The organism is Halomarinibacterium sedimenti (genome assembly GCF_019312585.1).
Lineage (GTDB): Bacteria > Bacteroidota > Bacteroidia > Flavobacteriales > Flavobacteriaceae > Halomarinibacterium > Halomarinibacterium sedimenti.
In genome coordinates this window covers 1-57671 of the sequence record NZ_JAHWDP010000004.1, presented here as the reverse complement: position 1 = coordinate 57671, position 57671 = coordinate 1, and the positions used below count along the sequence as shown (strand labels likewise).

Sequence of the window (57671 nt, the reverse complement as noted above, 5' to 3'; positions counted from 1 at the left end):
CACCTTAATGAGCATACTGCAAAAGGATTTACCAATTACATTTTTTGCAGTAGCGAATCCCAAGCCAAACGATTTCACGACATTTTTGAAGATTCGCACCAGCACGTTGACCAGTTTGAAACTGTAGTGTTTCCACTCTATCAAGGGTTTCGGGATGAGGAACAAAAAATACTATGCTATACAGACCATCAATTATTTGAGCGCTATCATAAATTTCAGCTAAAGAACGTATACGCCAAAAAGCAGGCCATTACGTTAAAAGAACTCACTTCGCTAGAAATTGGTGATTATGTAACCCATATTGACCATGGAATTGGAAAATTTGCGGGACTTCAAAAAATTGATGTGGAAGGCAAAATGCAGGAAGCCATTAAATTAATTTATGGCGACAGGGATATTTTATACCTCAGTATTCATTCGTTGCATAAAATTTCAAAATTTAATGGAAAGGATGGCACCGTTCCTAAAATCTATAAACTGGGAAGTGCGGCTTGGAAAAACCTGAAGCAGAAAACCAAATCCCGCGTTAAGGAAATTGCCTTTAACCTTATTGAATTATACGCCAAACGCAGGCTCCAAAAAGGGTTTCAGTTTGCGCCCGATTCCTACTTACAACACGAATTAGAATCCTCCTTTATCTATGAAGATACGCCCGACCAAATCACCGCCACCGAAGACGTAAAACGGGACATGGAAAACGAACGTCCTATGGACCGCCTGGTGTGTGGTGACGTGGGATTTGGAAAAACCGAAGTCGCCATAAGAGCAGCATTTAAAGCCGTGGACAATGGAAAGCAAGTAGCGGTTTTAGTACCAACCACCATTTTGGCTTTTCAGCATTTTAAAACCTTTACTGAACGTTTGGCCGATATGCCCGTGAAAGTAGATTACCTCAACCGATTTAGAAGTGCCAAACAACGAAAAGAAGTGATTGACGGATTGCAAAACGGAACGCTCGACATCGTTATTGGCACGCACCAGTTAGTGAATAAATCGGTGCAATTTAAAGACCTCGGGTTACTCATTATTGATGAGGAACAAAAATTTGGAGTCGCGGTAAAAGACAAGCTAAAAACCATCAAAGAAAATGTCGATACCCTTACCTTAACGGCAACCCCCATTCCGCGAACGCTTCAGTTTAGTTTAATGGCAGCGCGGGATTTATCGGTGATAACTACCCCTCCACCTAATCGATATCCTGTGGAAACGCAAGTCATTCGTTTTTCGGAAGAAACCATTCGGGATGCAATTCGATATGAGATATCCCGTGGCGGACAAGTCTTTTTTGTGCACAATCGTATTGAAAATATCAAGGAAGTGGCGGGGATGATTCAGCGGCTAGTGCCCGATGCCAAAATAGGCATTGGTCACGGACAACTCGACGGAAAAAAGCTGGAAAGCTTGATGCTGGCTTTTATGAATAATGAATTTGATGTTTTGGTGTCCACCACCATTATTGAAAGTGGTTTGGATGTCTCCAACGCCAACACCATTTTTATTAATAACGCCAATAATTTTGGACTTAGTGACCTTCACCAAATGCGAGGTCGTGTTGGCCGAAGCAACAAAAAGGCCTTCTGTTACTTTATCACGCCGGAATACAGTGCGATGACCGATGATGCTCGAAAACGAATCACAGCTTTGGAGCAGTTTAGTGAATTGGGAAGCGGCTTTCAGATTGCAATGAAAGATTTGGAAATTCGTGGCGCAGGAGATTTATTAGGAGGTGAGCAAAGCGGGTTTATCAATGAGATTGGTTTTGAAACTTATCAAAAAATTCTGGCGGAAGCGATTGATGAACTGAAAGAAAAAGAGTTTAAAGACCTTTATTCGGGTACCGAACACGAGAAAAAAGAATTCATCAAAGAAACGGTGATTGATACCGATTTCACGTTACTGTTCCCAGATGATTATGTGAATAATATCACCGAACGATTGAATTTGTACACCCAACTCAACGACTTAAAAACGGAAGCCGAACTTCAAAAATTTGAAGCCCAATTGGTGGATCGATTTGGAGAATTGCCACAACCTGCTGTGGATTTATTGAATAGCGTCCGTATAAAATGGAAGGCCATACAAATGGGCTTAGAACGTGTGGTGATGAAGAAGAAAAGGCTGGTGGGGTATTTTATAAGCGACCAACAGAGCAACTTTTACCAAAGTCCTGCCTTTGGGAAAGTGTTAGAGTTTGTACAGCAAAATCCGCAACAGGTAAAAATGAAGGAAAAACAAACTCGAAACGGCTTGCGATTGTTGTTAACTATCGAAGGGATTACTTCAGTAAATAAAGCCTTACAGGCGTTGGAACGTTTTGAATAATGGGTTGATATGAATACGAATTGGAGTTACATTTTCATGATTATTGCTGCCATCATCACCATTGTGGGATTGGTTACAGGGAAATTCTTCTTTTTTCTTATTTGGTTGCCACTGGGGTTTTTGTTTAAGAAGAAGGAGAAGTAGATGCTGTGCTCACACTTCGACAGGCTCAGTGTAAACTCCTGAATGACAAATATTAAAAATGATAAAACGCATTCTCAAAATGCTCGATGCGTTCTTCCTTTTTGTTTTTAAGCACGGCAATAATATCGAACCGTACCTCGGCGTCGAGTTGGCGGTCGATGATATACTCGTTTGCAGCTTTGACCAATAATTTTATTTTACTTTTTGAAACAAACTCCTGTGGATTCCCAAACGCAGCACTATTACGGGTTTTAACCTCCACAATTACGATAACACCTTCCTCTTTTTGGGCAATGATGTCGATCTCAGCTTTGTCGTACACAAAATTACGCTCCAGGATATTGTACCCTTCCCTAAGCAGGTATTGTGTGGCGAGCTCCTCGCCTAATTTGCCGAGTTCGTTATGGTAGGCCATTGATTGAATTTAAACTCTACTGGATTTGGTATTATACTTTTTAAGTTAACGCCAGTACATTTTATTTTTAAGCATGAAATTATAAACTTCAAGAGATATTGTCCAGATTGAGTTCATAATTACACAACTAATAGTACCTTCTAAACAAGCCATTTCTCCTCCAAAGTTATGATCATTAATATTTAACTCTTTCTCTATTAAAATTTCTTTTGATTTTTTATTATAAAGTTGGTATTTAACTATCCCTTTGTTTACTCCATTCTCAAAATAAAACTCTGTTAAAGGAATATTTACAACCCAATTTGTATCATATTTCTCAGATATTATATTTAATTGTTCCAAACTTGAATCATTATTCTCTTTAGCTGGAAAAATCAATAGATTTTGATAGTATTCAAAAAACTTATAGCTTAAAATATAATAAACTCCGTATGGTATTTGCGTAGAAATATCAACCTCTTCTAAAAACAATATCTCTTTTTCTGATATTAATGGAAACTCGGCGTTCGACTCTCTTATTCTTTTTTTATGCTCTTCAGTCAGACCCTTCCTAACCATTAATTTTGCAATTGAATCATATTTCTTATCTACAATTGTTTTCTGTGAATTGAGTACTAATATTGTCGGGCTTCTTTCAATTTGTCCAATACCTGAGAAAAAAATTAGAAAAAAAATTATTATTATGTATACTTTCATATGTCAGCTAAAATACAAAATCCTATTTTCTAAATCCACAACACCACCCCTTTAGTCCAAAAACCTCAAAAGTTAGCTTTTTATTAACCTGTGTTAGCTTTTAACTAACTACGGTTAGCTTTTTGGTTACACTTGTTTGTTTTTAACTAACACAAGTTAGCTTTTCGGTAACAAAAGTATCTTTTTAGCTAACCACTGTTAGCTTTTTACTAACCCGAGTTAGCTTTTCGGTAACTACTGTTAGCTTTTAACTAACTGCAGTTAGTTTAAAACTAACTTTTAAGCTATTTTTAAAAAAATTGTACTGTGGTAGGCGTAATTTGCAATGTAGTTTTCTGCTCCATCACCAACGCCCTATTGTCTTTTATATGCCCTGCGGGAAAGTTAAAACAAATGGGGTAACTGTATTTTCTTACAGCATCGTAAATAATCTCCACGCCACGTTTATCAAGTTCATGGTTGTAGACCATAGTGGAATTATAATTCTATATAATCAATATGAATATCATCAATTCCTTCAATCATAACTTTACTTGGATAACCAAAAATATTATACTCGTATTGAATCTCTCTTATAATAGTCCCATTTTTCCTATATATTCTTGGATTGTTTGTATTGAAATGATTAAACATTTCTGGAATTTTATTTAGGTCATTTATTAAATTTTCATCATTATGTTGATAAAGCCCTGCAACTTTAGTAATAGCATGATCTGGCAGCCAACTAGAAGCAAAACTCATTGAAAATGTAATAAAACTTGGTGCATTATCATATTCAATATCCCAAAAATCCCCATTGGAATCTGAAATTCTAATGAGATTTCCATTTTCATACTCAAAATCATAAATTATTTCTCCCACTTCACCTAAATAAGAATAGGTAATATTCTTTCTATGCTGTATCAATTTATCATCTGGTCCATTTAAAATATAATTTTGGGTTGTTTCAAATAAATAATAGCTCGATAAACCATAATGATATCTTCTATATTCATATTCCGTAAAATTGGGGGTATAAGTAATTGTATCAACAACACTTCCATCCGCTCCCCAACCATAATAACTATCTATTTTTGAGACGTTAATTCCACTGTATGAATAATTCTCTATAGCAGTTCCCCACGTATTACTTGTTCCATGAACTTTAATGATTTTTCCGTCGTTATCATACGAAAATTTATATTTTATATTATCATAATAAGGAGGTGTACACAAACTAAAACGTTTAATACTATCTGTTTTTTTATTTGGAAGGTAATTTACTTCATCGTAAAAACATGGATTGTTAGGATTGTAAAACTTGAAAAAATATAATTCGGGTATTTCTAATGTTTCAAAAGTAGTGGTCTCATTTTTTGTCCCATAATCGTTAACTGCTTCAACTTTAACCGAATAATTGGTCACACTTTCAAGTTCAGTAATCAAAAATTCATTATCCGTAATTTCTTCCCCTAGTAATTCATCATTTAAATACACCTTGTATGTTAATGGTGAGTCGCTATTATTTTGTGATTCTGTCCAAGTTACACGTGCAGAGAAAGTAGCAATGTCTTCAACGCTCAATGTAAAATCTCCAGGAGGTAAATTGGTTTGTGTGGAAGTTTTATCATCATTACTACATGAAAAAAACGCAATGGTGATAATAATTACTACGATTGATTTTATTAGATTCATAACAAGTTTTAATTTAAAGATACCCTTTTTTCATCAATTTTTAAATTGCTCATTCGCCCCATCACCAGCGCCCTGTTATCTTTAATATGTCCCGCAGGAAAGTTAAAACAAACGGGGTAGCTATATTCTTTTACGGTATCGTAAATAATTTCCTCGGCGGTTTTGCCAAAGGGTCTATCGGTTGCAAATCCGTGTGCCTGTGTGTGGTCTTTCATATCGCTCATCCCTCCCACCATAAGTCCTGCTAACTCCTTTAGCATCCCGTTGCGTTTTAGGTTTTGCATCATTCTATCTACGTGGTACAAATGCTCGTCCAAGTCTTCTAAAAACAAAATCTTCCCTTGGGTATTTAATGCAGAAGGACTTCCGCAGAGGGAATACAACATCGAAAGGTTACCGCCAACAAGGGGTCCTTGAGCTTCGCCACTACGTTGTAAGGTGGCTGAGGTTCTCGAAGCCACCGGAAGGGCATATTCTATACTATAAGGTTCTCCAAAAAGGGCTTTGCGTAAGGTTTCGCGAGTGGCTTCCGTTTTATTTTCAATTTCCAAACACATTTGCGCGTGAAGTGTCACTACCCCTAAAGTATGTATATGGTTATGAAACACCGTAATATCGCTATAGCCAACAATCCACTTAGGATGTTTCAGAAAATTTGAAAAATCCAATGCATCAATCATTCGTACCGTTCCATACCCTCCTCGAGCACACCAAATGGCCTTTACTTCAGTATTATCTAACATTTCCTGAAAATCCTTGGCTCGCAAGGCATCATCCCCAGCAAATTGGTTGCTTTCAGCTCCAATGGTCTTACCTAAAATAGGGTTCAATCCCCAAGATTTTAACAATGCTAACGCCGGTTGCACCTCATCTTTTGTAATTTTTCGAGCGGTGGAAACAATGGCAACGCTATCGCCACGTTTTAGATAAGGGGGTATTTGCATCAATGGACTTCTGTTTTTATAAAATTAAACTATTTTGTTAAATCTGGGTCTTAATTATGTAGTTCCCACAGAATTATATACTTTAAAAGTCTCAAAATCTTGTACTTGCCTATGGAAACCTTGACTTCTGCTTCGTGTAATACCGCTACTTTAACGCCTTATATTCCCTCGGGTCCCAATCCGTGGACATTTTCAAAAGTACAACATGCCTATCGCAGAGTAGGCTTTGGTGCCTCTCCAAGTACCATCGATAACGGGCTTTCGCAAACACCCAATGACTTGATAGATACCCTAGTGGATGGTGCCGCTACCCTTCCTGCTACACCTGCTCCTTTTTGGGGCTATTATGCAGTGAGTGATTTCGGAAATTTTGAAACAGAAAATGAACAATACATCTTAGAGTGGCGTGTTTTAACGGGGAATAACTTTATAACACAGGAATTACGCGGACGTCTCACAGAGTTTTGGCTCAATCATTTTGTTACCGAGCTAGACACCTATTTTTATGCGCCTTATTTATTTCAATATTACAAGGTTTGCGAAACCCATGCCCTGGGCAATTTTAAAGATTTTGTTCGTGAAATTGGTATTACCCCAGCGATGTTGCTCTATTTAAATGGGTTTGAAAATACCAACGTAGAACCTAATGAAAATTATGCCCGCGAACTTTACGAACTCTTTACATTGGGAGAAGGAAATGGCTATACCGAAACAGACATTGTAGAAACTTCTAAAGCCCTCACCGGGTATAATCACACCACAGAACCTGGAGCGCCATTATATTTTGACCCAAGCACCTTTGTAGATGGAGATAAAACCATTTTTGGGCAAACAGGGAATTGGGGGTACGACGATGTTATCGATATTCTTTTTCAGGAAAGAGGCGCTTTAATTGCTCCTTTTATCTGCCGAAAATTATACCAATATTTTGTAAGTCCGGATGTGGATGCTACCATTGAAGCCAATATCATTCAGCCTTTGGCGCAAACTCTTATCAATAACAATTTTGAATTGGTTCCCGTTTTAAAGCAGCTTTTTAAAAGCGAACATTTTTTTGACGAACGAGCATTGGGCGTAGTGATAAAAAGTCCTTTCGATCTTATTTTCAATTTTGTAAATGAGAGTGAATTTCCATACAACGATGAGCTCATGGAGGCATTTTTGTACTTCGCAGGGACTCTAGGACAAGGCTTATATCAACCCCCCAATGTAGCGGGTTGGCAACGAGACGAAGATTGGATAAGCACTTCAACCCTAACCGGGCGATGGCAATTATTTGAAGCTTATTTAGGAACACTGTTTGGTAACGGCCAAGAAGAAACCTTTAGAGAATTTGCCCGAGACTTAAGTAATGACAGTATTGACCCAGAATTTATCACTCGAGTCATTGTCGATTACCTCAACGCAAAAGAACTTTTTACGGCTAGCGATTACGACATTGCAACCGATATTTTTAAATGGGAAGTCCCTCAAAATTATTACGATGAAGGACTTTGGAACCTCGATTGGGAGTCTGCTCCCTATCAAGTGTATCTGTTATTAGTGCATATTGCCACCATCCCCGAATTTCAACTAAAATAACCTGCTATGTGTAATCACGATCATCCTTTATTTCAGAAGAAAGAAAAAGAATCTAAAGACGAAAGAACCGTCCACGATCAAGAACATTTATTGTGGAACCGGCGTTCGTTTATACAAGCTTTAGGCCTCGTAGGTGGTGGAAGCATGATGCTGGGAAGCCATACGGTTTCGGCAACTAAACCCTCGCCCCTTTCGGTGGCACTTGCCCAAAGTGAAAATGATCATATTTTGGTGATTATTCGCTTAGAAGGTGGAAACGACGGATTGAATACCATTGTCCCGGTGTATGATTATGCCTCCTACGCCAATTTACGTCCAACGATACGCCATCAGCAAAGTGATTTACTCAATTTAAATGCTGATTTTGCCATCCCCAATTATATGAATGCCTTGGAATCCGTCTGGGGGGATGGAAATATGAAAGTGGTGCACGGGGTAGGCTATCCGCAACAAAATCTATCACATTTTCGCTCTACAGATATTTGGGCATCTACCGCAGACACCTATGAAGAACCTACAGGCTGGTGGGGGCGTTATTTTGAAGATTTGTACCCAGATTATTTAATCAACCCCCCCGAAATTCCACCTGCGGTACAAATAGGCAATGTAGGCAATCTTATTTTTGATGGAAATAACAATAACTACGCATTTACGGTAGCCAATCTGGAGCAGTTACAAAACGTTGCTGAAAATGGGACGCTTCACGATGTGGTAAATATTCCAGACTGTGTCTATGGAGATAAGCTCCTGTTTATGCGAGCAACAGCAAACACGACGTTTTTATATGCCGAAACTATCCACGATGCCTATACAGCGGCTTCAAATAATGCTGATTATGGTGAAGGCGATTTGGGGCAACAATTGTCAGCAGTGGCACGACTTATAAAAGGGGGATTAGGCACCAAAGTGTATATGGTTTCCTTAGGAAGTTTTGATACTCATGCCAATCAGCCAGAAAGACACCAGGAATTATTACAAGATTTATCAAATTCCATTAAAGCTTTTTATGAAGATTTAGCTGTTTCAGGAATGGATGACAAAGTTTTAGGGATGACCATTTCAGAATTTGGACGAAGACCTTACGAAAACGGATCGGACGGAACAGACCACGGCGCAGCTTCGCCTGTGATGCTTTTTGGTGCAGGCCTAAACGGAAGTGGTTTTGTAGGCGAACATCCCGACATTAACGAATGGGATGCTAACGATAATTTAATCCCAACAAACGACTTTAGAGATGTGTACAATTCGGTGTTAACCAACTGGTTTTGTTTAGATCCTTCGGTGATAAACACCATCCTTTTAAATCAATCCTACGAAATATTAGATTTAGGAATAGAATGTGAAACACTATCTACAAATGACTTCAGTAATGTAAATCGATTTTCACACGTTCCTGTCTATAAAAATAATACTGTGTATCTTGAATTGAATGTCCCGTCCGCAGGACGCGGCACCATTGTCTTGTATGATTTAGTGGGACGCGAAATTGGAACCATAGCCAACAAACTCTTTTTCGAAGGCAGGCATAGTATCGATATTAAAGAAGCCCTTGGCAAGCGATTAAGCTTTGGGCAATACATTTACCGAATAAGTATAGGTGGGCAACATTATAGTAAATCATTAATGATTAAATAAGTCTAAAGCACATAAATTTGAAAAGCATTCTCACATTAGGAATGCTTTTTTAGTTTTTAAAATGTGTATTTTTGCCACTTAATACAGACGATGAGCAATCCAAAAAGATATACCATTACTGCCGCCCTTCCGTACACCAATGGGCCGGTTCACATTGGACATTTAGCAGGAGTGTATGTGCCTGCCGATATTTATGCCCGTTACCAAAGACTTCAAAATAAAGATGTTTTATTTGTTTGCGGAAGCGATGAACATGGTGTCCCTATTACCATTAAAGCAAAAAAGGAAGGTATTACGCCGCAGCAGGTGGTGGATAAATACCATGCCATTATCAAAAAATCGTTTGAAGACTTCGGAATTTCATTCGATAACTATTCAAGAACTTCAGCGAAGATTCATCATGAAACGGCTTCCGAGTTTTTCAAAATACTGTACGACGACGGAAAATTTATTGAAGAAGTTACCCAGCAATTATACGATGAGGAGGCTCAGCAATTTTTAGCCGATCGTTTTGTCATTGGGACCTGCCCAAAATGTGGAAATGAAGAAAGCTATGGCGACCAATGTGAGCGTTGTGGTACTTCGCATAATGCTACCGATTTAATCAATCCGAAGAGTGCTATTTCCGGAAATAAACCTGTTTTAAAAGAAACCAAACACTGGTTTTTACCCTTAGACCAATATGAAAGTTGGTTACGAGAGTGGATAGTAAAAGGACATCAAAAAGACTGGAAAACCAATGTGTTAGGGCAATGCAAAAGTTGGATTGACGACGGATTGCGTCCTCGTGCCGTGACTCGCGACCTAGATTGGGGAATTCCTGTTCCTGTAAAAGGCGCCGAAGGAAAAGTATTGTATGTTTGGTTCGATGCGCCTATTGGGTATATTTCCTCTACCAAAGAATGGGCAAATAGCGTCGGAAAAGATTGGGAACCCTATTGGAAAGACAAGGATAGCAAATTGCTTCATTTTATTGGGAAAGACAATATTGTATTTCACTGTATTATTTTCCCAAGTATGTTGAAGGCCGAAGGCAGTTACATTCTACCGGATAATGTTCCTGCCAACGAGTTTTTAAACCTCGAAGGCAACAAAATTTCTACCAGTAAAAACTGGGCGGTGTGGTTGCACGAATATTTGGAGGAGTTTCCCAATCAGCAGGATGTGTTGCGCTATGTGTTAACTGCCAATGCTCCTGAAACCAAAGACAACGACTTTACTTGGTCCGATTTCCAAGCACGAAACAATAATGAATTGGTAGCGATCTTCGGAAATTTTATCAATCGTGTGACGGTTTTAACCCATAAATATTATAACGGGGTGGTTCCAGAACCAGCTTCGTTTAATGAAGTGGACGAACAAACCCTTGCGGCCTTAAAAACCTATCCTGAAGTCATTTCCAGCTCCATTGAAAAATACCGTTTCCGTGAAGCGCAAGCCGAATTGATGAATGTAGCACGATTGGGAAACAAATATTTGGCAGACGAAGAACCTTGGAAAACCATTAAAACAGACGAAGCCCGTACCCAAACCGTGATGTATATTGCCTTACAAATTGCTTCTGCCCTGGCAATATTGAGTGAACCCTTTTTGCCGTTTACTTCGAATAAATTGAAAGGCATGCTCAATGTCATTCCGAACGAAGGTGAGGAATCTCTTTCTTGGAATTCCGTTTCAGATAACACCGAATTACTTAAACCAGATCACACTATTGGGCAAAGTGAATTGCTTTTCAGTAAAATTGAAGATGAGCAAATTCAACAGCAATTAGCAAAATTAGAAGCCTCAAAAAAATTAAATGAAGCCATGAACAAGGAAGTTACGCCACAAAAAGACACGATTACCTTTGATGATTTTAGCAAACTGGATATGCGTGTGGGTACTATTATTGAGGCCGAAAAAATGCCGAAAGCCAATAAACTATTAGTGCTGAAAGTGGATACTGGCATAGATGTGCGTACTATTGTTTCGGGTATTGCCGAAAGTTTTTCGGCAGAAGAAGTCGTGGGTAAAAAAGTAACTGTGCTGGTCAACTTAGCACCTCGTGCCTTACGAGGTGTGGAAAGTCAAGGAATGATTTTAATGACCGAAAACACCGATGGGAAATTGGTATTTGTGAATCCTGATGATGCAGGGGTTGAAAATGGTGCGACGATAAACTAAAGCTTTTTCTAAACTATTTACAGCACTACTTTTTATACCTAAGTTTTTCACTTCGCCCTTTTTTAAATATTTTATTGCTGTTATGGAGCCCCGATCGTAATGCTTTTTGTTCTTCTAAAGGCAATTGGATGATTTCTTGACACTCAACCGAACAACATTCTTCCATTTGTGCTCTACAGTTATCGCATTGTATAAACAATAAATGACATGCTTCATTAGCACAGTTTACATGCGTGTCGCAGGCTTCACCGCACTGATGGCACTGCGATATAACGTGGTCGCTAATGCGTTCGCCTCGGCGATGATCAAAAACAAAATTTTTTCCTAAAAATTTATTTTCAAGCCCCAAGTTTTTCACTTGTCGTGCATATTCTATGATACCTCCTTCTAACTGAAATACATTTTTAAAACCTTTATGTTTGTAATAAGCACTGGCTTTTTCACAACGTATACCCCCTGTGCAATACATCACTAGCTTCTTATCTTCTTTGTGGTCTTTTAGGTCTTCTTCAATAATATCTAAAGAATCTCGAAAGGTGTCCACATCGGGTGTGATAGCATTTTTAAAATGTCCTATTTCACTTTCGTAGTGATTGCGCATATCGACTAAAACAGTGTCGGGATCTTCAATTATTTGATTAAACGATACTGCATCCAGATGGATACCTTTGTTAGTCACATCAAAAGTAGCATCGTTTAATCCGTCTGCTACGATTTTATCACGAACCTTAATTTTCAATTTTAAAAAAGATTTAAGATCCTGTTCAATAGCAATATTCAATCGTACATTTTCAAGAAAATAAATGCCGTCTAAAAAAGATTTAAAATCCTCAAAATTTTTGGCAGGTAACGAAAGTTGGGCGTTAATTCCCTCATTAGCTACATAAATACGTCCCAGGACGTCCATCGCATCCCAAGCGACAAATAAATGGTTTCTAAATAGTTCTGGATTGCCTATATAGGCATATTGATAAAAAGAAAGTGTCAAACGGTCTTCACCTGCTTGTTCTAACAATGCAGATCTCTCATTAGCACTTAAGGTATTGTACAGTTGCATGCTATACGTCTTTAAGAGTTAATTTTGGGCAAAGGTAAGCATCCTTTTAATATTTAAAAAAAATAACAAGAAGTAAGAATCTTAAGGGGTTCTGACATATATCATATAAAGAATCTTTTACAAATTAGACCTTTGCATTTTAAATAGAATACCATGAATAAAAATTTAAAGATTGTATCTGTTGAGGAAGCTGTTGGCATTGTAAAATCTGGAGATAGAGTATTTTTCCAAGGTGCAGCCATGACCCCAAATTACCTTATTGATCATTTATGCGAACGATACAACGAGCTAAAAGATGTTGAAATCGTTCAAATCCATACCGATGGGGATGCTCCGTATATAAGAGAGCCCTATAATAAGGCTTTTAAACTTTATAGTTTTTTTGTAGGCTCCAATGTAAGAAAAGGTGTAAACACTAATAACGGAGACTATATTCCTATTTTTTTAAGTGAAATTCATTGGCTATTTCGAAGAAATATTCTTCCATTAGATGTGGCATTTATTCAAGTTTCACCACCCGATAAACATGGCTATTGTTCCCTAGGAGTTTCGGTTGATATTACCCTTCCTGCGGTTCAGAAAGCAAAAAAAGTCGTGGCATTAGTAAATCCTAAAGTGCCCAGAACGCATGGGGATGGGATTATTCATGCGAGTCAGATAGATTTTGCTGTATCTATAGATCAACCTATTCATGAATCACATAGCCAAATACCTTCTGAAGTTGAAATAGCGATAGGAAAACATGTGGCTAATCTTATTGAAGACGGTGCCACGTTACAAATGGGAATTGGGAATATTCCGAATGCAGTTTTACATAACCTCGGAAATCACAAGCGTCTTGGGATACATACCGAAATGTTTTCGGATGGTGTGCTCCCATTAATTGAAAAAGGAATTATTACAGGGGAAGAAAAAGAGATTAAAACGGGTAAAATTGTGACCACTTTTGCGATAGGTTCCCCAAAACTATACGATTTTATTGATGACAATCCATTAGTTCATTTTAAAGAAGCTGGGTATACAAATGATAGCGCAATTATAAAAAGAAACCCAAAGGTTACAGCCATAAATAGTGCTATTGAAATTGATTTAACAGGTCAGGTTTGTGCCGATACGATTGGTCCCTATCAATATTCTGGTGTTGGTGGACAAATGGATTTTATTCGTGCTGCCTCTCTTTCTGAAGGAGGAAAACCCATTATAGCGATGCCGTCTACTACTAAAAATGGAATTTCAAAAATTGTTCCTCACCTAAAGTATGGTGCAGGGGTAACTACTACTAGAGCCCACGTGCATTATGTCGCTACTGAATTTGGAGTGGTAAATCTTTACGGTAAGAGTTTAAAACAAAGAGCAAAAGAACTTATCTCGATAGCACATCCCAATCATAGAGAACAATTGGAGAAAGATATTTTTGAGCGTTTTTATAGTCTTTAAAAAATTTGGGGCGGCCTACGGCCGCCCCAAATTCTATACAGTATTTACAAGAAATTACTTTCCTAACATTAGGAGTTCGTTACAAACTACCTCTGTAGTATAGCGCTTTTGGCCTTCTTTATCCTCCCAGGAACGGGTGGTCAATTTTCCTTCAATGGCAACTTCCTTTCCTTTGGTTACAAAACTTTCAATGATTTCGGCCGTTTTTCCCCAAGCCACTACATTGTGCCATTGGGTATCGGTTACGCGTTCACCTTTGTTGTTTTTGTAACTTTCATTAGTAGCAATAGAGAATTTTGCCAACTTTTTACCTGATTCTAGGGTAACAATTTCTGGGTCGTTCCCTAGGTTTCCAATCAACTGTACTTTGTTTCTTAGTGTGTTCATAATTTTAAATTTTAATTGTTAAACAGTTAATACTATCGACTCTTCGTTGAGTTCGACAGGACAAACATAGGGCAGGTTTTTTTTTTACCAAATTATTACGCATTTACTATCGGATATTGTCGTTTGTAAACGTTTAAAAGTGATTTTTTAATAGACAACTTTTTGTATTTCAATATTTTACGTTTTTATTTAATATTTGTTTATCTTCAATAAAAAAAGCCATTAATATGAAAAAACTCCTTTTTTTGAGATTTGCAATGGGGTCTCTTCTTCTATTAGGCTGTGGCTCTCAAAGCATTAATCAACAACAAGAATATAGATACGAAGCAGGAAATCCATACGGAACTGGAAAATGGTTTATGGGTAGAGAAATAGCCAACGTGATGGGTTTTGAAGGAATGGAATGGCTAGACCGGCCAGAACGTGCAAAAGAAGAAAACAGTTCTACGCTTATTAGAAATATGAACATTCAACCCGACGATGTCATCGCCGATATTGGAGCAGGCTCTGGTTATCATGTTTTTAAAATGGCTCCCATGATTAATAAAGGGCAAATCTATGCGGTCGATATTCAAGAGGAAATGCTAAATGAAATTCAAAAAAAAGCAAACAATAAAGGTGTCCAAAATGTAACTCTCATAAAAGGTGGGGAGAAAAGTGCCAACCTTCCTGAAAATTCAGTGGATAAAGTTTTAATGGTAGATGTGTATCACGAATTTAGTTTTCCGAAGGAAATGATGGCTTCTATTAAAAATGCACTTCGACCCAACGGAAAAATCTTTTTAGTCGAATACCGAGGTGAAGATCCTTTGATTCCTATTTTGAAAGTGCATAAAATGACCGAAAAACAAGCGATAAAGGAAATGAGAGCTGCTGGATTTCAATTAAAGGAAAACATCGAAAATCTGCCTTGGCAACATTGTATGGTTTTCGTAAAAAAAGAATCATAAAATTTTCACAACTGGGTTTCTATTAAAAAAAGTTTTATAGCTTTGTCCTATTCAAAATAAGAAATGAATTCAAATCAATTACATCATCATCATTTTCATACTGGCTTTCAGGCGAGGAGATAATGATATGCGTGTAATTCACAAATAAACTTAAACCCGTCTGAGCATTCAGACGGGTTTTTTTCTTTCCTTTCGGTATGCTCAGACAGTAATAAAAATAAAATGAGCATTTTAAAAATAGCTATTCAAAAAAGCGGAAGATTGCACGACCAGTCGCTTCAATTATTAAAAGATTGTGGAATTAATGTCGAAAACGGAAATGACCAACTTAAAGTCACGGCACAAAATTTTCCTCTTGAGATTTTATATTTACGCAATAGCGATATCCCACAATATTTGGAAGATGGCGTCGCAGATATTGCCATAGTAGGTGAAAATCTGTTATTAGAAAAACAAAAACAAATTGAGATTATAGAGAAACTTGGCTTTTCAAAATGTCGCGTTTCTATAGCAGTCCCAAAAGAGATTTCAGCATATACCCTACAGTTTTTAAATGGGAAAAAAATTGCTACTTCCTATCCCAATACGCTTCAAAACTATCTGGACAAAAAAGGGCTTTCAGCAGAAATTCATTTAATCTCAGGATCTGTTGAAATTGCTCCTAACATAGGATTGGCAGATGCCATTTGTGACATTGTGAGTTCGGGATCTACCCTCTTTAAAAATGGGTTGAGAGAAGTTGAAACCATTTTATTTTCTGAAGCCGTTTTGGCAAAATCACAAAAATTACCTTCGGCAAAAGAAGCTATACTTAATAAACTTGTTTTTCGAATTAAAGCAGTGCTCGAAGCGAAAAACAAAAAATACATTCTAATGAATGTCCCCAATAATAAAATTGAAGCCGTGAGCCAAATTCTTCCTGTTATGAAATCCCCAACCATTCTCCCCTTAGCCATAGAAGGTTGGAGCTCTCTACACTCAGTTATTGACGAAACTCAATTTTGGGAAGTCATTGACGAATTAAAAAATGCAGGTGCCGAAGGAATTCTCATCGCTCCTATAGAAAAAATCATTTTGTAATGGAAAAATATACCAATCCCCCAAAAAATACTTGGATTTCCCTTTGTGAACGACCCCAAGTGGAAACAGAAGAAATTGAAAGCAAAGTGGCTCAAATTCTCGAAAAGGTAAAAAAGGAAGGCGATAGTGCTTTACTTGAATTTGCTGAAAAATTTGAAGGATGTAAGCTCGATTCTTTAATTGTTACACCAGCTGAAATGCAAGAAGCGGCTATTAGTGTTCCAACTGTATTAAAAAAAGCTATAAAAAAGGCAAAAACCAATATTAAAAGATTTCACGAATCACAACTCATTAAAGAAGAAAAAGTGAAAACCCGTCAAGGAGTGACTTGCTGGCGAAAATCTGTAGCCATCGAAAAAGTTGGACTTTATATCCCTGGAGGAACCGCCCCTCTTTTTTCAACCATTTTAATGTTAGGTATTCCTGCAAAATTAGTTGGGTGTAAAGAAATTGTTTTGTGTACACCTCCCAGAAAAGACGGTACTATTGCTCCGGAAATTTTATTCACTGCCCAATTGGTGGGTATAAAAAAGATAGTAAAAGTGGGAGGTGCACAAGCCATCGCCGCTATGGCATTTGGCACCGAAAGCATTCCTAAGGCATATAAAATTTTTGGCCCCGGAAATCAGTATGTCACGAAAGCCAAACAACTTGTCCAGCAAACAGGAATTACCATCGATATGCCAGCGGGCCCCAGTGAGGTTTTAGTAATTGCAGACCGTTCTTGTGATCCTAGCTTTGTTGCTGCCGATTTACTTTCCCAAGCCGAACACGGTGAAGATAGTCAGGTGGTTTTGCTTAGCAATGATGAAGCCATTATTGAAAAAATAATAACCATGGTAGCCTTTCAACTCGAAAAATTTCCTCGAAAAGAAATAGCAAAAAAGGCATTAGAAAATAGTTTTTCGGTGGTTTTTAAAAAAATGGAAGAATGCTTTCAATTTAGTAATGAATATGCTCCAGAACATCTTATCGTGGCTTCAAAAAATGCCGAAAGATATTCCGATAGTATCATAAATGCAGGATCGGTTTTTCTAGGAAATTATAGCTGTGAAAGTGCCGGTGATTATGCCTCTGGAACCAACCATACATTACCCACTAATGGGTATGCAAAAAATTATAGTGGTGTTTCGGTGGATAGTTTTTGTAAAAAAATCACCTTTCAGAAAATCACCAAAAAAGGGATTCAAAAAATAGGCCCAGTTATAGAAATTATGGCTGCCGCCGAAGGATTAGATGCCCATAAAAATGCCGTAACAATACGTTTAAATGCCTTAAAATCGTAATAATATGAATCAATTAATAAGGAAAAACATACAAGCCCTTCAGCCCTATTCCAGTGCAAGAGATGAATTTTCTGGGGAAGAAGGAGTTTTCCTAGATGCCAACGAAAATCCTTTTGGAGCCTATAATCGGTATCCAGATCCGTATCAAAATCAATTAAAAGAAGAGGTTTCAAAAATTAAAAAAATACCTATAGAAAATATTTTTGTAGGAAATGGTAGTGATGAAGCGATAGATCTTTTATTTCGAATTTTTTGTAATCCAGGGAAAGACAAAGCGCTCACGTTTACACCAACCTATGGCATGTATAAAGTCTCGGCGGCAATAAATGACGTAGAATTATTAGAAATTCCTTTGAACCAATCCTTTGAAATAGATCAATTAGCCCTCAAGAATAGTTTAGTTGACCCGTTTTTAAAGCTTATTTTTATTTGCTCCCCAAACAATCCTACAGGCAATTCTATTCCTTTAAAAACTGTACAAATTATCCTAGAAAATTTCAACGGAATCGTGGTAGTGGATGAAGCTTATATTGACTTTACAAAAGAGAAATCTTCCCTAACTATTTTAGATAAATACGCAAATCTTGTGGTTTTACAAACCCTAAGTAAAGCTTGGGGGCAAGCAGGATTACGTATTGGCTTTGCCTTTGCAAATGATCAAATCATACACTATCTCAATAAGATAAAGCCTCCCTATAACATTAGTGAAGTAAATCAGCAATTAGCTGTCAAAGCCCTTAAAAACAAATCATTTTACGAAAACAACAAAGCAGAAATTCTTTCTGAAAAAGATAAAATTAAAGTGGCGCTTTCAAAAATTAAAGGCATTTTCCGCATCTTTCCTTCAGAAACCAATTTTTTATTGATTCAAATTGAAAATGCAGACGACGTTTATACAAAATTAAAATCTGAAAAAATTATTGTTCGCAATCGAAGTTCACAAATAAAAAATGCCTTAAGAATTACTATTGGAAGCCCTTCCGAAAACAAAAAATTAATCGAATCCCTCCAAAAAATTACGCAATGAAAAAAGTACTATTTATAGACCGAGACGGCACACTAATTATAGAACCCCCCATCACCGAGCAAATTGATAGTTTGGAGGTTTTAGAGTTTTACCCAGAGGTGTTTCAATGGTTATCCAGAATTGTAAAAGAATTGGATTATGAACTGGTGATGATTACCAATCAAGACGGTTTGGGAACAGCCTCTTTTCCTGAAGAAACCTTCTGGCCCGCACACAACAAAATGCTAGAAACATTTAAAAATGAAGGGATACTATTTAAAGAAATTTTAATAGATAAATCTTTCCCCGAGGATAACGCTCCTACCCGTAAACCTAAAACAGGGCTTTTGCAGAAGTATCTATTTGGAAATTACGATTTAAAGAATTCGTTTGCCATTGGCGATCGAGAAACCGATGTGGAATTGGCTGAAAATCTGGGAGCACAAGGCATATTTCTTGGAGAAAAGTGTGCAAGAGCTACAGCACTAGCAACAAAAAGTTGGGAAGAAATTTATCGGTTTTTGAAAGCGAAGCCCAGGACGGCATTCGTTAAAAGAAACACAAAAGAAACACAAATTGAAGTTGCATTGAATCTAGATGGAACAGGCAAGAATAGTATAAAAACTGGTTTAGGCTTTTTTGATCACATGTTGGAGCAAATCGCTAAGCATGGATCTATTGACCTACAAATAAAGGTGAATGGTGACCTTGAAATTGACGAACACCACACCATAGAAGACACTGCCTTAACACTTGGGGAGGCCTTCTTGGAAGCATTGGGTTCAAAAAAAGCCATAGAACGCTATGGATTTTTACTCCCTATGGATGATTGTTTGGCACAAATAGCTTTAGATTTTGGAGGAAGATCTTGGTTGGTTTGGGACGCAACATTTAAAAGAGAGAAAATTGGTGATGTACCTACCGAATTATTTTTCCACTTTTTCAAATCATTTACAGATACAGCCAAATGCAACCTCAACATTAAAGCCGAAGGTGATAATGAACATCACAAAATTGAATCCATTTTTAAAGCGTTTGCAAAAGCATTGAAAATGGCGGTTCAAAAAAATGAAAATTACAACATCCCAAGCACCAAAGGAATCCTATGATAGCCATTTTAGATTATAATGCTGGAAATATAAAATCGGTGCAAAATGCTTTAAATCGCTTGGGCTATGCTTCTATTATTACCCTCAATCGAGACGAGCTTTTAAAGGCAGAAAAAGTTATTATTCCTGGTGTTGGTGAAGCTCGTTCTGCAATGAAATTTTTAATAGAAAATGGGCTCGATTCTTTTATACCTACCTTGAAGCAACCCGTATTGGGTATTTGCCTTGGGCTTCAACTTTTGTGCAAGCGCAGTGAGGAGGGGAACACTCCTTGTCTGGGAATTTTTGAAAGTATCGTAAAATTATTTCCGCCTCAAGATATTATTCCGCATATGGGTTGGAACAATTTCTCCAAAGTACAGGGAACACTTATGCAGGGCATAAAACCGCTTCAGGATTTCTATTACGTTCATAGCTATTATGCAACCATTTCCAAAGACACAAAATCGGTATGTAATTATATCCTTCCATTTAGTGCCACCTTAGAAAAAGATAATTTTTTCGCGACACAATTTCACCCTGAAAAATCGGATTCAATAGGGGAAACTGTATTAAAAAACTTTTTAGAATTATGAGAATTATACCCGCAATAGATATTATTGAAGGAAAATGTGTTCGCCTTAGTAAAGGAGATTATACTACACAAAAAATATACAATGAAAACCCACTGGAGGTAGCCAAGCAATTTGAAAATGCTGGCATTCAATACTTACATTTAGTAGATCTTGAAGGGGCTAAATCAAAACAAATTGTAAATCATAAAATACTCGAAAAACTAGCTTCACAAACTCAATTAAAAATAGATTTTGGAGGGGGTCTTAAAAGCGATGCCGATGTTAAAATGGCCTTTGATTGTGGTGCATCCCAAATTACCGGAGGAAGTATTGCCGTCTCAAAACCAGACGTTTTTGAACAATGGATTAAAACCTTTGGGAGCGAAAAAATTATCCTTGGTGCCGATTGCAAAAATCGAAAAATAGCCACCTTCGGATGGCTTGAGAAATCGACTTGGGATGTTTTGGAGTTTATTCAAGAGTATGAAGAAAAGGGTGTTCAACAAGTGATTTGTACCGATATTGACAAAGATGGAATGCTTCGTGGACCTTCATTGAATTTGTATCGTGAGATTCTTCAAAAAACAAAAGTAAAACTTATTGCAAGTGGAGGTGTTTCCTCTATAGAAGATTTAGAAAAACTAATAGGTTTAGGATGCGATGGAGCCATTGTAGGGAAGGCCATTTATGAAGGAAAAATAACACTCAAACAATTGAAGGAATTATGCTAAAAAAAAGAATCATTCCTTGTTTGGATATTAAAAATGGTCGCACGGTTAAAGGAATTAATTTTGAAGGGTTAAGGGATGCAGGTGATCCAGCGGAACTTGCAAAACGATATCAAGAAGAAGGTGCCGATGAACTCGTTTTCCTGGATATTTCCGCTTCTGAAGAAAGACGTTCTACATTAGTCCCACTCGTGAAAGATTTGTCTTCCTTATTGAGTATTCCATTTACAGTTGGGGGTGGTATTAAATCGGTTGAAGATGTTTCGGTATTGTTACAAGCGGGAGCCGATAAAGTTTCTATTAATAGTGCCGCCGTAAAAAATCCAATCTTACTAAAAGAAATTTCGGAAACTTTTGGAAGTCAATGTGTTGTATTGGCAATAGACTCAAAAGAAATAGGAGCAAACGATCTCGTTTTTATACAAGGTGGAAAGGTAGAAACATCTCATAAAACTCTGGAATGGGTAAAAAAAGGGGTCGCGCTTGGGGCTGGTGAAATTCTTCTTACGTCCATGGGTTTTGACGGAACTAAAAAAGGGTTTGACACACGATTATTAAACATCATATCTGAAACGGTTAATGTCCCTGTCATCGCTTCGGGAGGAGCAGGGAGTATTGAAGATTTTTCAGAAGTTTTCAAAAAAACAAAAGTTACAGGGGCGCTTGCAGCAAGTATATTTCATTTTAAAGAAATTGAAATTTCCACTTTAAAAAATCAATTAAGAAAAGATAAAATTCCAGTACGATGAATATAAATTTTGAAAAAGGCAATGGATTAGTTCCAGTAATCATTCAGCAGGTAAATACGCTTCAAGTTTTGATGTTGGGTTATATGAATGAAGAAGCTTTTCAGCAAACAAGGAAAACAGGCTTGGTTACTTTTTTTAGCCGAAGCAAACAGCGGTTATGGACCAAAGGAGAAACTTCCAATAATAAGCTTATTGTAAAAAAAATACACGTTGATTGTGATAAAGACACCATTTTAATCAAGGTTCTGCCTACTGGCCCCACTTGTCACAAAGGCACAATGAGCTGTTTTGGAGAAGCAAGGTCAAAAGGTTTTATTTATGATTTAGAGGATACCATTACCGAAAGAATTAGTAATAAAAATGAAAATTCATACACCTATCAATTGGCAAAAAAAGGTATTAACAAAGTAGCTCAAAAAGTAGGTGAAGAAGCTGTAGAATTAATCATAGAATCGAAGGATTCTAATTCTGAACTTTTTAAAAATGAAGCTGCGGACTTGTTATACCATCTTTTGTTGTTATTGAAAGTAAAGGAAACTTCTTTTGAAGAAATTGAAAGTATTTTGAAATCGAGAAGTAAATAGACAGCTGTGTTCTGAGTGGCTGAAAATTTGTAACTTTTCGGTTTCAAATTTGCTTTCATGAGTCAGTATCACATTAAAAGTTTAGAGGAGTATTTTCAAGTATATCGAAAAAGTATTCGCGACCCAGAGACTTTTTGGGAAGAAATCGCCGAAGAAAATTTTATTTGGAGAAAACGTTGGAATAAAGTACTCGATTGGGATTTTAGTAAACCCAAAGTAACTTGGTTTCAAGGCGCCCAACTCAATATCACCGAAAATTGTATCGATAGGCACCTTCCCACTCGCGGTAACAAAACAGCTCTCATTTTTGAGCCCAACAATCCAGAAGAAAAAACACAACATATAACTTACAAACAGTTACACCAGAGGGTATGTCAGTTTGCCAACGTTTTAAAGGAAAAAGGAATAAAAAAAGGAGACCGCGTATGTATTTACTTACCCATGATTCCCGAATTGGCTATTTCGGTTCTAGCATGTGCTCGTATTGGGGCTATACATAGTGTTGTTTTTGCAGGTTTTTCAGCCACTGCATTGCGCACCAGAATTAACGATTGCGAATGTAATATGGTGATTACAAGTGATGGATCTTTCCGAGGAAATAAAACTATCGATTTAAAAGTAATTGTCGACGAAGCTTTAAAAGATGCGCCTTGTGTAGAAACAGTTTTAGTAGCACAACGAACACATTCTGAAATTGAGATGAAAGAAGGTCGCGATTTTTGGCTCGAACCATTAATTGAAGCTGCTTACAAAGACTGTGCTATTGAAGTGATGGATGCAGAAGATCCTTTATTCATTTTGTATACTTCGGGCTCCACAGGAATGCCTAAAGGAATGATGCATACCACAGCTGGATATATGGTTTACATTGCCTATACCTTTAAAAATGTTTTTCAATATCGTGAAGAAGATGTGTATTGGTGTACTGCAGATATTGGTTGGATTACGGGTCATAGTTATATTTTATATGGGCCATTAGCAAACGGTGCCACAACTGTTATGTTTGAAGGTGTTCCCAATTATCCCGATTGGGGGCGATTTTGGCAAATTGTGGAAAAACACAAAGTGAATCAGTTTTATACAGCCCCAACAGCGATTAGGGCATTGGCAAAAGAAAATTTGAGTTTTGTTGAAAAGTATGACCTTTCAAGCTTAAAGGTTCTGGGTACGGTGGGAGAACCTATAAATGAAGAAGCTTGGCATTGGTACGATGATATAATTGGAAAAGGAAACACTCCCATTGTTGATACTTGGTGGCAAACTGAAACTGGTGGTATTATGATTTCACCCATCCCTTTTGTTACACCAACTATTCCAACGTTTGCTACTTTACCATTTCCTGGAATTCAGCCTTGCCTAATGGATGAAACAGGAGAAGAAATAAAAGGAAATCCTGCTAATGGAAGACTTTGTGTTAAATTCCCCTGGCCTTCTATGGCTCGAACCATTTGGGGAAATCATCAACGGTATAAAGACACCTATTTTTCAACTTTTGAAAACAAGTACTTTACGGGTGATGGAGCCTTGCGAGACAATACTGGTTACTACAGAATTACCGGGAGAGTTGATGATGTCATTATAGTTTCGGGACACAATTTAGGGACCGCTCCCATTGAAGATGCTATCAATGAACACCCTGCGGTGGCCGAAAGTGCTATTGTTGGCTTCCCTCATGATGTAAAAGGAAATGCACTGTACGGCTATGTGATTTTAAAAGAAACAGGAGAAACACGAAATCATGGTAACCTTCGTAAAGAAATTAATCAACTCATAACCGAGAAAATTGGGCCAATTGCCAAACTGGATAAAATTCAGTTTACCTCTGGACTGCCCAAAACACGGAGCGGTAAAATTATGCGTAGAATCCTTCGGAAAATTGCACATAAAGAAACTTCAAATCTGGGAGATACCAGTACATTATTAAACCCCGAAGTGGTTCAAGAAATTATAGAAAATGCATTGTGATTTTTGGGAAATGAACATTAAAATTTAATTACATTTGCCAAAAACCAACCCAAATTTTGAAGAAATTCATTTCGCTATTTCTGCTATTTTCACTGTTACTTCCATCGGTTGGGACTTTTATTTGGTTTAAATTCCAGCAAAAAGAAATTCGAAAAGAAGTTAAAAAACAATTGATCGCTGGAGTAAATGAAAGTGAACTTACTTTATTAATTATTTCAAAAGAAGAAACACAAACGCTACTTACATGGAAACATGAAATGGAATTTTCCTTTGAAGGTATCATGTACGATATTGTAAAACAAAAGGTTGAAAACAACACGTATTATTTTTGGTGTTGGAAAGATCATAGAGAAACGTCTCTTTACAAAAAATTAGATAAATTAGTAGCTTCGGCCTTTGGGAATGATTCTACACAACAACAGAAACAAATTCAGATTAAATTATTTAATCAAACACTCATTTTTAAACCATCTGAAGCCTGGAAATCCGCTATTTTTGCTTTAACACCTAAGAGAAAAATATACTATTACAACCTTATTTACAACTCTTTATCACCAATTCCTCAAGTCCCTCCTCCTCTTTTTGTTTAATAAATACCTGCCTCTTTCATTTTGAGCATAATTTTTGTGCGATTTAAAAAATCGTACACAAATCTATTTGTTAAACGAAAAACCAAACAATGAAAAAACTATTCATTCTTGGGGGATTTCTATTAGTGTCACAAGCTATTTTCTCCCAAGTTATTACTATAACAGATGAAGATTCTGGACAACCACTAGATTTAGTCACTCTCATGAGTAATTCGCCTAAAGCCTTTGTAACCACAAATGCTGAAGGACAAGCAGACATTTCTAGTTTTGAAAGTTCAGAAAAAATAGAAATAAGAACTTTGGGGTATGAAACCCTATTTAAATCTTATACAGAATTAAAATCCAGTAATTTTAAAATACAATTATCCCTTTCAAACATAAGTATTGATCAGGTAGTTATTTCGGCTACTAGATGGAATCAATCTAGTTCTAAAATTCCATCGAAAGTGGTTTCTATTTCACCAAATACTATTGCCTTGCAAAACCCACAAACAGCTGCCGACTTATTAGGAGTTTCTGGGAAAGTGTTTATTCAAAAAAGTCAGCAAGGTGGAGGAAGCCCCATGATACGTGGATTTGCGACCAATCGATTACTTTATACAGTGGATGGTGTGAGAATGAACACAGCCATTTTTAGAAGTGGTAACCTCCAAAATGTAATATCACTGGATGCTTTTGCCATGGAACGTACAGAGGTGCTTTTTGGTCCCGACGCTGTTATTTACGGAAGTGATGCCATTGGAGGTGTGATGAGTTTTCAAACACTTGTGCCAGAATTTTCTGCCGATGAAAAAATCTATATTTCTGGAAAAGCAGTCACTCGATACGCATCTGCCAATAATGAAAAAACAGGTCATTTTGATGTTAATGTGGGTTGGAAAAAATGGGCGTTTATATCCAGTATCACTGCCACAGAATATGGAGATTTAAAACAAGGAAGTGTAGGTCCTGATGAGTTTTTACGACCTTTTTATGTACAGCGACAAGATAGTATGGATGTTGTTATTACCAATAAAGACCCTCGAGTGCAAACACCCTCTGGCTTTAGTCAAATAAATATGATGCAAAAATTGCGTTTTAAGCCAAATGATGCATGGGATTTCCAATATGGTTTTCATTATTCTGAAACCTCAGCTTACGGTAGGTATGATCGTCACCAACGTACTAGAAATGGCTTGCCCAGATACGGTGAGTGGGACTATGGCCCACAAATTTGGATGATGAATAATCTAAACATTATTCACAATGCCAACAACTCTTTGTTTGATGAAATGGCATTGCGATTGGCTATTCAAAATTTTGATGAGAGTAGAATTAGTAGAAATTTTAACGATAGTAACCGAGAAACCCAAACCGAAAAAGTATATGCATACTCTGGAAATTTGGATTTTACAAAATCTTTAGGTGAACGCAATCAATTGTTTTATGGATTGGAAATTGTACACAACGATGTTCGTTCCAATGGTTCTATAACCAATATCAATACTGGAGTCACAACATTGGGGCCATCACGCTATCCTTACGCTACTTGGGCGTCGTATGCTGCTTATCTTTCAAATCAATTTACAGTTAGTGAAAAATTTATGGTTCAAGGTGGTGTGCGTTACAACCATAATACCTTAGATGCAGAGTTTGACACCACCTTTTATCTCTTCCCTTTTGAAACGGCAAGTTTAGATAACGGCTCAATCACTGGAAATTTAGGAATGGTTTACAGACCTAGTAAAGACTGGGTAATTAGTGCGAATGCAGCAACGGCTTTTAGAGCCCCAAATGTGGATGATATGGGAAAGGTGTTTGATTCTGAACCTGGCTCTGTAGTAGTCCCTAATCCAGATTTAGAGGCAGAATATGCCTATAATGGAGATGTTGGAATTGCAAAGGTATTTGGCAAAAGTGTAAAAGTAGATGTGTCTGCATATTACACCCTTTTAAAAAACGCTTTGGTTCGTAGAGACTTTAAATTAAACGGACAAGACAGTATTGTATATAATGGCGAACTTAGCCAAGTACAAGCCATTCAAAATGCTGCCGAAGCAAAAGTCTATGGAATTCAGGCGGGTCTTGAAATAAAACTACCTAAAGGATTTGGGTTTTCTTCAGATTTTAACTTTCAAAAAGGAGAAGAAGAATTGGATGATGGCACCACAAGCCCTTCTCGTCACGCGGCTCCGTGGTTTGGAGTCTCTCGTCTAAATTTCAAGACACAAAAGTTAAACATGCAAATGTATGTTGACTATAGTGGTGAGGTAAAATTTGAAGATTTAGCCGAAGAAGAAAAAGGGAAAACCGAAATTTATGCTATAAATGATGATGGCAATCCCTATGCGCCAGGATGGTACACATTAAACTTTAAAGCCCAATATCAACTTACCGATAAAATTTCGGTAAATGGTGGATTGGAAAATATTACCGATAGACGATATAGACCCTATAGTTCCGGAATCTCGGGTGCAGGGCGAAATTTTATTCTGTCCTTAAGGGCCGCATTTTAAAAATAAATTAAAAACCCGTCAATATAGTTTGACGGGTTTTTTTTAATCTCTTTATTCAGTACCTTTAATATTGAAAAAAAAGAGCTATGCGACATACAAAAGAAGAACGATTTCAACAACATGTGCTGTCTAAGTACCAAGTGTACAACAGTATTTTTATGACCCTTCCGTTCGACACTATCACCAAAACAGGAGTCTTGTTGCCTTTGTTTCAGGAAATTTGTGAAAATGGATTTGCAGATCATAAAAATCCAAGTGAAATTGTTGCCTCTTTTTTTAAGCAGTACCGCAATAATCCTTCAGACGAAGAGCAAATAAATTTATTGTTTCGATTTATTCAATACATCGAAAGGCAAGTTGTATTATTCGACGCTATTGAGGAAGCAACATTCACCATTATTAATAACATGGATGGTCGTGGAACACTTCGAAATATCAAAGAAGAAGCCGAGGATAAAAGCAAAAAGGAGGCACTTAAAAAGTATCTTCAACACTTTAAAGTTAGAACGGTTTTAACAGCACATCCCACCCAATTTTACCCTGGTTCTGTATTAGGAATTATTACTGATTTGGCAAGGGCCATTGAAAAAAATCAAATAGAACAAATAAAACTTCTATTGGCTCAATTAGGAAAAACTCCTTTTTTCAAAAAAACGAAACCTACCCCTTTTGATGAAGCCGTAAGCCTAATCTGGTATTTGGAAAATGTTTTTTACCAATCTGTTAGTACTATTTATGACTACATCCAGAATAATATTTTTGAAGGAGAACCACTTCAAAATCAAGTGATTAATTTAGGGTTTTGGCCCGGAGGAGATCGCGATGGTAATCCATATGTAACAACTGAAATTACACTACAAGTAGCCGAAAGGCTTCGGCAAACTATTCTGAAAAATTATCATAAAGACATTAGAAAGCTTCGCCGTAGAATTACATTTGAGGGAGCTGAAAACCTGTTAATTGCTCTGGAAACAAGATTGTTTGAGAACATGAATCGACCTCCCAACAAAGCCACTATTACTGCCCAAGAAATTTTGAATGGCCTTACCGAAATTAGAGAGGTATTAGTAGAAAAGCATCAATCCCTTTTTAAAGAATTAATAGACGATTTAATCAATAAAGTTACCCTATTTGGCTTGTATTTTGCTTCTCTCGATATTCGTCAAGATTCGCGTGTGCATACGAGTGTTATGAATGCTATTTCGGAAGATTATCCCAATCTATTCAGTAAAAAATATGATGCCTTAAGTGATGCTGAAAAAATTTCAGAATTAAGTAACCTACAAGGAAAGATTAATCCAAAATCTTTAAAAGATGAGGTGGCTCAAAAGACCTTAGAGTCTATGTATGCCATGAAAGATATTCAGAAATTTAATGGAGAGCAAGGCTGTAATAGATATATCATTAGTAACAATGGAAGTGTGGTAAATGTTTTAGAGGCCTTTGCAATGATTCGCCTTTGCGATTGGCAAAATCCTACGGTGGATGTTATTCCATTATTTGAAACCGTGGACGATTTACAGGTGGCAGACCAAGTCATGGAAACATTATATACAAACCCAAGTTATGCCAAGCATTTAAAGAGAAGAAACAACAAGCAGTCTATCATGTTGGGGTTTAGCGATGGTACCAAAGACGGCGGTTACCTCATGGCCAACTGGGGTATATTTACAGCCAAAGAACGACTCACAGAGATTTCTAGAGAATATGGTATTACAGCTATTTTCTTTGATGGGCGTGGAGGTCCTCCAGCTCGAGGGGGTGGAAAAACACATCAGTTTTATGCATCTTTAGGGAATACTATTGAGCATGAAGAGGTACAACTCACTATTCAAGGGCAAACGATTAGCTCCAATTTTGGAACAATAGATTCTTGCCAATATAATATTGAGCAATTGTTGAGTTCTGGAATTTCCAACGAAATTTTTAGTGATGAAAAGAAAGTTCTTTCGATCGAGGACAGGAAAACGATGGAGCAATTAGCCACTTTAAGCTATGAAGCCTATAAAGATTTTAAAAATCACCCCAAGTTTTTACCTTATCTCGAGCAAATGAGCACCCTTAAGTACTATGCAAAAACCAATATTGGAAGTCGTCCTTCAAAAAGGGGGAAAGGGAATGAACTAGTCTTTAGCGACCTTAGAGCCATTCCTTTTGTGGGAAGTTGGAGTCAGTTAAAACAAAACGTGCCTGGATTTTATGGGGTAGGAATCGCATTAGAAACCTATCTAAAAAATGGTGAATTTGAAAAAGTTGAATCTTTATACATTAACTCGGCTTTTTTTAGAACCTTACTTGAAAATAGTATGATGAGTCTAACAAAATCGTTCTTTCCATTAACTGCTTATATGAAAGATGATCCAGAATTTGGAAGTTTTTGGGAGCTTGTTTTTAACGAATATGAGCGCAGTAAAAAACTACTATTAAAAGTCACAGGATACGAGGAGCTTATGGAGGATAGCAAGGCCATGAGAGCTTCTATCGCGGTAAGAGAGAAAATAGTACTTCCTTTATTGACTATACAGCAATACGCATTGCGAGAAATTCAAAATTTGAAAAAAGAAAATGGAGACCCAAAGCTTATTGAAACCTATGAGAAAATGGTGACACGATCTCTATTCGGAAATATTAATGCTGCTAGAAATAGCGCCTAATGAAAAAGTTGGGTAAGTACGGGAAGTGATTTTGGCGCCTTGTAACCCTGAATGTGAAGTTGATAATATTTCAATAATAAATCTAAAGTTTTTAAACGAACACTTTTTGGTATGCTTAATTCCGAAAGATATTTAAACTCGCATTTATCAAGCTGTATTAATGCTACAATAGCTTCTCCTTCCTCACAAAATTGCCCTAAAGAATGCTGCTGAAAGTTGCCTTCCATTAAATTAAAATAAGGTGCATTATTTTCTGAAAAGTCTGGATAAAACCCTAGAAAATTTGTCAATTTTAAGAGAAAAAGCAAATGGAAATTGGCAATTTTTTCATTTATATCAAGCCATTTTAATGAATTTTCGATAAACTGAAAAAGGGACGGATTCGCCTCCTCCTCCTTAACCGAGTTTTTTAAAATTTCAGAAAGAAACAACAATAAAGAGGTTTTTACCACTTCGGTATGAAGCGTTTTGTAGGGTAAAATTACTTTTGCTTCATTTATTCGTTCTAAACTTCCTTTGTCTTTGTGGTACGCCTCTATCTGAAGTAACGAAAGGGGTTGAAACATCGACGTACGTAACTTTCCCCTTTTTGATTTTAAAATTCCACGAAGAAGGTAGCTTTTAAGTCCAAATTTTTCAGTAAAACAAGAGACAATTAAATCGGCTTCGGCATATTTTAAAGACGAAAAAACCAATGCTCTTGAAGAAACTTGCATACTATCGTATCACCATTATTTTGGTTACTTTGGTTTCCAGTTGGTCGTCTGATGTAATTAAAACCATATACACCCCAGAGGCTACTTTGTATTTTCCAAAAGCTGAAGTATCCCAAAGAACGCTTCCTCCTTGGCTCGTAGTTTCAAAAACAAGGTTTCCTTCAATATCGGTAATTTTTACATTGGCATCTGCTGTAAGACCATCGATGGTAACATTCCCTGTAAAACCAGGACGTACAGGATTGGGAAAAGCATACACATTTTCTAGGTTATCACGAGGGGCTGTGGAGGTTCCTTCAAAAGCAACCAATCCATTTACAGTAGCAAAGTATACACGCCCAGTTGAATCGTCAATGGCAATATCCTGAACATTATTGGATGGCAAAGGAGAATTACTTTTTGTAAAGCGCAAAAGCGTTTCTTGCCCATTTGCAGAAAGATAAAACACTCCAGACGTTGAAGTCGCAATCCATTTATTATTGGATCCATCTACCTCAATATCGGTAATGGTTTGCTCAAACAACAATTCCTGTGGCACTCCATCATCCAAAATAATAATTTGTTGAGCGTCTATATTAGTTCCAGCATCAAAAAACCCTCCTACATTAAATAAAACTCTTAACCCTTTTGTTGTACCTATCCATAACCTATTTGACGCATCAAATTTAACAGCCTTCACATTTTCTCGGGGTAAATTTCCTTGCCCGAGTCCCTCTCCAATTTTATTGAAGGTATTTGTGGAAGTATTATACCCAATTACACCGTTATTTGTAGTAGCTATAAAAATATGTCCTTCTCTACTAATATCAAGTGCCCTTAGAGCCTGCTCCTCTAGTGGCTCAATGATATCTGAAATATCTACTTTTTGAATTTGTTGAGATGGTGTCAATTTTAAAATGCCCTCATCTATTAATGATTGAACTACCCATAAATTTCCTTCACGATCAAATTCTGATCCATACAATCTAATTCCGGCATTACTATTATTGGGGGGTAGTATCGCTTCATCAAGAGCGCTATTAGTTTCATTAAATAAAAAAACAGGAGTTTGGTCTTCAATTTTTAAAAGCCCTTCCATATAGGAGCTCATATAAACTTCATTGGGGTTATTCGGATTTATAATAACTTTTACAATATCTGTTGCTCCAAATAAATCTTCAAAAGGAATATTTGTCCAAGTCTCTTCTCTTAAATTACTTATCCCTCTTTCGTCTAAGGGAAAAGGGTTGCTAGTTTGCGTAATATCTCCAAAAGTCACCCATAATTGTCCAGGACTTGCATCAATTGAAAAAGGATTGTTTAATATAGGGCCATCTGGTAAAATTTGATCATATTGATTACTCCCAAATGGAACTCGTAAAAGACCATTTTCTGACGTCCCTATATAAAAATTTTGAAGTAGAGAAATTCCTGATTGAAATTCATCATCAAGATTGTTTAAAAAGTTTACTGAAGAAAGCAAATTAAAGTTAGAATCGTATGCATTTATTGAGTTTTCAGTGGTAATTGTTAAGGTTTCACCATCTGAATAGAAATCTACAATAGGGCTGTTAAAAGTTGCCACAACTCCAACATTAGCCTGTAAAACTAAATTATTAAGTCTAGCAAAAAACAAGTTTTCACCTACTGTTTGGACTCCTACCATTGCCCCTCCCGAAATGCTTTGCCATTCTGCAAAATCAATTAAATCTCCACTATCAATACGGGCTCTTTTAAGTCCTTCGTCCTGTGTAGAGGCATAAATATAGGTTTCTAACACCGTTGTTTGTGAAACCTGTATTTGAGCTCCCAACTCTCCTATAAAATAGGTGTCTCCAAACTCTAATCTATCAATGTCATACACCGAAATCCCATAATCTGTAGCGATGTATAATTGCTCGTCATATTCGTAAAATTGATTAATCCGCTTTTTATTTGGAGGAATAGTAGGCTTTTCCAATATATCAACCACTTTTAGCACATCTTCTTCTCCTTCAATTACTACATCAATAAGTCCGTTTTCATAACCAACAAACAAAACACGATAATCCACACTGTAATAAACAGTTGAAATTAACTCTCCAGACAATCCATTTATGGTAGAAATAGTTTTTATTTCCTGGGTAGAAAGGTCGAATGAAAAAACTGCATTTTCAGCTCCAACGAATAACTTATCGTTACCTTGAGTAATTGACTTAACTGAAACGTAAGAAAAAAACCCTTTCCATTCGTCTTCGAAATTTTGAGCTATTCCTAGATATGTTATTAAAAAAAGTAAGAAAAATGAAAGGTGTTTCATCTCGTTTTTATAAAACTATAACTATGACTGATAAACAAATTAAATGTGCATTTATTGCAATATTAAAACAAAAAAGGCTGCCTTTAGGCAACCTTTTAGTTATTGTTTAATTGAATTACACAACTCCTTGTGCCATCATGGCATCGGCTACTTTTACAAAGCCTGCAATATTTGCTCCTTTAACGTAGTCCACATAGCCATCACCATCTTTTCCATATTTTACACAAGCTGCATGAATATCATTCATAATGTTATGTAATTTTTCATCCACTTCTTCTCGTGTCCAGTTTAAACGTAACGAGTTTTGTGACATTTCTAATCCTGAAGTTGCCACCCCTCCTGCGTTAGATGCTTTCCCTGGCGAGAATAAGATTTTTGCTTTATGAAAGACAGCAATCGCTTCAGGTGTGCAAGGCATATTAGCTCCCTCTCCCACACAAATACATCCATTATTTACAAGTGTTTGTGCTTCTACTTCATTTAATTCATTTTGTGTTGCACATGGTAAGGCGATATCACATTTTACTCCCCAGGGACGTTTCCCTTCTTCATATTTTGCCGAAGGGTATTTATCTACATATTCTTTAATTCTACCTCGTTTGTTGTTTTTTAAATCCATAACAAAGGCAAGTTTTTCTTCATTAATGCCTTCTTCATCATAAATATACCCTGCTGAATCTGAAAAAGTAACCACCTTTCCACCAAACTCCATAGCTTTTTCTGCCGCATATTGAGCAACATTTCCAGATCCAGAAATAACAACAGTTTTCCCTTTAAAGCTTTCGCCTTTTGTGGACAGCATATTTTTGGCAAAATATACATTCCCATAGCCTGTTGCTTCTGGTCTTATTAAAGATCCTCCATAACTAAGTCCCTTTCCTGTAAATACTCCTGTAAATTCATTACGCAATCTTTTATATTGACCAAACATAAAGCCTATTTCACGACCACCAACACCAATATCTCCTGCAGGCACATCAGTATTAGGACCAATATGTCTAGAAAGCTCTGTCATAAAACTTTGACAAAAACGCATTACTTCATTGTCACTTTTACCCTTAGGGTTAAAGTCACTTCCTCCTTTACCGCCTCCCATAGGAAGTGTTGTTAAACTGTTTTTGAAAGTTTGCTCAAAGCCTAAGAATTTTAAAATACTTAAATTGACTGAAGGATGGAAACGCAAACCGCCTTTGTAGGGCCCAATAGCCGAATTAAATTCTATTCTATATCCTCTATTTACCTGAATATTCCCTTTATCATCTGTCCACGGAACTCTGAAGATTAAGGTTCTCTCAGGCTCTACCATGCGCTCCAAAAGCATTTTGCCCTGGTACATTTCATTTTCTTCAATAAATGGGATTACAGTTTCTGCAACTTCGGTAACAGCCTGCATAAATTCAGGCTCATTGGGGTTCATTTCGCCAACTTTTGAAATGAAATCTTTAATGCTTTGTTTCATCTGAATAAAATATTTGTTTTTTAATGGAACGATGGAATACCTTATGATTCATCATTATTACATAGAGATTACAAAAAGGCATTTCACAAGAAAGTTTAAAAAGTAATAATCTTTTAAAATTAAATCTCAAAAAAATCTTCAAACCTACAATTTAGAAGTTTTGAAAACGTTTTCGTAATTAGTCACAAATATAAGTTATCTATAAAAAAAGCACTGTCTTTTTTTCCGAAATAAGCTATTTAATTATAATATATTTCTCTGTTAGATATGTTTTTATATATTTGTTACGTCTCAATCTAAACCTAAATTAAAATGAATACCAGAATTTTGCTATTGGTATTTTTATTTTTTGCGCTTGTAAGGCAAGAAGTTTATAGCCAATTTGGCTTCTCCCATGAGATTGGAGTCATCACAGGACCCGTTGTTTTCTACTCAGATTTTGGTGTAAGAAATGATTTTGAAACTAACATTGGTAATGTAGGTTTTGGAGTTGGAATTGTTCATTACTTAAATTTCTCGTATAGAGCAGATTGTAATTGTTATACCAAAGACACCTATTTTAATGACCACTTTAAAGTACGAAGTGAAATAGATTATCATAAAACTAATTTTGAGCATTTAGGGAAATGGGTAGATCCAGATAGGGTATCTATTACTGCAGATCAATTGAGAGCCATGAAAGGTTCTTCTACCGTATTTGATATTGGCGCACAATTAGAATTTTTCCCTCTAAGTATCCGTGACTTTGCGGCAGGATCCTATAAAATAGCTCCATTTGGAAGTTTTGGGGTTCATTGGGTTAGTTTTGATCCTGAAGTGTATAGTGACTTAGGAGCACTAAATACTCCTATTACGACTCCTATTAAGTACTATAATGCATTCCAACAGGAAGGTGACTCTACTTGGAGTATAGTAATGAGTACAGGTATTCGTTATAAGTTAGGCCCTTTAAGTGATTTAATGCTAGATGCACGTTGGCAATATTATTTTTCTAATTGGGTAGATGGTTTAAACCCTCAAGAAGAATTCAACGAACAATCCCTAGGTGAAGGAAACGGTGTTCCTGTTCCTGAAAATAAAGCCAATGACTGGATTTTTTGGCTCAATGTGGGATATATTTATTACTTAGATTAAATAATTGAATATAATATTATAAAAAAGGCACCAAGATATGGTGCCTTTTTTATTATCCAATTGCCTGTTTTAAATCTCCTATTAGATCATCTACATCTTCAATTCCTACGCTTAAACGAATTAAGGAATCTACAACACCAGTTTTTTCTCGTTCCGCTTTAGGAATGCTTGCATGAGTCATACTAGCAGGGTGTCCAGCCAAGCTTTCAACGCCTCCTAAACTTTCAGCAAGTGTAAACACTTTTAGTTTTTCAACTATTTTTATAGCATCTTCAAAACTATTCCCTTTGGTTACAAAAGATATCATTCCGCCAAAATCCTTCATTTGAGATTTAGCAATTTCATGGTTTGGGTGGTTTTCAAACCCTGGCCAATATACTTTTTCAATTTTAGGGTGATTTACTAAATATTCTGCAATTTGTTTCCCGTTTTCACAATGGCGTTGCATTCTAACGTGAAGTGTTTTAATGCCGCGTAATAACAAAAAGCTATCTTGCGGCCCACAAATGGCTCCACTTGCATTTTGAATAAAATATAATCTCTCAGCTAAATCTTTATCCTTTACTACCAATGCTCCCATGACAACATCACTATGCCCTCCTAGATATTTTGTGGCACTGTGCATCACAATATCGGCTCCCAAATCAAGTGGTTGTTGTAAATAAGGCGTAGCAAAAGTATTATCCACTGCCAATAGGAGATTGTGCTTTTTTGCAATGGTAGCACAAGCTTTAATATCAATGATGTTCATCATTGGGTTGGTAGGGGTTTCAACCCAGATGAGTTTTGTATTTGCATTTACATACGCTTCGATATTTGAAGCATTTTGCATTCCTATAAAATGAAATTTCACACCAAACCCTTCAAAAACTTTAGTAAAAAGTCGGTAACTTCCTCCATATAGGTCATTTGTAGAGATGACTTCATCGCCAGGCTTCAATAATTTTATAACTGCATCTATGGCAGCTAATCCACTTCCAAAAGCCAACCCGTAATTTCCATTTTCGATACTTGCGAAAGCATTTTCTAAAGCATTTCGTGTAGGGTTGTGTGTTCTAGAGTACTCATACCCTTTATGTCCCCCAGGAGTGGATTGGGCATAAGTAGAAGTTTGGTAAATGGGAGGCATAACCGCTCCATAAGCCTTGTCATGTTCCTGTCCTCCGTGTATAGTTTTAGTGTTAAATTTCATAAATCAATTTTTGAAGAAACAAAAGTACGCTTTCCCCAATCATTATAAAAACTTTGTACTTTTGTACCATGAAATTACGCCTTTTGCTTTTATTAAGTATCACCATTTTTATAGGGTGTAAGAAAACATCTACGTTATCATTTTCTTTGGAAAGTTTTTCAGAAAGTGATTTAAAAATCTGTGAAAACGATTCTTGTTCAAAAATTACCATCGATTATATAAAAGTTGTTGGGGATGAAGCAATTGCTTCAAAAATTAACTCTCAAATCGAGTCGTATATTATAAAGTCACTTTTCTTAGGAGAGGATGAAAGGCCTTCAGCCAAATCAATTGAGGAAGCTGCACGCCAATTTATCATAGCCTACAGAGACCATAAAAATGAATTTGAATACAACTTAAAGTATGAAGCCGAAGTAACTGTTTCAAAAATGTATGAAAACGAAAATATCCTTTGTCTTCAGTTACAAAGTTATCTTTTTACAGGAGGTGCACATGGTTACGGAAGTACACATTTTAAAAATATTGACGAAGAAACAGGCGAAGAAATTACCGTAAGCGAATTATTTGAAGATGAAAAAGGATTTTTAGAGCTAACTGAAAAAGCCTTCAGAAAGAAATACAAAATTCCTGAAAATGAATCTATTAATTATACCGGGTTTTGGTTTGAAGACGACACATTTTACCTTCCTGAAACCATCGGTATTTCAAAGAAAAATATCGTTTTTATTTACAACCCATACGATATTGCAAGTTATGCCGAAGGGCCTATTATTTTTGAAATCCCTTTAAAAGAAGCCAAACCCTTTCTTTCTAATACCTATTTCCCATGAAAAAAATCTACCATGTTTCTACTTGTAGCACTTGTGTAAGAATTATAAAAGAACTTGATCTTCCTTCAGATTTTGTGCTGCAGGATATCAAAAAAGAAGAACTTACCGTAAAACAACTTGAAGCATTAAAAAAGTTAGCGGGAAGTTATGAAGCACTTTTTAGTCGAAGAGCGAATCTTTATAAAGAACGAAATCTTAAAAACGAAACACTAACCGAAGAAGATTACAAACGATTCATTTTGGAGCACTATACGTTTTTAAGTCGTCCAGTAATCGTGAATGGAAATAACATTTTTATTGGAAACAGCAAAAAAACGGTTGCTTCAGCCAAAGAATCTATACACAACTCATGAATGCTCGTGCTTGGGCACTATTAGCCGCAACAGCAGCCAGTACAATTTATGGAATTAACCACACCATAGCAAAGGGATTAATGCCCGATGTTATTGGACCCTTTGGTTTTATACTATTGCGTGTGGGAGGTGCTGCCGTATTATTTTGGGCTATAAGTGTTTTTTATCCTTCTGAAAAAATTGATAAAAAAGACCTCTTTACCATTATTGCTTGTGCCTTTTTTGGAATGGTTCTTAACATGAATATGTTTTTTAAGGGATTAGAACTATCCACTCCAGTAAATAGTTCGGTTGTAATTACTGCTGCTCCGGTTCTTTTATTGATTCTTTCTGCTATTTTTTTAAAAGAACGGATAACGTGGTTAAAATCTATTGGTATTTCTTTAGGTATTATTGGGGTACTAACGCTAATTCTATTTGGCGCAAAAACACAACCCAATGCTCCAAACATTCCGTTAGGAAACTTCTTTTTTGTGATGAATGCAGCGTCTTATTCGGTCTATTTAATTTTAGTGAAGCCCCTCGTAGGTAAATACAGTTCCATTACCTTAATGAAGTTCTTTTTCCTTTTTGCTCTAATAATAAACCTCCCAATTGGTATTTCGGAATTTATGGAAGTTTCTTGGGAAACCCTTCAAATTTCGCAAATTGCAAAACTAATTTTTGTGGTAGTGGGTACAACCTTCCTTACCTATCTTTTTAATATTTACGCTTTAAAACAGCTTAGCCCTTCTACCATTGGTGTTTTTATGTACCTGCAACCTGTGGTAGCAACCATATTTGCCCTACTTGTAGGTGCAGATTCCTTAACGCCATTAAGAATGATCGCTGCTGTTTTAATTTTTACAGGAGTATTTCTCTCTACTAGAAAACCTAAAGCAAAAGTTATAAATCCTTAGGGTGTTGCTGAAATTTACGGGTATCTTCTTTAGTAAGAATTTTAAAATCTTCGGTTTTATCTATTCCATCTAAAAAATTCCAGATATCTTGAGGGGGATCTGCCAATTTTCGTGTTTCTAAATCTATCCAAGCACCAAGCATTTCACATCGCGCAAGATTTTTACCCTCTCGATTGTAAAAATTATGGACAAAAGAAAAGAAAGTACCTTTTTCCGAAATTCCATTTAACTGAATGGAAACTTGTATTGGCTTACCAGGGAAAACCTCCTTAAAATAATACATATGTTCATAGAGCGCTACAGGACCCAAATGCATTTTGTATAATCGCTTTTGACCAAATCCCTTTTCGTTAAAATAACTCATACGGGTATGGCTCATATAATCTATATAGGCACTGTTTCTTAAATGAAGGTTTGCATCTACATCGCTCCATCGTATTTCAAATTGTTTTGTATACACGTTCTAATTTTTGCCGTAAATTTAAGGCTCTTTTAAACCAAATATTCATAAATATATTATAAATGCCATTAGTTTCTTCGCAGTATTTTCCTAAAGGACTTTTTAAAAATGGGCATTTTTCTACCATTTATTCTGCGAAATTAAGAACCGCTCCAAAGCTTATACAGCAAAGGGAACGGATTAAATTAGAAGATGGTGATTTTATAGATTTAGATTTTGCTTTTTCAGAGAAACCTACAAATAAAATTGCTATTATTCTTCACGGATTGGAAGGAAACGCTCAACGCACATACATGCGGGGTCAAGCAAACGTATTGTGTAAAAACGGATGGGACACCTGCGCCGTAAATTATCGTGGGTGCAGTGGTGAAACCAATCTTAGTTATCAATCGTATAACGCTGGTAAAACAGAGGATTTGGAGGCTATTGTAAACCACCTTCTGGAGAAAAATCGTTATGCTGAAATAGCTTTAGTTGGTTTTAGCTTGGGCGGGAATTTACTTTTAAAATATTTAGGAGAACGAACCTTTGTCCCGAGAGAAATTTTAGCAGGAGTAGCTATTTCTGTACCATTGAGTTTAAAAGGTTCCTTAGAACAACTTTCCCTATGGAATAATTGGGTTTATCGCACTTCTTTTTTATTCGATTTACGAAAGAAATACAAACAAAAAATGAAGCAATTTCCTGAACTAATGAGTGTTTCCGATTACAAAAAAATTAAAAGTCTCAAAACCTTTGATGATATTTATACAGCGCCTGCTCACGGATTTAAAGACGCTTTCGACTATTATGAAAAAAATAGCAGCCTTCAGTTTTTACCAGAAATTGATATTCCTGTTTTAATTCTGAATGCACAAAACGATAGTTTTTTATCACAAAATTGTTATCCCATTTCGCTTGCGGAAAAGTCGAAAAACATTTATCTTGAAACTCCTAAATACGGAGGTCATGTTGGATTTCATAAAACTGATGAAACCTATTATAGCGAAGAACGAACACTTCAATTTTTAACAAAAAGATAGAACTATGAAAAAAATAATGTCATTACTACTCTTAGTATCCTTAAGCTTTTTTATAAGCTGTGGTGGAAAAGAAGAAAAGAAAGAAGAAAAAGAGACCATGAAGATTGGGACTCAAAAAACCGAAAAAGTTGAAGATTCCAATACAGTAAATGTAGCACTTACTGGAAACGACATGATGCAATACGATAAAAATGAGATTAAAGTAAAAGCAGGACAAGAAGTTACCTTAACACTTCGACATGTGGGGAAATTAGATAAAAAAGTGATGGGACATAACTTTGTACTACTAATGCAGGGCGTAAATATGCAAGAATTTGGTATAAAAGCTTCTGAAGCTGGGGAGGCGACAGATTGGATTCCTGAAGATGGAAAAGAGGTTATAGCTCACACAAAAATGTTGGGTGGAGGTGAATCTACAAGCATTACATTTACTGCACCCGCAGCAGGAACTTATGACTTTATCTGTAGCTTTCCGGGGCATGTTGCTATGATGAAAGGAAAATTTATAGTAGAATAACTCGATTTATTTTTGCCATAATTTGAAAATGGGTGGTTTTATAAAAAATCATCCATTTTTTTATAGGCATCAATGACTTTTTGTTCGCCTTCTTTTCCAGAAACCGAATTCCCATGTTCCATTCCTAAAATACCTTTATACCCCTTTTCATAAATGTATTTAAATACATTTTTATAATTAATTTCTCCAGTGGTAGGTTCGTTTCTCCCAGGATTATCTCCTATTTGAAAATAAGCAATCTCATCCCAACAAGCCTCCATATTAGGTAGTAAGTTTCCTTCTTGAATTTGCTGGTGGTAAATATCAAAAAGTATTTTACAAGAAGGGCTATCCACCGCTTTACAAATTTGAAAAGCTTGTGGAGATTCGTTTAAAAACAAACCCGGATGATTTCTAAAATTAAGTGGCTCTAAAACCATGGTTAAATTGTGAGGCTCCAAAATATCACTTGCCCGCTTTAAAGTTTCAACCACATTTGCCGTTTGAAAATCATTGTCCAAGCGTAAATCAACATGTCCCGGGACTACCGTCATCCATTTAGCATTTACTCTTTTTGCTATCTCAACAGCGTCTTTTATATACTGAAGAAACTCATCTCGCCATTCTTGTTTCCCACTAGCCAGATTAGGTTCTTTCCAATAAATCTTGTGTGCCACAAAAACGCCCATTTCCATACCTAATTGCTCCATTTTTGAAGCTATTCGGTTTTGTTCTTCCATAGGGCGGTTTCGCATTTCATTATCTTCAAAAGCAGTAAACCCTTGTGCCGCCATAAACTCTAACTGAGCAATAATATCTTCCCCAGCATGAGCTTTAAACATCCCATCATGAGGAGCATATTTTAAATTAAATGAATGCTTTCCAGTTATAAATTGAGTCTTTTTTGAAATCAATTCAGTAGCCAAAACACTTCCTCCTAATGTAAAAAGGGAACCCGTTAAGGCTCCCTTTTGTATAAATTTTCTGCGGTTCATTTCTTTAAAATTATAAAGCCATAGCTTTTCCGTTTCCTGCTTCGCTTAAAGGAATACACCCTTTTTGTTGTCCAGGAACCGGATCGTACCAAAGTACATTTTTACCAATCTCTTCACTTGTCTTCCATCCCCAAACCGTTAATCCTCTAATGGAAGAGGTTAAATAAAACAACTGTGCATCTTTATCAAAAGTAGCAGCAGGATCTGTTTTACTTGCTTCTAAAAACTCCCCATACTTTCTACCATATTCTATTTGAGTTTCTTTAGGTGTTTTTAAGTACTTCGCTAGCATTTGATCAAATTCTTCTGGCGTTCCTTTATCCAATTCTTTATTAAAGGTCGCTTTAAATTCAGCTTCAAACGTATTAAAAGCATTTTTTACAAATTGCTTTTCCCTTGAGGAAGAAACTTCCCAAAATTCATCTTCAATATCGGCTTTATCTGAAGGCAGTACTTCATTCCAATAACTATCAATAAATTGATGTACTCCCATGGCCACTGCACCAGGTATTTCTTCGTCATTAGGAATGATTAAATCCACCATGCTTTTTAGTGCATGTCCTTGTGCTTGCGTAACAAAAGCTGGGGTAAAAGTGGGTCCCGCTTCTTTACAGCTTTGTAATATACTAATAATGGTAGGTGTTGCTACTAAGGCTCCAGCTCCCCATCCTAGGTTTCGTAAGGCTTGTCTTCTATCCATTAGGCTTCTTTTTTAATTTGATTAACAGCGTGATTTGCAGCTCGTGCAGTAAATGCCATATAGGTTAGTGATGGGTTTACACAACTAGCCGAGGTCATAAAAGAACCATCGGTGCAGTACACATTAGGTACCGCATGGAGTTGATTGTTTCCATTACAAACAGATGTTTTGGGGTCTTTCCCCATACGAGCCGTTCCCATTTCGTGGATTCCCAATCCTGGTGCTCCAGGATCATCCCAAGGTTCAATATCACTAAATCCAGCTTTTTCTAGCATTTCAACAGCTTGTTGCACCATATCTTTACGCATTTCGTATTCATTTTCTTTCCACTCGGCATCAAATGTAATGGTAGGCAATCCCCACTTATCAAGTTTGTCGTAATCTAGCGTCATCTTATTTTCATGATACGGTAGGCACTCTCCAAACCCTAAAAGGAGCATTCTCCAATTTCCAGGTTCTGTCACGGCCTTTTTTAAATCTTTTCCATAGCCAAGTTCGGCGACCATTTCGTCATAACGACCACGGCTAGCACCTCCTTGATATCCATACCCTCTTTTAAAGTTGGGCATATCTGTTTTTCCGCCAATGTTTCGGAATCTTGGAATATAAAGTCCGTTAGGTCTACGTCCTTTATAATGTTTGTCTTCAAAATCATTTACATTGGCCCATGCTCCTGCTTTAAAATGATGGTCCATGATATTACATCCTAACTCTCCACTATCATTGCCCATTCCATTAGGAAATCTATCGCTTTTGGACTGAAGTAATATACTGGCAGTTGCAATGGCTGAAGCACATAAGAAAACTACTTTGGCATTAAAAACCATCTTTTCTCCACTTTCTGAATCTATAACCCTAACACCTGTAGCTTTTTTTGTAGCATCATCATAAATAACTTCGTGTACAATTGAGTTAGGTCGTAATGTTAAATTTCCTGTTTTTTCAGCCGCAGGCAGTGTTGAAGAAACACTACTAAAATAACCTCCAAATGGGCATCCTCTCATACAACGGTTTCTAAATTGACAATTGGAACGACCGTCATGAGTTTTAGTCCCTGTAAGATGGGCCGTACGACCAATAGTTACCAATCTTCCATCATCATAATTCTTAGCCATAGATTCTTTTAATTCTATTTCGGCACAGTTTAATTCCATAGGAGGAGAGAATATTCCATCAGGCAATACTTCAAGTCCAAGGGCTTCCCCACTTACTCCTATAAATTCTTCCACTTTATCATACCACGGCGCTATATCTTTATATCGAACAGGCCAGTCTACGGCAATTCCTTCTTTTTTGTTAGCCCCAAAATCAATATCACTTAAACGATAACTTTGACGCCCCCACATAATAGAACGACCTCCCACGTGATATCCGCGAATCCAATCGAATCTTTTTGTTTCATTATAAGGATGCACCAAATCATTCACGAAGAAATGCCTGTGTGCTTCATCTGTGGTGTATCCAGTTCTAGCTTGTTTGAGCTGTTTTTGTTGTTCTTCGACAGGTAATTGCCCTTTAAACTTAAAATCCCAAGGATCCATATTAGCTGTTGGGTAATCTTCAATGTGTTTTATCATTCGTCCTCTTTCAAGAACCAAGGTTTTCATGCCATTTTCGCAAAGTTCCTTTGCAGCCCATCCGCCGCTTATTCCAGAACCAACTACGATAGCATCATACATTTCATCAGGGTTTGCCATTGTGTGTTTATTAGTTTTAAAAGTGATTTTAGTCTAAAAATATCTTAGTATAGAAGTCGCAAAATCTTAAACTAAGAACTATAAAGTTAACTACTAATTTCCGCTATTTTTTCCGATTACACAAAAATACATTCCTAAAAGAACAAGATTGACAACCGAAAACGTTTTCGGGTGCGAAATTCGCAATCGATGCCCTTTAGGGATTGAGTCCTTTCAAAAAAGGATTATCTTAGAAGAAATTTTTCAAAAAAATAAAACTTAAATAACCAACATCCTCATACAATGAAAAATATCTTTATCCTTTTATTCTCCCTAACCACATTAATGGCCTGTAAAAACGGCAAAGAAGAACCTGCAGAAACCTTAGAAACCGTTGTTTCTAATGACACAATTCCAACAAATGATGTTAAATTCTCATTAGCACAATGGTCATTTCACCTACCCATTCAAAAAGGATTAATGGATCCCATGGATTTTGCAAAACGCTCAAAAGATTTAGGATTCGATATGATTGAATATGTTGATCAGTTATATCCCAAAGACACTACCATTCCCTATGAAGATTGGGTGATGAACCTAGCTAATGAATGGAAAATTAAAAATGATTCGGCAGGGGTATCCTTTGGTCTAATTATGATTGATACCGCAGGCGAATTAGCAGATCCAGACGAAAAAAAGAGACAAGAATCTATTAAAAAACACAAGAATTGGATTGATGCCGCCGCCGCTGTTGGTTCACCTGCTATTCGAGTAAATTTATTTGGCTTTACAGAGTTAGAACCATGGCATAATGCTTCTGTCGCCGCCTTAAAGGAATTAGGTGCCTATGCGGCCGAAAAGAATATTATGATTTTACCCGAAAATCATGCACAACTCTCTAATAATGCAGATTATATGGTTGCGGTGATTGATGAAGTAAATATGCCCAACGTTGGTGTTCTTCCCGATTTTGGCAATTTTTGTGTTTTAAGAGAAAAAAGTAACCGATGGAATGGGCCTTGTTTAGAGGAATACGATCGTTATGAAGGAATTGCAAAATTGATGAAACACGCTAAAGGATTTGTATCTGCAAAATCTCAAAATTTTGATGAAAATGGGGATGAAACAAAGATTGATTATTACAAAATGATGCAAATACTTAAAGATGCCGGTTTTTCAGGATATATTGGGGTAGAATACGAAAATGAAGAATACGAAGATCCTTCAGAAGGAATTATGGCAACAAAGAATTTGGTCATTAAGGGACTAGAAAAAGCTAACTAATCTAAAAAATATGAAATCAACCACTCGTTTTCAATTATCGTTTATGATGTTCCTCGAATTCTTTATTTGGGGAGGCTGGTTTGTTACTATGGGTACTTTTTTAGGAAATAACCTTTCTGCCTCTGGTGCCGAAACTGGTATGGCATACTCCACACAATCTTGGGGAGCGATTATTGCCCCTTTTATTATAGGACTTATCGCAGATCGTTTTTTTAATGCAGAAAAAATATTAGGTGTATTACATTTAATTGGTGCCGTATTAATGTATCAAATGTCGCAAGCCACAGATTTTCCTGTTTTTTATCCTTACGTTTTAGGATATATGATTGCCTATATGCCTACTCTTGCCTTGGTGAATTCAGTTTCATTTAACCAAATGAAAGATCCTTCAAAAGACTTTCCACTTATTAGAGTTTGGGGTACCATAGGATGGATCGTTGCAGGGCTCCTTATTAGTTTTGCCTTTCAATGGGACTCGTTAGAAAATATAGGCCAAGGAATGTTATCTAATACTTTTTTAATGACCGCAATAGCCTCAGCTGTTTTGGGAGTTTTTAGTTTTCTACTTCCAAAAACACCTCCTAGTGTTCCCAAAGGTGAAAAAGTTACTCTATCTGATATATTAGGATTAGACGCCCTTAAATTATTAAAGGATAGAAATTTCTTAGTATTTTTCCTAGCATCGGTATTAATCTGTATTCCATTAGCCTTTTACTATCAAAATCTGAGTCCTTTTTTAACTGAAAGTGGTGTAGAAAACTCTACCGCTTGGGCCTCAGCAGGACAGATTTCGGAAGTATTATTTATGCTATTACTTCCTTTCTTTTTCAAAAAATTTGGATTCAAAAAGACCATTCTGTTTGGAATGTTAGCTTGGGTCTTACGATACTTACTCTTTGCCTATGGAAATGCTGGCGAGTTATTTTTTATGTTAATCACTGGAATTGTGCTCCACGGAATATGTTATGACTTTTTCTTCGTATCAGGCCAAATTTATACAGATAGCAAAGCGGGTGAAAAAGTAAAAAGTGCTGCGCAAGGGTTAATTACCTTAGCAACGTATGGGGTAGGTATGCTTGTTGGATTTTATGTGGCGGGAAAAATTACTGATTCGAATATTATTACTGAAGGAGGTCATACTTGGCAATCCATTTGGACCTTCCCTGCATTATTTGCAGCTGGAGTTTTAGTGCTTTTTGCCTTATTATTTAAAAACGAAAAAATAGAATACAAAGAATAAAACTATGAGTAACAAAATACGATGGGGTGTCCTAGGCGGCGGTGGCGATTCTCTAATTGGAGTATTGCACCGGGTAGCCGCTAGCATGTTTGACGCTTATCAATTAACAGGGGCCGTTTTTAATCCCGATTTTGAAGCTAATAAGGCTTTTGCCAACGAAATAGGAATCCCAACTAGCAGAATCTATAAAGATTTTGACACCATGGTAGCGGAAGAATTAAAATTAGCAAAAAGTGAAAGGATTCAGGTGTTTTCAGTTTTAACACCTAACTTTTTGCATTTTCCCATGGCGAAAAAGCTACTTGAAAATGGCTTTCATGTTATTTGTGAAAAGCCGATGACCATGACCTATGCCGAGGCTCTAGAATTGGAAGCCATTCAGAAACAAAACAACAACATTTTTGCACTTACCCATACCTATACAGGCTACCCAATGGTACGCCAAATGAAGAAAATGATAGAAGAGGGTGTTCTTGGCGACATTCAAAAAGTAGATGTACAATACTACCAAGGATGGATTAATCCCATTATTCACGATAAAGAAAAGCGTAATACCACATGGAGATTAGACCCTTCCAAATCGGGGATAAGCTGCTGTATGGGAGATATTGGAGTTCACGCATACCAGATGTTGGAGTTTGTTACGGGAATGGAAGTAAAAACCATTTTGGCAGACCTCAACCATTTGTACGACGATAACCAAATGGATATCGACGGCACCGTATTAGTACGTTTAGGAAAATACACCAAAGGGGTTATAAGAGCTAGCCAAATTGCCACCGCCGAAGAAAATAATTTTGCCGTGGCGGTCTACGGGAAAAAAGGGGCGTTAAAATGGGAACAGGAAAACCCTAATTATTTATACCATTTAGTAGACGGTGAGCCCATTAAAACGTTAAAACCTGGAAACGTTTACAATAGTAAACTATCTCTGGACGGAACTAAGTTGCCCCCAGGACATCCTGAAGGTATTTTTGATGCTATGGGGAATATATACAAAGGAGTGGCAAAAGCGGTAAGAAATCAACCATATGATAAAGCCGAATTTCCCTCCATGCGAGATGGTGTTCGCGGAATGAACTTTATTGAAACCAGCGTTGCCTCCCACAAAGAGGGTAATGTTTGGAAAGAATTATAAAAGCATACAATGATGAAAACCATTAAAGGACCTGCTGTTTTTTTAGCCCAATTTATGGATGACAAAGCACCTTTCAATACCTTGGAAGGTATTTGCCAATGGGCAGCAGATTTAGGATATAAGGGAATTCAAATCCCTACTTGGGAAAGTAGATTAATCGATTTAAATCTTGCCGGAGAAAGCAAAGTGTATTGTGACGAACTAAAAGGAAAAATTAACAGCTTTGGACTCGAAATCACCGAACTTTCTACTCACCTCCAAGGACAATTGGTAGCGGTGCATCCTGCATACGATTTAATGTTCGACAATTTTGCTCCAGACGACTGCAAAAACAACCCGAAAAAGCGCACCGAGTGGGCTCGTCAACAACTTATTAGCGCAGCAAAAGCCAGCAAACATTTAGGGCTAAAAGCTCACGCCACTTTTAGTGGTGCATTGCTCTGGCATACATGGCACCCATGGCCACAACGCCCAGAGGGTTTAGTAGAAATGGGTTTTGAAGAATTGGCAAAACGGTGGCTTCCGTTATTAAATGAATTTGAAGAAAACGGAGTTGCTGTTTGTTACGAAATTCACCCAGGGGAAGATTTACACGACGGGGTTACTTTTGAACGATTTTTAAAAGCCACAGGCAATCACAAAGCAGTAAATATTTTATACGACCCAAGTCATTTTGTGCTTCAGCAATTAGATTACATTCAATACATTGACCATTATCACGAATTTATAAAATCCTTTCATGTAAAAGATTCCGAATTTATTCCCGATGGAAAACGCGGTGCTTTTGGCGGGTATAGCGACTGGAAAGACCGTGCTGGACGCTATCGCTCTTTAGGTGATGGACAAATAGACTACAAAACAGTATTCAGTAAATTAACCGAATACGGCTGTGATGTTTGGGCAGTCATGGAATGGGAGTGTGTAATAAAAAGCCCCGAACAGGGCGCTCGAGAAGGGGCCAAATTTATTAGCGATCGAATTATTGAAGTAACCCAAAAACGATTTGATGATTTTGCAGGTGCAGCAATTGACAAAGAAAAACTGAAAAAAATATTAGGATTATGAAAAAAATAGCCTTCATTATTTGTGCGACCATACTAGTAATTGCTTGCAAAGAAGTTGTTGAAGAAACAACCAAAGTGGTGACTGAAGATGTTTCTAATGAAGAACCCACAAAACCTGAAGAAACCGAAATTTGGGAACCCATTCCTGCAAAAGTAAACCCTAAAGGAAATAACGGCGCCCCTAGCGATGCCATTATTCTGTTCGATGGAACAAACTTCGATGAATGGATTTCGGCAGTGGATTCTACCGAAGTAAAATGGACTCTTAATTCAGATGGCAGTATGACCGTAAAGGACAAAACAGGAGATATTCAAACCAAGCAAAACTTTGGAAGTGTTCAATTGCACTTAGAATGGCGAAGCAATCCAGAGAATAAACAAACTAATCAAAACCGAAGCAATAGCGGGGTGTTTTTTCAAAATAGATACGAGGTACAAATTCTTGATAACAATGATAATCCTACTTATGTAAACGGAATGGTTTCTTCCATTTATAAACAATCCCCTCCATTGGTTATGGCAGCTGTATCCACTGGAGAATGGAACACCTATGACATTATTTTTCACGCGCCTGAGTTTGATGCAGAAGGTAATAAAACTAAATCGGCAACACTAACCGTACTATTAAATGGTGTTTTGGTGCAAGATCATTTTGAATTGGAAGGAACAACCGAATATATCGGCTGGCCTAAAAATGATGCCCATGGTCCTGCTCCAATTAAATTGCAAGACCATCAAGATATGAGTGGCGTAAGCTATCGCAATATTTGGGTGCGCGAACTTTAAATAAAAGAATATGAAAAAAATATCCCTATTAGCAGTTGTGCTTTTAATAACTATTTCTTGTAAAGAAAAAGCAAAAGAAAATATGGCTGAGACCGAACCTATGGAAGAATTAAAAACTGAAGCAGTACAAGAATGGATTACCCTTTTTGATGGCTCTTCGCTCGATAAATGGAGAGGCTATCTCATGGAAGAGATGCCTGCAGAATGGTCTATAAAAGACGGCGCCATGGCATTTACGCCTAGCAAGGAAGGTGGAAAAAATATTATTACCAAAGAAACTTTTACCAACTTTGTATTGTCCTTAGAATGGAAAATTTCGGAAGGTGGTAATAGCGGGATTTTCTGGGGAGTTCATGAAGATCCTAAATTCCCAGAGGCGTATCAAACAGGTCCCGAAATACAAGTGCTGGATGATGAAAAACATCCCGACTCTTTTGTGGGCGAAGGAACGCACAAAGCGGGAGCATTATACGATATGTTAGCTCCAAGAGAAAAAGCTGTAAAACCTGCTGGCGAATGGAATCTTTGTGTCATTGAAGTGAATCATAACACAGGTCAAGGGAAAGTGACTATGAATGGAGTAGATATTGTGTACTTCCCAGTAAATGGAGAAGCATGGGACGATATGGTAGGGCAATCAAAGTTTGCTACTTGGGAAGGTTTTGGAAAATACCCAACAGGTCATATTGCGTTACAAGACCACGGAGACAAAGTGTGGTATCGAAATATTAAGATTATGAAACTGGATTAAGTTTTATGGATGTCGAGACACAACTTTATTGGGCCACAGGGTATTGTGCTTTTATTCTGCTCTTATTTGCTATCATGCAAAAATATCCTCCCAAAAAGATAAATTGGTGGTACGGCTATAGAACCTCACGTTCTATGAAAAATGAAGAAACTTGGAAAGCCGCACAAGAGTACGCCTCCAAAAAGTCGATACAACTAGCCCTGTTTAGTTTTATGTTTCCTGGGGTGTTTTATTTTGTAATTCCAGAGTATAATTTTTTACTCACGGTCATAGCCAATACACTCCTTATTTTATTGATTATTCCTTATACTGAAAGGTATTTAAAGGAAAAATTTAATGAAAATTAGAATTTCATAAAGTTGTACCTTTGCTTTCTTAACAGCTCACTATGATTCAGTCCATGACCGGATACGGCAAAAGCATCCTCGAATTGCCTTCCAAAAAAATTACCATCGAAATTAAATCGCTTAACAGCAAAGGGCTCGACCTTAATGCACGCGTTCCCTCTAGCTATCGCGAAAAAGAACTCGTGTTACGCGATTACATCGCCAAGTCCCTTACCCGCGGAAAAGTGGATTTTAACCTCTATGTGGAGGTGACGGGAGAAGCTACCAGTAGCGTGATTAATGAAGTGGTGGTTAAGGAGTATATGAATCAAATGAAGAATATTGTGGATGGGGACGAAACCGAATTACTAAAAATGGCGGTACGCATGCCCGATGCGTTAAAAACAGAACGTGATGAGATTGATGAAGATGAATTTAAACACATTATGAAAGGGGTAGATGAAGCATTGGCAGCCATTAATCAATACCGAAGTGATGAAGGAAAGGTGCTAGAAGACGATTTTAAAGGCAGAATTGAAATAATTTCAGATTTACTAAAAGAAGTAATGAAAATAGATCCCGAACGTATTGAACATGTGAGGGAAAAATTGCAAAAAGCCGTTTCAGAATTAAAAGAAACCGTCGATGCCAATCGCTTTGAACAGGAACTTATCTACTACCTCGAAAAATACGATATCACCGAAGAGAAAGTTCGGCTCGAAAACCACTTAAAGTATTTTGTTGAAACTTTAAATTCTTCAGACTCCAACGGAAAAAAATTAGGCTTTATCACACAGGAAATTGGTCGTGAAATTAATACCATTGGGAGTAAAGCCAACTATGCCCCTATGCAACATTTGGTGGTGCAAATGAAGGATGAGCTAGAAAAAATTAAGGAACAAGCCCTAAATGTTTTGTAATGAAAAAGGGAGGAAAATTAATTGTTTTTTCGGCACCTTCTGGCAGTGGCAAAACAACTATTGTAAGACACCTGCTCAAACAACCTGAATTAAATTTGGAGTTCTCCATTTCGGCAGCTTCGCGAGCGCCAAGAGGTGAAGAAAAACACGGTGTAGATTACTATTTTATGGATTTGAAGGAATTTAAACAACACATAAAAAATGGTGATTTTTTAGAATGGGAAGAAGTCTATCGCGATAATTTTTACGGGACTCTTAAAAGTGAAGTAGAGCGCATTTGGGCACAAGGTAAAAATGTAATTTTTGATATTGATGTGGTTGGCGGATTGCGTATTAAAAAGAAATTTCCTAAAGAAACTTTGGCGGTTTTTGTAAAACCTCCAAGTGTGGATGAGTTGAAAATTAGATTAAAAAACCGCAAAACTGAAAGCGAAGAAAAAATTAATATGCGTATTGCCAAAGCTTCTATAGAAATGGCAACGGCCCCTCAATTCGATTTTATTATCATCAACGATCAGCTTGACAAAGCTTTGAATGAAGCCGAAAAATTAGTGGCAAATCATATTTCAAAATCGCTAGACGAAGAAGAATAGCATGACCTCTCCCAAAAAAATAGGACTATACTTTGGTACGTTTAACCCCATTCACGTTGGGCATCTTACCATTGCCAATTATATGGTGGAGTTTAGTGATTTGGACGAAGTTTGGATAGTCGTGACACCTCACAATCCGCATAAAAAAAAGAAAACTTTACTTGAGGATATCCATCGCTTAACAATGGTGCGCATTGCGCTAGAAGATTATCCAAAGTTAAAAGCCAGCAATATAGAGTTTGACCTTCCGCAACCCAATTACACAGTTAATACCTTGGCACATTTGGAAGAAAAATATCCCGAAAGTAGCTTCTGTTTAATTATGGGTGAGGATAATTTAAAGAGCTTTCATAAATGGAAAAACTACGAAGTTATTTTGGAGCGATATGAGTTATATATATATCCAAGAATTTCGGAAGGAACCATAGAGTCTAAATTCACTAAACATCCTAAAATTCATAAAGTGAATGCTCCCATTATGGAATTGTCTTCTACGTTTATACGGAAAGCCATTAAAGATGGGAAAAATATTCGGCCGATGCTTTCGCAGAATGTTTGGGAGTATTTGGATGAGATGAATTTTTATAAAGCCTAGAAAAACACCGAGAATTCTTCAAAACAAAAACCGCCCAACTTAGATCCCCCTTTTTCACGGGGACAAGTCAGACGGTTTTCAACTAAATAACCAACCAAAAAGTTTTCTATATTTTAAAAGTTGCTAATTTTTTTCATTTGCTTTTCAATTTCAGCTTTTGAAAGGCGCAACTTTCCTCTTTCATTATTTTTAATCGTAATGTATCCTCTTCCTCTAAATCTGTAAACCGTTCCCGACGGATTATGATACAATTCTATCGTGTTGTCATTAATAACGCTCAACTCAAAAAATTCATTGCCCAAATAGTCATAATCTAATGTTAAATATTTTCTATAGGCATTTCCTTGCACATCGTCCACGTTGTAAATTCCGCTGTAATCCCAATAGATAGTATTGATATTCGTGCCGTTAGGGTCTTGAGAGCTCAAAAAATTACCATCGCCACCTCCTGAAAGAAATTGCATAAAATTTTCATAGTCAAAAGGATTGGGCTCCCCATACGGACTTGTATAAATCTTTTCCCATGCCACATATTCCTGAACAAAATAATGGATGTTATCATAGAACAATAAATCGTAATCGAAATTGCTTCTTTGATAGCCAACTAATATGTATCGAAGATTTGCTGGGCGATAATACAACTCTATTTCGTGATTGTTTAATTGGGTCACTTCAAAACGATGGAATCCGTCAATGTCATGAGAGACATCCAATTCATCGGCAAACGTATCGTAATATCCTATATCAATTCCGAAGCCGTAGCCTTGGTCACCAATACCGACTAAATTGTTGTTTGCGTAGAGGCTTCCATTTCTGAAAGACAATGTAAACGCTAGTTGCATAAACGGAATTTGCCCACTAGCATTAGAACGATTGATATCCACATACCACAACTCGTGTGAAGCCAAAAGTTCTCCCAAAGTAATGGTTGGAACAGGATCGATGTGATCTTCTACAATCACTTCGGTATAACACGAAGTAAAAAAAGTTGCTATTAAGGCGAATCCGAAAAAAAGTTTTAATGCTTTCATAAGATGTGATTTTAGGATTTCTAAACTTCAGAAAATCGAAAAGCGTGCCACAATTTTTAACTTATTGTTTTTTAGATGATTAACATTAATGAAAAGTGATTTAAACAGATTCCCTTTTTGTATTTTAGTTCTTGAGATACTAATTATGTATTTTTGAGTATCTGAAAAGTGATTCATGTCAAAAAAACCAAAATTTGCCGTTTTTGGAGGAGGAAGTTGGGCCACTGCCATTGTAAAAATGCTTTGCGAAAACCTTGATGAAGTAGGTTGGTATATGCGAAGCGAACAAGCTGTTGAGCATATTAAAACCGAATTTCACAATCCAAATTATTTAAGTTCGGTAGAATTTGATGTTACTAAACTTAAACTAAGCAACGACATTAACGAGTTGGTTGCTTACGCAGATTATCTCATTTTTGCCATTCCTTCAGCCTTTGTAGAAACCGAATTAAAAACCATTACTGAATCTTTAGAAGGTAAGATTATTTTTTCGGCCATTAAAGGGATTGTGCCCGAAAGTAGTTTGATTGTGGGAGATCATTTCTTTACAAATTATAATATTCCGTTTAAAGATATTGGCGTAATTACGGGGCCTTGCCATGCTGAAGAAGTCGCGCTAGAAAGGCTTTCTTATTTAACCATTGCTTGTGCCGATGAAAAGAAAGCAAAAATAGTGGCAGATGTGCTCTCCTGCGAATACATAAAATGTACTACCAGTGATGATATTATTGGCACCGAATATGCCGCCATGCTTAAAAATATTTATGCCTTAGCTGCCGGAATCGCTCACGGATTGGGGTATGGAGATAATTTCCAAAGTGTGTTGATGAGTAACGCTATTCGTGAGATGAAGCGCTACGTAAAAAAAGTCCATAAAATGAAACGCGATATTAACGGATCTGCTTATTTAGGAGATTTGTTAGTAACGGGTTATTCCACGTTTAGCCGAAATCGATTATTTGGCACCATGATAGGAAAAGGCTACACGGTAAAAAGCGCCATGATGGAAATGAATATGGTGGCTGAAGGGTATTACGCAACAAAAAGTGCCTATCACCTTAACGAAGCCAAAGGCAAAAAGAAGGCAAAAATTCCAATTATTACAGCTGTTTATGATGTACTCTACGATCATAAAAACCCCAAAAAGGTCTTTAAAAAATTGACTGAAAAACTCAATTAAGTTTCATTTCCTTGATTTTTCAAAAGTTAACCTTTATTTAAACTTCTATAAATTTTATAAGCAAAAGGTATCTTTTATATTTGCCCTTTAAAAAATTTTAAAGGTATACTATGAAAAAAATTACGCTTACTTTTTTATTGATAATCACAGCTTTTTTTGCGCAAGCGCAAACTGTTTTTATTAATGAATTACATTACGACAACACTGGCGCCGATGTTGGTGAATTTGTAGAAATTGCTGGCCCTGCTGGTACCGATTTAACGGGTTGGACAGTAGAATTTTACAATGGTGCTAACGGCTCGCTTTACTCAACATTAAACCTTTCTGGAACTATTGATGATGAAGGTTCAGGTTATGGTGCTCTTAGTTTTCTTGAAGCAGGAATCCAAAATGGTGCTCCAGATGGATTAGCATTAATTGATAACACGAATACCGTTATTCAATTTTTAAGTTATGAAGGAGCTTTTACTGCAACAGCAGGAACTGCAAATGGACAAGCATCAACAGATATTGGGGTTTCTGAACAACCCGCACCTGCCGTTGGTCAATCGCTTCAGCTTATTGGCTCGGGAAATCTATACTCGGATTTTTCTTGGACAGGACCTGTCGCTGAATCCCCTGGGACTATTAATGTAAATCAAACGTTTTCTGGAGGAGCAGGAAATCCTCCTGTTATTTCTTGTCCTTCAACCATTATGATTAATAATACCGCTGGTGAATGTAGTGCTGTTGCTAATTATGCAGGTACAGCCATTGATACAGAAGATGGCGATATTTCTGGGGATATTGTGTACTCTCCACCAAGCGGAAGTACCTTCCCAGTAGGAACAACTACTGTTACTGCTTCTGTTACTGATAGCGATGGAAACACTTCAACTTGTACTTTCGATGTTACAGTAAATGATGTTGAAGACCCAGTGGTTGTTTGCACAGACTTTACTGCGCAATTAGATGCTACTGGAAACGTAACAGTATTCCCTGGAGATGTTGCTACTGCTACAGATAACTGTCCAACCGTTACTTTAGAGTTTGGTGCACCAGCCATTAATGGAAGCTTAACTACCACATTTGCTTCAAATAATGGTCAATCTGGAAACATGTTTGATATTGTTGCATTAAACGATATTACTATTGAATCTTTTGATATTAATATGGATTCTGGAGTTACAGATGACGTAGAGGTTTACTTTAAAACAGGTCCTTACCTTCCTTCTGTAAACACTCCCGGAGATTGGACTCTTGTGGCAACTACAAATGTAACTTCTGTTGGAACAGATGTACCTACTCCATTAAACCTTAACTTAGGAATTAATGTTACCGCAGGACAAACGGTTGCCTTCTATGTAACACTTACTTCTACTACTGCTATTAATTATACTAATGGATCTACAACAGGATCACTTTTTGCCAGTGATGCTAATTTAGAGTTCTATGAAGGTGCTGGACTAGCTTATCCATTTGCCTCTAATTTTAATCCTAGAGTATTTAATGGAAACATTATTTACAATGCAGGAGGATCGTTATCTTCAAGTTTGGACTTTACGTGTATGGATATTGGACCAAACAATGTGCAAGTAACTGCTACTGATGCTTCTGGAAATACTTCCACCTGTAGCGCTGTAATTACCATAGAGGATAATATTGCACCTGTAATAGCTTGTGCTGGCGAAGTGTCTGGAGCTCCCGTATTTATAAATGAAATTCATTATGACAACACCGGGGCAGACCAAGACGAAGCTATAGAAATCGCCGGACCAGCTGGAACAGACTTAAGTTCTTATTCCATTGTACTATATAATGGAAATGGTGGTACAGAATATAATACCGTAGCACTATCGGGAACAATTGATGATGAGGGTGATGGGTTTGGTGCTATCAATTTTCCAATAACGGGTATTCAAAATGGCTCTCCAGACGGAATCGTTTTAGCTAATAATGGAAACGTTATTCAATTTTTAAGTTATGAAGGGAGCTTTACTGCCGTAGATGGAATTGCTTCTGGGCTAACCTCAACCGATATTGGAGTTTCTGAACCTAGTAGCACTCCAATTGGAGAATCTTTGCAACTTACAGGCACTGGAACATATTATCCAGACTTTACATGGAATGCTCCTTCTGCCTCTTCCCCTGGAGATATAAATATAGGTCAAACCTTTTTAGCGCCAACTTCTACTGTTTATGACGCCACTTTAGACGGAACAACAGGTACCGTAACCGTAAACGTAGCCGATTTACTATTGAGCGTAGATGAAGCCTGTGGATATACAGTAACCTCTGGTGGTGGTGCTCCTATTCCAGGATCTATCACAACACTTTTTGCCACCAATAACAATGGTTCACAAGGAGGA

At 36.9% G+C, this 57671-nt stretch carries 53 protein-coding genes (1 of these 53 running past the window's edge); 37 read left to right on the top strand and 16 right to left on the bottom strand.

Annotation, left to right across the window (positions count from 1 at the left end; all coding sequences use genetic code 11):
* Both mfd and KXJ69_RS13730 read left to right on the top strand, forming a co-directional pair.
* On the top strand, positions 1 to 2322 hold the 3' portion of the coding sequence (gene mfd / locus KXJ69_RS10235) for a transcription-repair coupling factor (RefSeq protein WP_219053015.1). 1020 nt of this gene lie to the left of the window's left edge; 2322 of the gene's 3342 nt are visible here — the last part of the coding sequence; its start codon lies off the left edge, out of view; its stop codon occupies positions 2320 to 2322.
* 9 nt (positions 2323 to 2331) lie between these two features.
* Positions 2332 to 2466: a hypothetical protein gene (locus tag KXJ69_RS13730; protein WP_255571318.1), complete on the top strand. Its 135-nt coding sequence runs from the start codon at positions 2332 to 2334 to the stop codon at positions 2464 to 2466.
* 52 nt (positions 2467 to 2518) lie between these two features.
* On the opposite strand, the gene KXJ69_RS10230 is transcribed toward KXJ69_RS13730, so the two are convergent.
* From KXJ69_RS10230 to KXJ69_RS10210, 5 genes are all read right to left on the bottom strand, one after another.
* Positions 2519 to 2881, bottom strand: coding sequence for a YraN family protein (locus tag KXJ69_RS10230; protein WP_219053014.1), 363 nt, complete (start codon positions 2879 to 2881; stop codon positions 2519 to 2521).
* A gap of 45 nt (positions 2882 to 2926) precedes the next feature.
* Positions 2927 to 3577 carry a hypothetical protein gene (locus KXJ69_RS10225; protein WP_219053013.1) on the bottom strand — a complete coding sequence of 217 codons (651 nt, stop codon included), beginning with the start codon at positions 3575 to 3577 and terminating at the stop codon, positions 2927 to 2929.
* Between the two features lie 290 nt (positions 3578 to 3867).
* Positions 3868 to 4047, bottom strand: coding sequence for a hypothetical protein (locus tag KXJ69_RS10220; protein ID WP_219053012.1), 180 nt, complete (start codon positions 4045 to 4047; stop codon positions 3868 to 3870).
* Positions 4048 to 4054: 7 nt separating this feature from the next.
* A complete protein-coding gene (locus KXJ69_RS10215; protein WP_219053011.1) occupies positions 4055 to 5251 on the bottom strand; it encodes a fibronectin type III domain-containing protein in 1197 nt (398 codons plus the stop codon).
* An 8-nt stretch (positions 5252 to 5259) separates the two neighbouring features.
* Positions 5260 to 6195 (bottom strand): S66 peptidase family protein, encoded by a 936-nt coding sequence (locus tag KXJ69_RS10210; RefSeq protein WP_219053186.1) that lies wholly within the window; start codon positions 6193 to 6195, stop codon positions 5260 to 5262.
* A 111-nt stretch (positions 6196 to 6306) separates the two neighbouring features.
* On the opposite strand from KXJ69_RS10210, the gene KXJ69_RS10205 reads away from it, so the two are divergent.
* The 3 genes from KXJ69_RS10205 (at position 6307) to metG (ending at position 11574) form a co-directional block, all read left to right on the top strand.
* Positions 6307 to 7776, top strand: a complete 1470-nt coding sequence (locus KXJ69_RS10205) for a DUF1800 domain-containing protein (RefSeq protein ID WP_219053010.1) — start codon at positions 6307 to 6309, stop codon at positions 7774 to 7776.
* 6 nt (positions 7777 to 7782) lie between these two features.
* Entirely contained in the window at positions 7783 to 9411 is a 1629-nt protein-coding gene (locus tag KXJ69_RS10200) for a DUF1501 domain-containing protein (protein ID WP_219053009.1), read from the top strand.
* Positions 9412 to 9501: 90 nt separating this feature from the next.
* A complete protein-coding gene (metG, locus tag KXJ69_RS10195) occupies positions 9502 to 11574 on the top strand; it encodes a methionine--tRNA ligase (protein ID WP_219053008.1) in 2073 nt (690 codons plus the stop codon).
* Positions 11575 to 11599: 25 nt separating this feature from the next.
* Here metG and trhO read toward each other — a convergent pair whose 3' ends face one another.
* Positions 11600 to 12631: an oxygen-dependent tRNA uridine(34) hydroxylase TrhO gene (gene trhO, locus KXJ69_RS10190; RefSeq protein WP_219053007.1), complete on the bottom strand. Its 1032-nt coding sequence runs from the start codon at positions 12629 to 12631 to the stop codon at positions 11600 to 11602.
* Positions 12632 to 12784: 153 nt separating this feature from the next.
* Here trhO and KXJ69_RS10185 point away from each other — a divergent pair, with 153 nt between their 5' ends.
* Positions 12785 to 14068, top strand: a complete 1284-nt coding sequence (locus KXJ69_RS10185) for an acetyl-CoA hydrolase/transferase family protein (protein WP_219053006.1) — start codon at positions 12785 to 12787, stop codon at positions 14066 to 14068.
* A gap of 54 nt (positions 14069 to 14122) precedes the next feature.
* On the opposite strand, the gene KXJ69_RS10180 is transcribed toward KXJ69_RS10185, so the two are convergent.
* On the bottom strand, positions 14123 to 14455 hold the full coding sequence (locus tag KXJ69_RS10180) for a single-stranded DNA-binding protein (RefSeq protein ID WP_219053005.1): 333 nt from the start codon (positions 14453 to 14455) through the stop codon (positions 14123 to 14125).
* A gap of 227 nt (positions 14456 to 14682) precedes the next feature.
* Between KXJ69_RS10180 and KXJ69_RS10175 the strand changes: the two genes are divergently transcribed.
* The 13 genes from KXJ69_RS10175 to KXJ69_RS10115 all read left to right on the top strand — a co-directional run bounded on the left by KXJ69_RS10175 (position 14683) and on the right by KXJ69_RS10115 (position 30205).
* Positions 14683 to 15405 carry a class I SAM-dependent methyltransferase gene (locus KXJ69_RS10175; protein WP_219053004.1) on the top strand — a complete coding sequence of 241 codons (723 nt, stop codon included), beginning with the start codon at positions 14683 to 14685 and terminating at the stop codon, positions 15403 to 15405.
* 222 nt (positions 15406 to 15627) lie between these two features.
* Positions 15628 to 16485: an ATP phosphoribosyltransferase gene (gene hisG / locus KXJ69_RS10170; RefSeq protein WP_219053003.1), complete on the top strand. Its 858-nt coding sequence runs from the start codon at positions 15628 to 15630 to the stop codon at positions 16483 to 16485.
* Positions 16485 to 17771 carry a histidinol dehydrogenase gene (gene hisD / locus KXJ69_RS10165; protein WP_219053002.1) on the top strand — a complete coding sequence of 429 codons (1287 nt, stop codon included), beginning with the start codon at positions 16485 to 16487 and terminating at the stop codon, positions 17769 to 17771. Before hisG ends, hisD begins: the two co-directional genes overlap by 1 nt.
* Before the next feature lie 4 nt (positions 17772 to 17775).
* On the top strand, positions 17776 to 18798 hold the full coding sequence (gene hisC / locus KXJ69_RS10160) for a histidinol-phosphate transaminase (RefSeq protein WP_219053001.1): 1023 nt from the start codon (positions 17776 to 17778) through the stop codon (positions 18796 to 18798).
* Positions 18795 to 19886 carry a bifunctional histidinol-phosphatase/imidazoleglycerol-phosphate dehydratase HisB gene (hisB, locus tag KXJ69_RS10155; RefSeq protein WP_219053000.1) on the top strand — a complete coding sequence of 364 codons (1092 nt, stop codon included), beginning with the start codon at positions 18795 to 18797 and terminating at the stop codon, positions 19884 to 19886. Before hisC ends, hisB begins: the two co-directional genes overlap by 4 nt.
* Entirely contained in the window at positions 19883 to 20461 is a 579-nt protein-coding gene (gene hisH / locus KXJ69_RS10150) for an imidazole glycerol phosphate synthase subunit HisH (RefSeq protein WP_219052999.1), read from the top strand. The genes hisB and hisH overlap by 4 nt, the downstream gene beginning before the upstream one ends.
* A complete protein-coding gene (gene hisA / locus KXJ69_RS10145) occupies positions 20458 to 21171 on the top strand; it encodes a 1-(5-phosphoribosyl)-5-[(5-phosphoribosylamino)methylideneamino]imidazole-4-carboxamide isomerase (RefSeq protein ID WP_219052998.1) in 714 nt (237 codons plus the stop codon). The genes hisH and hisA overlap by 4 nt, the downstream gene beginning before the upstream one ends.
* On the top strand, positions 21165 to 21917 hold the full coding sequence (gene hisF / locus KXJ69_RS10140) for an imidazole glycerol phosphate synthase subunit HisF (protein ID WP_219052997.1): 753 nt from the start codon (positions 21165 to 21167) through the stop codon (positions 21915 to 21917). Before hisA ends, hisF begins: the two co-directional genes overlap by 7 nt.
* A complete protein-coding gene (gene hisIE / locus KXJ69_RS10135; RefSeq protein ID WP_219052996.1) occupies positions 21914 to 22501 on the top strand; it encodes a bifunctional phosphoribosyl-AMP cyclohydrolase/phosphoribosyl-ATP diphosphatase HisIE in 588 nt (195 codons plus the stop codon). The genes hisF and hisIE overlap by 4 nt, the downstream gene beginning before the upstream one ends.
* Positions 22502 to 22558: 57 nt before the next feature.
* The gene (acs, locus tag KXJ69_RS10130) at positions 22559 to 24466 is read left to right on the top strand and encodes an acetate--CoA ligase (RefSeq protein WP_219052995.1); all 1908 of its coding nucleotides are present in this window, start codon (positions 22559 to 22561) and stop codon (positions 24464 to 24466) included.
* A 56-nt stretch (positions 24467 to 24522) separates the two neighbouring features.
* On the top strand, positions 24523 to 25056 hold the full coding sequence (locus KXJ69_RS10125; protein ID WP_219052994.1) for a hypothetical protein: 534 nt from the start codon (positions 24523 to 24525) through the stop codon (positions 25054 to 25056).
* 89 nt (positions 25057 to 25145) lie between these two features.
* The gene (locus KXJ69_RS10120) at positions 25146 to 27551 is read left to right on the top strand and encodes a TonB-dependent receptor (RefSeq protein WP_219052993.1); all 2406 of its coding nucleotides are present in this window, start codon (positions 25146 to 25148) and stop codon (positions 27549 to 27551) included.
* Between the two features lie 86 nt (positions 27552 to 27637).
* Positions 27638 to 30205 (top strand): phosphoenolpyruvate carboxylase, encoded by a 2568-nt coding sequence (locus KXJ69_RS10115; protein ID WP_219052992.1) that lies wholly within the window; start codon positions 27638 to 27640, stop codon positions 30203 to 30205.
* Here KXJ69_RS10115 and recO read toward each other — a convergent pair.
* The 3 genes from recO to gdhA form a co-directional block, all read right to left on the bottom strand.
* Entirely contained in the window at positions 30202 to 30921 is a 720-nt protein-coding gene (recO, locus tag KXJ69_RS10110; protein ID WP_219052991.1) for a DNA repair protein RecO, read from the bottom strand. The genes KXJ69_RS10115 and recO overlap by 4 nt on opposite strands.
* A 1-nt stretch (position 30922) precedes the next feature.
* Entirely contained in the window at positions 30923 to 33199 is a 2277-nt protein-coding gene (porZ, locus tag KXJ69_RS10105) for a type IX secretion system anionic LPS delivery protein PorZ (RefSeq protein WP_219052990.1), read from the bottom strand.
* A gap of 115 nt (positions 33200 to 33314) precedes the next feature.
* The gene (gdhA, locus tag KXJ69_RS10100; protein WP_219052989.1) at positions 33315 to 34658 is read right to left on the bottom strand and encodes an NADP-specific glutamate dehydrogenase; all 1344 of its coding nucleotides are present in this window, start codon (positions 34656 to 34658) and stop codon (positions 33315 to 33317) included.
* A gap of 312 nt (positions 34659 to 34970) precedes the next feature.
* On the opposite strand from gdhA, the gene KXJ69_RS10095 reads away from it, so the two are divergent.
* Entirely contained in the window at positions 34971 to 35792 is an 822-nt protein-coding gene (locus KXJ69_RS10095) for a THC0290_0291 family protein (RefSeq protein WP_219052988.1), read from the top strand.
* 52 nt (positions 35793 to 35844) lie between these two features.
* Here the strand turns inward: KXJ69_RS10095 and KXJ69_RS10090 are convergent, their stop codons facing one another.
* Positions 35845 to 36984 carry a cystathionine gamma-synthase gene (locus tag KXJ69_RS10090; protein ID WP_219052987.1) on the bottom strand — a complete coding sequence of 380 codons (1140 nt, stop codon included), beginning with the start codon at positions 36982 to 36984 and terminating at the stop codon, positions 35845 to 35847.
* Positions 36985 to 37052: 68 nt separating this feature from the next.
* On the opposite strand from KXJ69_RS10090, the gene KXJ69_RS10085 reads away from it, so the two are divergent.
* From KXJ69_RS10085 to KXJ69_RS10075, 3 genes are read left to right on the top strand one after another with little or no spacing between them, the layout of a single operon-like run.
* The gene (locus KXJ69_RS10085) at positions 37053 to 37814 is read left to right on the top strand and encodes a DUF3298 and DUF4163 domain-containing protein (RefSeq protein ID WP_219052986.1); all 762 of its coding nucleotides are present in this window, start codon (positions 37053 to 37055) and stop codon (positions 37812 to 37814) included.
* Positions 37811 to 38167, top strand: coding sequence for an arsenate reductase family protein (locus KXJ69_RS10080; protein WP_219052985.1), 357 nt, complete (start codon positions 37811 to 37813; stop codon positions 38165 to 38167). The genes KXJ69_RS10085 and KXJ69_RS10080 overlap by 4 nt, the downstream gene beginning before the upstream one ends.
* Positions 38164 to 39066, top strand: coding sequence for a DMT family transporter (locus tag KXJ69_RS10075; protein ID WP_219052984.1), 903 nt, complete (start codon positions 38164 to 38166; stop codon positions 39064 to 39066). The genes KXJ69_RS10080 and KXJ69_RS10075 overlap by 4 nt, the downstream gene beginning before the upstream one ends.
* On the opposite strand, the gene KXJ69_RS10070 is transcribed toward KXJ69_RS10075, so the two are convergent.
* The gene (locus tag KXJ69_RS10070) at positions 39053 to 39526 is read right to left on the bottom strand and encodes an acyl-CoA thioesterase (protein ID WP_219052983.1); all 474 of its coding nucleotides are present in this window, start codon (positions 39524 to 39526) and stop codon (positions 39053 to 39055) included. The genes KXJ69_RS10075 and KXJ69_RS10070 overlap by 14 nt on opposite strands.
* A 62-nt stretch (positions 39527 to 39588) precedes the next feature.
* Between KXJ69_RS10070 and KXJ69_RS10065 the strand changes: the two genes are divergently transcribed.
* Positions 39589 to 40548 (top strand): YheT family hydrolase, encoded by a 960-nt coding sequence (locus KXJ69_RS10065; protein WP_219052982.1) that lies wholly within the window; start codon positions 39589 to 39591, stop codon positions 40546 to 40548.
* A 4-nt stretch (positions 40549 to 40552) separates the two neighbouring features.
* A complete protein-coding gene (gene azu, locus KXJ69_RS10060; protein WP_219052981.1) occupies positions 40553 to 41065 on the top strand; it encodes an azurin in 513 nt (170 codons plus the stop codon).
* Between the two features lie 38 nt (positions 41066 to 41103).
* Here the strand turns inward: azu and KXJ69_RS10055 are convergent, their stop codons facing one another.
* From KXJ69_RS10055 to KXJ69_RS10045, 3 genes are read right to left on the bottom strand one after another with little or no spacing between them, the layout of a single operon-like run.
* Entirely contained in the window at positions 41104 to 42039 is a 936-nt protein-coding gene (locus tag KXJ69_RS10055) for a hydroxypyruvate isomerase family protein (protein ID WP_219052980.1), read from the bottom strand.
* A gap of 10 nt (positions 42040 to 42049) precedes the next feature.
* Positions 42050 to 42739 carry a gluconate 2-dehydrogenase subunit 3 family protein gene (locus KXJ69_RS10050; protein WP_219052979.1) on the bottom strand — a complete coding sequence of 230 codons (690 nt, stop codon included), beginning with the start codon at positions 42737 to 42739 and terminating at the stop codon, positions 42050 to 42052.
* Positions 42739 to 44436 carry a GMC oxidoreductase gene (locus KXJ69_RS10045; RefSeq protein WP_255571313.1) on the bottom strand — a complete coding sequence of 566 codons (1698 nt, stop codon included), beginning with the start codon at positions 44434 to 44436 and terminating at the stop codon, positions 42739 to 42741. The genes KXJ69_RS10050 and KXJ69_RS10045 overlap by 1 nt, the downstream gene beginning before the upstream one ends.
* 282 nt (positions 44437 to 44718) lie before the next feature.
* On the opposite strand from KXJ69_RS10045, the gene KXJ69_RS10040 reads away from it, so the two are divergent.
* Genes KXJ69_RS10040 through nadD form a run of 10 tightly spaced genes read left to right on the top strand, consistent with a single transcriptional unit; the run spans position 44719 to position 53112 of the window.
* Positions 44719 to 45699, top strand: a complete 981-nt coding sequence (locus KXJ69_RS10040) for a sugar phosphate isomerase/epimerase family protein (protein ID WP_219052978.1) — start codon at positions 44719 to 44721, stop codon at positions 45697 to 45699.
* A gap of 10 nt (positions 45700 to 45709) precedes the next feature.
* A complete protein-coding gene (locus tag KXJ69_RS10035) occupies positions 45710 to 46939 on the top strand; it encodes a nucleoside permease (protein WP_219052977.1) in 1230 nt (409 codons plus the stop codon).
* Between the two features lie 4 nt (positions 46940 to 46943).
* A complete protein-coding gene (locus KXJ69_RS10030) occupies positions 46944 to 48077 on the top strand; it encodes a Gfo/Idh/MocA family protein (RefSeq protein ID WP_219052976.1) in 1134 nt (377 codons plus the stop codon).
* Between the two features lie 12 nt (positions 48078 to 48089).
* Positions 48090 to 49142 carry a sugar phosphate isomerase/epimerase family protein gene (locus KXJ69_RS10025; protein WP_219053184.1) on the top strand — a complete coding sequence of 351 codons (1053 nt, stop codon included), beginning with the start codon at positions 48090 to 48092 and terminating at the stop codon, positions 49140 to 49142.
* Complete coding sequence (locus tag KXJ69_RS10020) at positions 49139 to 49927, top strand: 3-keto-disaccharide hydrolase (RefSeq protein WP_219052975.1); 789 nt, start codon at positions 49139 to 49141, stop codon at positions 49925 to 49927. Before KXJ69_RS10025 ends, KXJ69_RS10020 begins: the two co-directional genes overlap by 4 nt.
* A 10-nt stretch (positions 49928 to 49937) precedes the next feature.
* Positions 49938 to 50678, top strand: coding sequence for a 3-keto-disaccharide hydrolase (locus KXJ69_RS10015; protein WP_219052974.1), 741 nt, complete (start codon positions 49938 to 49940; stop codon positions 50676 to 50678).
* A gap of 5 nt (positions 50679 to 50683) precedes the next feature.
* A complete protein-coding gene (locus tag KXJ69_RS10010; protein WP_219052973.1) occupies positions 50684 to 51025 on the top strand; it encodes an SdpI family protein in 342 nt (113 codons plus the stop codon).
* 41 nt (positions 51026 to 51066) lie between these two features.
* Positions 51067 to 51924, top strand: coding sequence for a YicC/YloC family endoribonuclease (locus tag KXJ69_RS10005; RefSeq protein WP_219052972.1), 858 nt, complete (start codon positions 51067 to 51069; stop codon positions 51922 to 51924).
* Positions 51924 to 52517 (top strand): guanylate kinase, encoded by a 594-nt coding sequence (gene gmk / locus KXJ69_RS10000; RefSeq protein WP_219052971.1) that lies wholly within the window; start codon positions 51924 to 51926, stop codon positions 52515 to 52517. Before KXJ69_RS10005 ends, gmk begins: the two co-directional genes overlap by 1 nt.
* Before the next feature lies 1 nt (position 52518).
* Complete coding sequence (nadD, locus tag KXJ69_RS09995) at positions 52519 to 53112, top strand: nicotinate (nicotinamide) nucleotide adenylyltransferase (protein ID WP_219052970.1); 594 nt, start codon at positions 52519 to 52521, stop codon at positions 53110 to 53112.
* Positions 53113 to 53225: 113 nt separating this feature from the next.
* Here the strand turns inward: nadD and KXJ69_RS09990 are convergent, their stop codons facing one another.
* Positions 53226 to 54143 carry a nicotinic acid mononucleotide adenyltransferase gene (locus tag KXJ69_RS09990; RefSeq protein WP_219052969.1) on the bottom strand — a complete coding sequence of 306 codons (918 nt, stop codon included), beginning with the start codon at positions 54141 to 54143 and terminating at the stop codon, positions 53226 to 53228.
* Between the two features lie 175 nt (positions 54144 to 54318).
* On the opposite strand from KXJ69_RS09990, the gene KXJ69_RS09985 reads away from it, so the two are divergent.
* Together KXJ69_RS09985 and KXJ69_RS09980 are read left to right on the top strand one after the other, a co-directional pair.
* A complete protein-coding gene (locus tag KXJ69_RS09985) occupies positions 54319 to 55323 on the top strand; it encodes an NAD(P)H-dependent glycerol-3-phosphate dehydrogenase (RefSeq protein WP_219052968.1) in 1005 nt (334 codons plus the stop codon).
* Positions 55324 to 55433: 110 nt separating this feature from the next.
* On the top strand, positions 55434 to 57671 hold a 2238-nt coding region (locus tag KXJ69_RS09980), incomplete at its 3' end, for an HYR domain-containing protein (RefSeq protein ID WP_219052967.1).

Excerpts from the sequence above, each read along its gene's own strand:
- KXJ69_RS10175 (WP_219053004.1), top strand. The coding sequence starts at position 14,683 with ATGAAAAAACTCCTTTTTTTGAGATTTGCAATGGGGTCTCTTCTTCTA.
- KXJ69_RS10085 (WP_219052986.1), top strand. The coding sequence starts at position 37,053 with ATGAAATTACGCCTTTTGCTTTTATTAAGTATCACCATTTTTATAGGG.
- recO (WP_219052991.1), bottom strand. The coding sequence starts at position 30,921 with ATGCAAGTTTCTTCAAGAGCATTGGTTTTTTCGTCTTTAAAATATGCC.
- hisC (WP_219053001.1), top strand. The coding sequence starts at position 17,776 with ATGAATCAATTAATAAGGAAAAACATACAAGCCCTTCAGCCCTATTCC.
- metG (WP_219053008.1), top strand. The coding sequence starts at position 9,502 with ATGAGCAATCCAAAAAGATATACCATTACTGCCGCCCTTCCGTACACC.
- nadD (WP_219052970.1), top strand. The coding sequence starts at position 52,519 with ATGACCTCTCCCAAAAAAATAGGACTATACTTTGGTACGTTTAACCCC.
- KXJ69_RS10220 (WP_219053012.1), bottom strand. The coding sequence starts at position 4,047 with ATGGTCTACAACCATGAACTTGATAAACGTGGCGTGGAGATTATTTAC.
- hisH (WP_219052999.1), top strand. The coding sequence starts at position 19,883 with ATGATAGCCATTTTAGATTATAATGCTGGAAATATAAAATCGGTGCAA.
- KXJ69_RS10005 (WP_219052972.1), top strand. The coding sequence starts at position 51,067 with ATGATTCAGTCCATGACCGGATACGGCAAAAGCATCCTCGAATTGCCT.
- hisD (WP_219053002.1), top strand. The coding sequence starts at position 16,485 with ATGGAAAAATATACCAATCCCCCAAAAAATACTTGGATTTCCCTTTGT.
- hisA (WP_219052998.1), top strand. The coding sequence starts at position 20,458 with ATGAGAATTATACCCGCAATAGATATTATTGAAGGAAAATGTGTTCGC.
- KXJ69_RS10030 (WP_219052976.1), top strand. The coding sequence starts at position 46,944 with ATGAGTAACAAAATACGATGGGGTGTCCTAGGCGGCGGTGGCGATTCT.
- KXJ69_RS10215 (WP_219053011.1), bottom strand. The coding sequence starts at position 5,251 with ATGAATCTAATAAAATCAATCGTAGTAATTATTATCACCATTGCGTTT.
- KXJ69_RS10035 (WP_219052977.1), top strand. The coding sequence starts at position 45,710 with ATGAAATCAACCACTCGTTTTCAATTATCGTTTATGATGTTCCTCGAA.
- KXJ69_RS10025 (WP_219053184.1), top strand. The coding sequence starts at position 48,090 with ATGAAAACCATTAAAGGACCTGCTGTTTTTTTAGCCCAATTTATGGAT.
- KXJ69_RS10225 (WP_219053013.1), bottom strand. The coding sequence starts at position 3,577 with ATGAAAGTATACATAATAATAATTTTTTTTCTAATTTTTTTCTCAGGT.
- azu (WP_219052981.1), top strand. The coding sequence starts at position 40,553 with ATGAAAAAAATAATGTCATTACTACTCTTAGTATCCTTAAGCTTTTTT.
- hisB (WP_219053000.1), top strand. The coding sequence starts at position 18,795 with ATGAAAAAAGTACTATTTATAGACCGAGACGGCACACTAATTATAGAA.
- KXJ69_RS10080 (WP_219052985.1), top strand. The coding sequence starts at position 37,811 with ATGAAAAAAATCTACCATGTTTCTACTTGTAGCACTTGTGTAAGAATT.
- KXJ69_RS09990 (WP_219052969.1), bottom strand. The coding sequence starts at position 54,143 with ATGAAAGCATTAAAACTTTTTTTCGGATTCGCCTTAATAGCAACTTTT.
- gmk (WP_219052971.1), top strand. The coding sequence starts at position 51,924 with ATGAAAAAGGGAGGAAAATTAATTGTTTTTTCGGCACCTTCTGGCAGT.
- KXJ69_RS10045 (WP_255571313.1), bottom strand. The coding sequence starts at position 44,436 with ATGGCAAACCCTGATGAAATGTATGATGCTATCGTAGTTGGTTCTGGA.
- KXJ69_RS10115 (WP_219052992.1), top strand. The coding sequence starts at position 27,638 with ATGCGACATACAAAAGAAGAACGATTTCAACAACATGTGCTGTCTAAG.
- KXJ69_RS10015 (WP_219052974.1), top strand. The coding sequence starts at position 49,938 with ATGAAAAAAATATCCCTATTAGCAGTTGTGCTTTTAATAACTATTTCT.
- KXJ69_RS10205 (WP_219053010.1), top strand. The coding sequence starts at position 6,307 with ATGGAAACCTTGACTTCTGCTTCGTGTAATACCGCTACTTTAACGCCT.
- porZ (WP_219052990.1), bottom strand. The coding sequence starts at position 33,199 with ATGAAACACCTTTCATTTTTCTTACTTTTTTTAATAACATATCTAGGA.
- KXJ69_RS10230 (WP_219053014.1), bottom strand. The coding sequence starts at position 2,881 with ATGGCCTACCATAACGAACTCGGCAAATTAGGCGAGGAGCTCGCCACA.
- KXJ69_RS10200 (WP_219053009.1), top strand. The coding sequence starts at position 7,783 with ATGTGTAATCACGATCATCCTTTATTTCAGAAGAAAGAAAAAGAATCT.
- KXJ69_RS10040 (WP_219052978.1), top strand. The coding sequence starts at position 44,719 with ATGAAAAATATCTTTATCCTTTTATTCTCCCTAACCACATTAATGGCC.
- KXJ69_RS10095 (WP_219052988.1), top strand. The coding sequence starts at position 34,971 with ATGAATACCAGAATTTTGCTATTGGTATTTTTATTTTTTGCGCTTGTA.
- KXJ69_RS10065 (WP_219052982.1), top strand. The coding sequence starts at position 39,589 with ATGCCATTAGTTTCTTCGCAGTATTTTCCTAAAGGACTTTTTAAAAAT.
- KXJ69_RS10090 (WP_219052987.1), bottom strand. The coding sequence starts at position 36,984 with ATGAAATTTAACACTAAAACTATACACGGAGGACAGGAACATGACAAG.
- hisG (WP_219053003.1), top strand. The coding sequence starts at position 15,628 with ATGAGCATTTTAAAAATAGCTATTCAAAAAAGCGGAAGATTGCACGAC.
- hisF (WP_219052997.1), top strand. The coding sequence starts at position 21,165 with ATGCTAAAAAAAAGAATCATTCCTTGTTTGGATATTAAAAATGGTCGC.
- KXJ69_RS10010 (WP_219052973.1), top strand. The coding sequence starts at position 50,684 with ATGGATGTCGAGACACAACTTTATTGGGCCACAGGGTATTGTGCTTTT.
- hisIE (WP_219052996.1), top strand. The coding sequence starts at position 21,914 with ATGAATATAAATTTTGAAAAAGGCAATGGATTAGTTCCAGTAATCATT.
- KXJ69_RS13730 (WP_255571318.1), top strand. The coding sequence starts at position 2,332 with ATGAATACGAATTGGAGTTACATTTTCATGATTATTGCTGCCATCATC.
- KXJ69_RS10120 (WP_219052993.1), top strand. The coding sequence starts at position 25,146 with ATGAAAAAACTATTCATTCTTGGGGGATTTCTATTAGTGTCACAAGCT.
- KXJ69_RS10180 (WP_219053005.1), bottom strand. The coding sequence starts at position 14,455 with ATGAACACACTAAGAAACAAAGTACAGTTGATTGGAAACCTAGGGAAC.
- trhO (WP_219053007.1), bottom strand. The coding sequence starts at position 12,631 with ATGCAACTGTACAATACCTTAAGTGCTAATGAGAGATCTGCATTGTTA.
- KXJ69_RS10075 (WP_219052984.1), top strand. The coding sequence starts at position 38,164 with ATGAATGCTCGTGCTTGGGCACTATTAGCCGCAACAGCAGCCAGTACA.
- gdhA (WP_219052989.1), bottom strand. The coding sequence starts at position 34,658 with ATGAAACAAAGCATTAAAGATTTCATTTCAAAAGTTGGCGAAATGAAC.
- KXJ69_RS09985 (WP_219052968.1), top strand. The coding sequence starts at position 54,319 with ATGTCAAAAAAACCAAAATTTGCCGTTTTTGGAGGAGGAAGTTGGGCC.
- KXJ69_RS10050 (WP_219052979.1), bottom strand. The coding sequence starts at position 42,739 with ATGGATAGAAGACAAGCCTTACGAAACCTAGGATGGGGAGCTGGAGCC.
- KXJ69_RS10055 (WP_219052980.1), bottom strand. The coding sequence starts at position 42,039 with ATGAACCGCAGAAAATTTATACAAAAGGGAGCCTTAACGGGTTCCCTT.
- acs (WP_219052995.1), top strand. The coding sequence starts at position 22,559 with ATGAGTCAGTATCACATTAAAAGTTTAGAGGAGTATTTTCAAGTATAT.
- KXJ69_RS10185 (WP_219053006.1), top strand. The coding sequence starts at position 12,785 with ATGAATAAAAATTTAAAGATTGTATCTGTTGAGGAAGCTGTTGGCATT.
- KXJ69_RS10210 (WP_219053186.1), bottom strand. The coding sequence starts at position 6,195 with ATGCAAATACCCCCTTATCTAAAACGTGGCGATAGCGTTGCCATTGTT.
- KXJ69_RS10020 (WP_219052975.1), top strand. The coding sequence starts at position 49,139 with ATGAAAAAAATAGCCTTCATTATTTGTGCGACCATACTAGTAATTGCT.